Below are 56080 nucleotides of genomic sequence, written 5' to 3' on the forward strand. Positions count from 1 at the left end.
CCCCGGCCGCCGGGGCGACCCAGTCCTGCGGCGGCACGGGCGGCCGCTGCTCGCGCTCCATGACGCCCCGCCGCCGGATCTTGTTGAGCACGTACACGTTGCCCAGGTGCAGCACGCCCAGCACCAGCAGCACGACGCCGAGCTTCGTCGACAGGGCCTCGAACACCCCGCGGGCGTTGGCGATCTCGTCGTCCCCGCTCAGGTAGAGCGCGACGAAGCCGAGGTTGACCAGGTAGAAGCCCACCACGAGCAGGTGGTTGACGGCATCCGCCAGCTTCTCGTTCCCGTGCAGCACATCGGCGAGAAAGATCCGCCCGTTGTGGCTGAGCGTACGGGCCACCCAGATGGTCAGAGCGATGCTGACGACCAGATAGATGACGTACGCGACGACCGTGAGGTCCATGTCCCCACCCTCTCTTGAACGCGTTCAAAAACGCTGCTGGCAAAGAATGTAGCCCTGTTTTTGAACATGTTCAAGTAAGCCTGATCGCTCGTTGGGGTGAGGCCTCTGTCATCTGCGCTGGGTACGCTGAACCCACAGGTGAGACTCCGTCCCATGGGAAAAACCACCGAGGGCTGGACTGCGGACGACCTGGACCGGATTCCGGGCCTCCCGCCCCACACGGAGCTGATCGACGGGAGCCTCGTCTTCAGGAGTCCGCAGACTCGATTCCACTCGCGCACGATGCGCCTGCTGGACAACGTCCTTCTTGAGCAGGCCCCGGAGCATCTCGACGTCATACGGGAAATGACCGTCAAACTGGACGCGAAGAACCGGCCGGAGCCGGACGTCCTTGTCTTCCCACTGGAGGCGAACACCGGACCCGGGCAGACCTGGTACAAGCCGGAGGACATCGTCCTCGCCGTCGAAGTCGTCTCCGCCGACTCCCGCGAGCGCGACCGCGAGGTCAAGCCCCGCAAGTACGCGGCGGCGGGCGTCCCGCACTTCTGGCGGGTCGAGCAGGACGAGGACAAGGGGCTCCCCGTGGTCTACGTCTACGAACTCGACCCCGCCACCAAGTCGTACGGCCTCACCGGCATCTTCCACGACCGCCTCAAGGTCGCGACGCCCTTCGACATCGAGATCGACCTGTCGGCTGTCGATCGCCGCCCGGGCCGGTAGCTGAACGCCGCCTCGGCTATGACGAACAGCCGCCCACGCGGCGGGTACTCAGGGCGATGTCGTCCATGCGGATGTCGTACGACGACGGGGTCGGGTCGGACTGGTAGAGCTGCCAGCCCAGCTTGAGCTTGTCGAAGGTGGGGAAGACGAAGTCGTCCGCCGTGCCGCCGTGGTGCTTGGTGGAGACCGTCAGGTCGGGCTGCTCGACGCCGTCCCGGTAGACGGTGACGCGGTTGTCGGTGGCGTCCAGGTGGAACTCGACGCACTGCCACTTTCCGGCGGTGGCCGGGGCGGACGTCTGCCAGGAGGTCCAGTCGCCGGTGGGGCCCAGGTCGGAGCCGACGCCCCAGAAGTTGCCGTTGTCGGTGGGGGCGTACTGGCCGCCCAGGGGACGGACCAGCGTGGGGGAGTCGGAGCCGGACGCCTCCGCGAGGGTCCAGTGCGCCCAGTCGGGGGCGGTGGGGAAGTCGGCCACGCGCAGGCGCAGACGGGCCCAGAAGCTGTTGCCGGGCGGGGCGAGGTCGGGGAATTCGAGGAAGGCGTGGCCGTTGCCTTCGGTGCGGATGCGGAGTTCGCGGCCGTGACCGGTGGTGCTGGGGGCGACGGACAGCGTGCCGTTGGACGTGTCGGTGGTCCAGCCGCGGCCTTCGGTGACCGGGCCGAGGGGGAGGCGGTCGAAGTTCTCCCGTACGAGCGTGTTGCGCGACGGGGAGGCGGGGGCCGGGTTCGCCGTGGCCGTGGGGGGTATCGCGAGCAGCGCCGCCGCTGCCGTTGCGGCAGACAGTGTGGCGGCGGCTTTTCTCAGGAGTGCCATGGGGGTCAGTTTGTAACAACAGCCCCGTCAGTTTCAGGAGTTCTCCGCCAACTGCGCCTCTGTGTAGGGGAATTCGGAGTTCGGCTCAGTCCCGTTTCGGCTGTCCGGCGGCGAGGATCTCCGCCACGTCGAGCGTGACCTTGGCGCCGATCGAGTCGGGGAGGGTGACGAGCTCGCCGGGGGCGTGAACTCGGTGGTTGGCGTACTCATCCTGCGTCGGGCTCGTGAGGACGTGGACGCGCTGGTGCCTGCGGTCGATGACCACGTACACCGGGACGTTGGCGTTGGCGTATGCGGTGACCTTGCTCTGTAGGTCTGTCTTCCAGTTGCTGGAGGTGACTTCCAGGACGAGCCGGAAGGCCACGGGGTCGTAGCAGTTGTTCTCGACGTAGTGCTCGTCGATGTCGGCGTCGACCACGGACAGGTCGGGGGTCGCGTAATCCTCGGGGCCGTCCGGGAGCCAGATGCTGACGTTCTGGAGGACCTCGGTCTCGCCCCCGGTGAGGCCGGCCTCGGCGAAGGGATTCCTCAGCCGGTCCAAGGCCCGAGCGTGGGGGGCGTCCGGGGATGGAGTCACGAGGATCTGGCCTCCGATGATCTCGACGCGGTAGCCCGGACGACTCTCCATGATCTCGTCGGCCAGGTCCGTGAGCGGCCGGTTGTCGGAGGGCTGCTCAACAGCTGCTGCAGACATCACGTGCCTCCTGTGGGCTGGTGTCGAGAGCATCATCGTAGGCCGGGTGCGTCCCGGGAGTCCCGTACCGGCTGGTTCACCTGATCGTGGTGCCGGCATGCCCTTGGCCTCAGCGGAGCGGGTTCGTGGAGGTTCGCGCGTGTGAGCAGGCGCCATGAGGGAAACACGGATAGTTGGTGATATATCCGGACAATGCACTCGCTCTCGTTCGGGAGGAGGAGTGACCATGAATGGCCAGGTGGGACTGGCCTTCGCCAGCGGGTACCTCATGGGGCGCAACCACAGGATGCGGTTGGCGTTGACCCTCGCTGGTGTGGCGGCAGGAAAGCGGCTCGTGTCGGGGCAGGCCCCGGCGGGGCTGGGGCAGGTGAAGTCCTCCGAGCTCGGCAAGATCACCCATGAAGTCCGCAGCCAGCTGGTGTCCGCGGGACGAACGGCGGCCGTATCGGCGGCCAGCCAGCGTATCGACGCGCTGAGTGACCGGCTGGAGGCCCGAGCCACGTCGCTGCGCGCGGTACCGGGCGCAGACGGCGAGCAGAAGGCGGAGGAAGAGCCGGACGAGAAGGCGAGCCAGAAGGCGGCCCCGGAGAAGGGCAAGGCGGAGCGGGACAAGGCGCAGGGGGAGAAGGCGCAGGGGGACAAGGCGCGGGACGAGGAGGGCGAGGGTCGCACGAAGAAGCCCCGGGCGGAGGCCCGGAAGGCGGCGCGCTCGCGCACAGCCCCGCAGAAGAAGTCGAGTGACCGTCCGGCCGCGGCGAGGAAGAAGACGGCTGCCGGAGGGTCTGCGCGGCGGAGCCGAGGGTGATGGGGCATGGCAGAGGAAACGAACGGCCAGGGTAAGGGCGGGATCGGCACGCTCACCAAGGAGCTGCCCACCGAACGGCTGGTCAAGGACATGCAGGACATCCTCCTCGCGCTGGGGGAGAGGGCTCTGAAGTCGGTGGCCTCCGGCGGGCAGGGCGGCGGACTCGGGCTCAAGTTGCCGGTGAAGCCCGTGGTCAGGGCGGGTCTGCAACGGGTCACTGAGAAGGCCAAGGGCACGGTGAAGGAACAGGTGAAGGAAAAGCTGAAGGACGCCGTTCCCGGCCTCGGAGGTGGCAAGGGCGGCACCAAGAGCAAGGAGCTCAAGGTCACCAACATCGTCGAGCAGATCGATGTGGGCGTCCCCCTCTCCCTCGCCTACGACCAGTGGACCCGGTTCGAGGACTTCCCCGACTTCATGAAGAGGGTCGAGGACGTCGAGCAGGAGACCGACACGGAACTGGAGTGGACGGCGAAGATCTTCTTCTCCAGCCGTAAATGGCACTCCGAGATCATCGAACAGGTGCCCGACAAGCGGATCGTCTGGCGGTCGGAGGCGGAGAAGGGCCATGTGGACGGCGCGGTCACCTTCCATGAGGTGACGCCCGACCTCACCAGGATTCTGCTGGTCCTCCAGTACCACCCGCAGGGTTTCTTCGAGCACACCGGAAACCTCTGGCGGGCCCCGGGCCGCCGGGCGCGGCTCGAGCTGAAGCACTACCGCCGCCACGTCATGTCCGAGGTACTGCTGAGCCCGCACCCGGAAGAGGAGATCGAAGGCTGGCGCGGCACGATCCACGAGGGGGAGGTCGTCAGCGAGGAGGAAGAGGAAGAAGAACCGCGGGCCGAGGGCGAAGAGGAAGAGGAGCCGCGGGCTGAGGACGAGGAAGAGGAAGAGGCACGCGCTGAAGAGGAAGAAGAGGAAGAAGAGGAAGACGAAGAGGACGAAGAGGACGAAGAGCCGGAGGAGGAGTACGAGGACGACGAGGCAGATGCCGAGCACGAAGAGGAGCCCGATGAGAAGGAGAGGCCGAAGCGGCGTGCCCGTCGCTGACGACCTTCCGTCCGAGAAGGGATGACGTGCCGTGACCGTAGCAAGCCAGCAGGGCGGTGGTGCCCTGAGCCGGCCCAACGCCAGCAGTCTCGCCGACGTGGTCGGTGTGATCCTGGACAAGGGCCTGGTGGTCGACGCCTACGTTCGCGTGTCCCTCGTCGGGATCGAACTGCTGACGGTCGACGCCCGAGTCGTCATCGCCAGTGTGGACACGTATCTGCGCTTCGCCGAAGCCGCGAACCGCCTCGACATCGCCCGGTCCGGCACCGAGACCAAGGGGCTGCCCGACCTGATGAACCAGATGCAGGAAGGCGGCGGACGCAGGAAGACCCGCGGCGCTCTGGAAGGCGTCAAGGACACGGTCAGCGACCTGTTGCAGGGCGAGGAAGAGGACGAGTACGAGGAGGAGGCGGCCGAGGAGGAGGAAGAGGCGCCCCGGCGCAGGAAGAAGAGTAGGGAGCGCGACTGATGACGGCCGAGGACGTGACCGCCTGCTACGTGTACGGAGTCGTGCCGGACGACCGTACGGACGACGCGGTGATCGAAGACCTGCGCCCCGTGGGCAACCCGGAGGCCCGGGTGGGATTCGTACGCCACGGCGGTCTCGCCGCCCTGGTGAGCGAGGTGCCCACCGGCAAGGCGATCGGCACCCCCGAGGATCTTCGCTCCCACGCCCAGGTGCTGGACGCCATGGCCGCCGCGGAGTCCCCCGTGCTGCCGTTCCGCTTCGGAACGGTGCTGCGGGACACCGACTCGGTGGTCGAGGAGTTGCTGACCGAGGGCCGTGAGGACTTCTCCCTGGCTCTCGAACGGCTTGAGAACAAGGCGCAGTTCACGCTCAGGGCGCAGTACGTGCAGGACGCGGTGCTGCGCGAGGTGCTGGAGGAGCACGAGGAGGTCCGGCGACTGCGTGAGGAGCTGGCCGACGTTCCGGAACCGGCCGGATACGAGCAGCGGGTCCGGTTGGGAGAGCTGATCGTGAACGCCATCGAGGCCAAGCGGCAGACGGACTTCCAGGAGGTGGAACGGCGGCTGGAACCGTTGGCGCACGCCATGATCTCGGCGGAGCCGGCAGCCGCCGAGGGGCTGGTCACCGCCTCCTTCTTGATGGAGCACGGGCAGCGAGAGGCGTTCGAGGAAGCCGTTGAGGAGCTCGCCGAGCAGTGGCGGGAGCGGGTCGAGCTGCGTCTGCTCGGACCGATGGCCCCGTACGACTTCGTGAGCGACGCGCTGAGCGCCGACAAGGAGGCCGCAGCGACTGCCGGCGAGGGAGGCGGCTAGCCATGGGGCTGTTCACCGGGGTGGTCACCCTGCCCCTGGCCCCTGTCCGGGGCATCATGTGGATCGCCGAGCAGATCGAGAAGCAGGCGATGCGGGAGCTGGCGGACCCCGCGGTGATCCAGCAGCGCCTGGATGAGGTCGCGTCGGCGCGGGAGTCCGGAGAAATCAGCGAGGAGGAGGCGGACCAGCGGGAGAGCGCACTGGTCAGTCGACTGCTCAACGGCGGGCAAACCGCCGGGGGCGTGGAGGTGTGAGGCGTGCCCCGCGAGGAACGGGAGGAGCGCGACCACCGCCGGCAGCGTTCCCGCGCCGAGCGCTCGCCTGAAGTGCGTGAGAAGAAGTCCCGTGAAGGCCGTGAGGGCCGTGAGGAGAGCTCGCGCGAAGACCATGAGGAGCGCTCCCGTGAACCCCGCCGCGCGGAGCACTCCCGCGAACACCGCAAGGACCACCAGAAGCGTGAGGAGCCGCGCCGCCGTCCGGCGCGCAGCCCCAAGGCCGACGCCCGCGAGGTCGCCAGGAGTGCCGCGCACCATGTGCAACTGCTCACCGGTAAGGACCCGGAGGTCGTGACCTCGCTGGAGCGCCGCGAGGACGGCTGGCTCGTCGGTATCGAGGTGGTGGAGACGCACCGGATCCCGGAATCCACCGACATCCTCGCCGAGTACCGCGTCCAGCTCGACGACCAGGGCGACCTCGTCTCATGCCGCCGGTCCCAGCGCTACTCCCGAGGCCGGGCCGAGGAGGGCGAATGAGCCAGAGCTCCGACCGGACTGTCCCGAGCCGCCGCGAGAGCGGCGGGCGCGAGCCCGCCGTCGGCACCGCACCGTCGAGCCTGGCCGACATCCTGGACCGCATTCTCGACAAGGGCATCGTCATCGTCGGTGACATCCAGATCAATCTGCTGGACATCGAACTGCTGACGATCAAGATCCGGCTGCTGGTCGCTTCTGTGGACCGGGCTCGTGAGATGGGCATCGACTGGTGGGAGCACGACCCGAGCCTCTCGTCCAAGGCCAGGGACGCCGTGGACGAGAACGAGCGCCTGCGGCGGCAGATCGCCGAGCTGGAGCGTGACCGCGACGAAGCACGGCGCGGCGAGGAGCTGGAGGAGGAACCGGAGAGCGAGGAGTACGAGGACGAGGAGTTGGGCGAAGAGCCGGAAGAGGAGTTGGCGGAGGAGCCCGAAGAGGAGCCCGAGGAGGAGACGTGACCGAGCAGCTCGTCACCTGGCTGTACGCGGTGGCCTCCGCAGCGACCGCGGGGGGCACCGGTCCGCTGAAGGGCCGCACGGGCGTCGCGGGCGAGCCGGTACGCGTCATCGAGGGCACGGGCGGCACGGGCGAGGTCGAGGGCCTCGCCGCCGTCGTCGGCTCCGTACCGCTGAAGGACTTCGACGACGACGCGATGCACGAGCATCTGCAGGACCTGCGCTGGCTGGAACGGTCGGCCCGGTCCCACCACCAGGTCATCGGTGAGGCGTCCCGCCACGGCCCGGTCATTCCGCTGCGCTTCGGCACCCTCTTCCACGACGACGACGGCGTGCGCGACATGCTCGCGGACCGGGAGACGGATCTCGCCGCGGCGCTGGAGCGGGTGGCGGGGCGGACGGAGTGGGGCGTCAAGGCGTTCGCCGACCCGAAGGCCTTCCTGCCGGACCCGTCCGAGGAGCCCGCCGAGGGCGGCGGCGACAAGCCAGGCACCGCGTATCTCCTGCGTCGGCGCGCCCAGCGGAAGGAGAAGGAGACCGCGCATCTGCGGGTCACCCGGCAGGCCGAGGAGATCCACGCCGCCCTGTCGGAGGTCGCCGTGGAGAGCGCCGAGCACCCACCGCAGGACGCCGGGCTGGCCGCGTACGAGGGCTGGATGATCCTCAACAACTCCTACCTCGTGGCGGACGAGCACACGGCGGACTTCCTGGCACGGGTCTCCGACCTCAAGCGGCGCCTCACCGGGACCAGCCTCGAACTCAGCGGGCCGTGGCCCCCGTATTCCTTCACCGCGCTGCCGGAATCGGAGCACGAGCCGGGGAGCCCGGGGAGCCCGGGGAGCGAGGTGCGGTGACACGGGCGGTCGAGCCGCGGGAGGTGGCTCTGGTCGACCTGCTCGACCGGGTGCTGGCCGGGGGTGTCGTGATCACCGGAGAGATCACCCTGTCCATCGCGGACCTCGACCTGGTGCGCATCTCACTGCGGGCACTGATCGCTTCGGTACGTGTGGAGGGCAGCGAGGATGACGACCGGCCGATCACCTGACGACCGCGATCGCCGCGACGACGGAAGCCACCTCCCGCGGCGGCTGGAGCTGGACAAGGAATCGGCGCGGCGGAGTCTGGCCGGCTTGGTGCTGACCATCGTCGAGCTGCTCCGCCAGCTGATGGAGCGGCAGGCGCTGCGCCGGATCGACCAGGGCGACGTCAGCGACGAGCAGATCGAGGAGGTCGGACGGACGCTGATGGCGCTGGAGGAGAACATGGCCGAACTGCGCGAGCACTTCGGTCTCACCGAGGACGACCTGAACATCGACCTGGGGCCGCTGGGCCCCCTTCTCCCGCGCGATTGAGTCGCCCGCGCCGCGCTGGGCCTGGCGGGTTTTCCTTTCCCCAACCCCGCCCCTTCCCGAAACTGGGGGCTGCGCCCCCAGACCCCCGGATCCGGGTCGTGTCCAGGCTGCGGGTCCGTTGTGGCTGGTCGCGCCCACGCGGCGGAGCCGCATATGTCACAGCCCCGCGCCCCTAAACGGGGCGCGGGGCCTGGCGTCAGTAGCGGCGCGTGATCAGCGCCCTCTTCACTTCCTGGATCGCCTTGGTGACCTCGATACCGCGCGGGCAGGCGTCCGTGCAGTTGAACGTCGTGCGGCAGCGCCACACGCCGTCCTTGTCGTTGAGGATCTCCAGGCGCTGTTCGCCCGCCTCGTCACGGCTGTCGAAGATGAAGCGGTGGGCGTTCACGATCGCGGCCGGACCGAAGTACTGGCCGTCGTTCCAGAACACCGGGCAGGACGACGTGCAGGCGGCGCAGAGGATGCACTTCGTCGTGTCGTCGAAGCGCTCGCGGTCCTCGGCGGTCTGCAGACGCTCGCGCGTCGGCTCGTTGGTGTCCTTCGTGATGAGGAAGGGCATCACGTCGCGGTACGCCTGGAAGAACGGCTCCATGTCCACGACCAGGTCCTTCAGGACCGTGAGGCCCTTTATGGGCTCGACCGTGATGGGCTTCTCAGGGTTGATGTCCTTGATCAGCGTCTTGCAGGCGAGGCGGTTCCTGCCGTTGATCCGCATGGCGTCCGAGCCGCAGATGCCGTGCGCGCAGGAGCGGCGGAACGTCAGGGTTCCGTCCACGTCCCACTTGATCTTGTGCAGAGCGTCGAGGACACGCTCCTTCGGGTCGATCTCCACCGGGAAGTCTTCCCAGCTCGCCTCCGCCGAGATCTCCGGGTTGAACCGGCGGATCCGGAAGACGACCGTGATGTACGGCGAGGGGGCCTCGGCGGGCTTCGCGTCCTCGACCTTGTCCAACGTCGGGGTTGCCATCAGTACTTACGCTCCATCGGCTGGTAGCGGGTCTGGACGACCGGCTTGTAGTCGAGACGGATGGACTCGGTGCCGTCGTCGCCGACCTCGCGGTACGCCATGGTGTGGCGCATGAAGTTGACGTCGTCGCGGTTCGGATAGTCCTCGCGGTAGTGACCGCCGCGCGACTCCTTGCGGGCCAGCGCGGAGACGGCCATGACCTCGGCGAGGTCGAGCAGGTTGCCCAGCTCGACGGCCTCCAGCAGGTCGGTGTTGAACCGCTTGCCCTTGTCCTGGACCGAGACGTTCTTGTAGCGCTCGCGCAGCTCGGCGATCTTCTCGACCGCCGTCTTGATCGTCTGCTCCGTACGGAACACCATGACGTTCGCGTCCATGGTCTCCTGAAGCTCCCTGCGCAGCACGGAGACCGACTCGGTGCCCGTCGAGTCCCGCATCCGCTCGATCTGCTCGACGACCAGCGAGGCCGGGTTCTCGGGCAGCTCGACGTGCGCGGCCTTCTTCGCGGAGTACTCCGCCGCCGCGATACCGGCGCGACGGCCGAAGACGTTGATGTCGAGCAGCGAGTTGGTGCCCAGCCGGTTCGCGCCGTGCACCGACACGCACGCGACCTCGCCGGCCGCGTACAGGCCCGGCACCACCGTCGTGTTGTCCAGCAGCACCTCACCCTCGACGTTCGTCGGGATGCCGCCCATGGCGTAGTGCGCGGTGGGCTGGATCGGGATCGGGTCCGTGTACGGCTCGATACCGAGGTACGTACGGGCGAACTCGGTGATGTCCGGCAGCTTGGCGTCCAGCTGCTCCGGCGGGAGGTGGGTCAGGTCCAGGAAGACGTGGTCGCCCTCCGGCCCACAACCCCGGCCTTCGCGGATCTCGGTGTAAATGGACCGCGATACGACGTCACGCGACGCGAGGTCCTTCATCACCGGCGCGTACTTCTCCATGAAGCGCTCGCCGTCCTTGTTGCGGAGGATGCCGCCCTCACCGCGGGCGCCCTCCGTCAGCAGGATGCCCATGCGCCAGATGCCGGTCGGGTGGAACTGGAAGAACTCCATGTCCTCCAGCGGCAGCCCCCGGCGGTAGACGGCCGCCTGGCCGTCGCCCGTCAGCGTGTGCGCGTTGGACGTCACCTTGAAGAACTTGCCGCAGCCGCCGGACGCGTAGATCACGGCCTTCGCCTGGAAGACGTGGATCTCGCCGGTCGCCAGCTCGTACGCGACCACGCCGGCCGAGTGCTTGACGCCGTCGACCTCGGTGATCAGCTGGTCGAGGACGTAGAACTCGTTGAAGAACTCCACGCCCTCTTTGACGCAGTTCTGGTACAGCGTCTGGAGGATCATGTGGCCGGTGCGGTCGGCCGCGTAGCAGGACCGGCGGACCGGGGCCTCGCCGTGGTTGCGGCTGTGACCGCCGAAGCGGCGCTGGTCGATCGTCCCGTTGGGCGTCCGGTTGAACGGCAGGCCCATCTTCTCCAGGTCGAGGACCGAGTCGATGGCCTCCTTCGCCAGGATCTCGGCGGCGTCCTGGTCGACCAGGTAGTCACCGCCCTTGACCGTGTCGAAGGTGTGCCACTCCCAGTTGTCCTCCTCCACGTTGGCCAGCGCTGCGGCCATACCGCCCTGCGCGGCGCCCGTGTGGGAGCGGGTCGGGTAGAGCTTCGTCAGTACGGCGGTCCGGCTGCGCTTCGTCGCCTCGATGGCGGCGCGCATGCCGGCGCCACCCGCGCCGACGATGACTGTGTCGTACTTGTGGATCTTCATGATTCTCGTGGCCCCGGATCTAGCGGATGTTCGGGTCGAAGGTGAAGATCACCAGCGTGCCCAGCAGGACGGTGAACACCGTGGCGGTGTAGAGCAGGCCCTTGAGCCACAGCCGTGTGTTCGGCCGCTCCGCGTAGTCGTTGATGACCGTACGCAGGCCGTTGGCGCCGTGCAGCATCGCCAGCCACAGCATCAGCAGGTCCCAGGTCTGCCAGAACGGCGAGGCCCAGCGGCCCGCGACGAACGCGAAGCCGATCTTGGAGACGCCGCCGTCGAGGACGAGCTGAATGAGCAGGTGGCCGATGACCAGGACGACCAGGACGATGCCGGACAGACGCATGAAGAGCCATGCGGCCATCTCGAAATTGCCGCGGGTCGACTTCGGCGTCTTCTTGGTGCGCTTGCGCGGGGGATCGATGACCGGCGCCGGGTTGTCGACGCTGTACGACAGCGCGCCCGCGCCCTCGACGGGACCGATGCCGGAGTCGGCGGCCTTCTCAGTGGTGGACATCTGCCTCAGCCTCCGAAGACTTCACGAGCGGCGTGGCCGAGGACCGGGTACAGGGCCCCTGCCATCAGCACGACCCAGATGCCGACGACCGTCCAGAGCATCTGCTTCTGGTAGCGCGGGCCCTTCGACCAGAAGTCGACGGCGATCACACGCAGGCCGTTGAGCGCGTGGAAGAGGATGGCGGCGACGAGGCCGTACTCCAGCAGCGCGACGATCGGCGTCTTGTAGGTGGCTACGACCCTGTCGTAGTCCTCGGGTGAGACACGGACAAGAGCGGTGTCCAGCACGTGTACGAACAGGAAGAAGAAGATGAGGACGCCGGTGACTCGATGAGCCACCCAGGACCACATTCCTTCCCGGCCGCGGTACAGCGTTCCAGCCGGCACGGAAGAACCCTCCGGGAGCGGGGATTGGGGCCGCGCCGGCTTCTGTGTCGGTCGGGCCCGGCCGGGTACGGTCCACCGGCCCTGGCCATCGTAGCGACGACTTGTCGGAACGCTTACAGCGGCCCCTTCGGTGTGATCAAACAGGCAATCAAACAGACGCGTACGGACTATCAGGGGGTCCCGAATCCGAATTGTGCATGGATTCCGGACGTTCTCCCCACTTCTCGACCTCGGAGTACGCCCGTACGAGGCGGGAGATCCGGCCACGTGCGAGGCGCCTGAGTTCCTCGGCCGAGAGGAGACGTTCCTCCTCGCGGTCGTTGGCCAGCCGGGAGCGGATGCCGGCGAGCACCTGGTCGAGGGCCTCCTCTGGAGTGAAGTCGTCCAGGCAGATCACGAAGACATGTCCGAAGCGGCTCTCGTACGCGGCGTGCGCGGCGCTCAGCGCGGTGTGTGCCGCGGAGTACGCGCCGTCGGGGAGCGGGGTGAGCGACTCGCGGGACAGCGCCTCGGCGAGGTCGCCGGGCGCCAGGTCGTACGCCGCCTCGTCGGCCGCGGCGAGCAGCGCGTCCAGGTCCGGGTAGGGGCGGTGGTCGGCGACGCGGCGGGCCCAGCGGGAGCTGCCGCAGCAGGCGAGCAGGGCCTGCTGGGCCTCGTCGGCGGGCACGGCGTTGAACCGCTCCAGGCCTGCGGGAGACGGCGTGGGGCGGGTCTGCTCCGGCAGGGCGACGACCTGGCCGGCGGCCGGGCCGACGTCTTGGCCGACGACGTGGCCGACGGCCGGGCCGGAGATGCGAGAAGGACGGTACGCAGGCAGCGTGGGTTCCTAGACGGTTCGGTGCCGGCCCTTGCGGAGGCAACGCTGATTCGGCAGGTGAGCAAGTGGGACAAGTGCGAGATGTGACGTTCACGCTATCGAGGCTTGACGAAACCTGTCTGACGGATGCCCGAATTTCACCCACGCGGGAGAGTTTCGGCACTGCCCGGTGGACGGGGGCGGTGACGGCGGGGCTTAGGTTCGCCGGGACGGGTTTTGCTGGAATCAGGAACGGCGCGTATGGATGGGTGATCTGTGGTGAACGGGCGTAGGCGCTGGGCTACGACGAGCCGGAGGCCTCTGCTGATCGGGTCGGCGGTGACCGCGGCGGGTGCCGTCGCCGTGACCGTGGCCCTCTGGCCGAACGCCGGGGAGACAGGCACGGCAGCCCCCGAGCGGCCCGCGGACGGGACGTCCGCGACTTCGCCCACACCGACGCCCAGTCGTACGTACCCCCTGTCGAAGGCGCCTCGAACGATCCCGGCCGTGCGCGAGCACACCGCCGCTCGCGGACCCGGCTGGAAGCCTGACGACGGCGGCCGGGTGGTCGTGAACGACAAGGATCTCGCCGACGAGGGGCGGCTGCTCGCCGGGGAGCTGGGGATGACCTACGCCGGGGCGGGCGGCGCGCGCGCCGGGGACGTACAGCTGGCCCTCGCCGGCGGGGGCTCCGGCGCGGAGTCGTACACGATGGCGGTGCGGGACGGGCGGGTGCGGATCAGCGGCCCGGCCGAGGCGGGTGTCTTCTACGGAACGCGCACCCTGAAGCAGACGGTGCGCGCGGACGGCACGGCGCCCGAGGGTGTCGTACGCGACCGGCCCGCGAAGCCGCAGCGCGGGTTCATGCTGGACGTCGCGCGCAAGCACTTCACGGCCGGATGGATCGAGGACCGGATCCGTGAGCTGGGGGATCTCAAGTACAACCAGCTCGGTCTGCACTTCTCCGACGACCAGGGCTTCCGCATCGAGTCGGACTCGCATCCCGAGGTCGTGTCGCAGCAGCACCTGACGAAGGCGGAGGTGCGCCGCATCGTCGACCTCGCCGCGAGCCGCCACATCAGCGTCGTGCCCGAGATCGACTCACCCGGCCACCTCGGCGCGGTGATCGCCGCGCACCCGGACCTCCAGCTGCGCAACGCGAGCGGTGTCCCCACGCGCGGGGCGGTCGACATCTCCAAGCCCGCGGCCGCGGACATCGTGGACGACCTGCTGAACGAGTACGCGGCCCTCTTCCCGGGCCGGTACTGGCATCTCGGCGCCGACGAGTACCAGGCGCTGGTGGTGTCGAACCCCGAGGCGTCGTACCCGCAGCTGGCCGCCGCCGCGCGGGACGCGTACGGGCCCGGTGCCACGGTCGCCGACCTGGCGACGGGCTGGCTCAACAACCGCGCCGATGTGATGCGCCGGCACGACCGCACGATGAGGGCCTGGAACGACGGGTTCTTCCGCGGGGGTGCCGTCCAGGCCGCCGCCGACCTCCAGGTCGCGTACTGGACGGGCAAGGAGATCGGGGCCCGCCAGCCGGTGGAGTACCTCCAGTCGGGTCGCAAGCTGATCAACTACAACGACGAGTACCTCTACTACGTCCTCGGCCAGCCCAACCAGTTCGTCTACCCGACCGGGCAGCGCATCTACGAACAGTGGACCCCTCTCGTCGTCCGCGGCACGACACCGGTGCCCGCGAAGTACGACGGCCAGATCCTCGGCGGCTCCTTCGCCGTCTGGTGCGACCTCGCGGGCTCCCAGACCCAGGACCAGGTGGCGGCCGGGATCCGTATGCCGCTGCGGGCTCTGACCCAGAAGCTGTGGGACCCGCGCGAGCCGGCGCTGTCCTGGCAGCAGTTCCAGGAGCTGGCGGGCGAGCTCGGCTGACCGCGGGCCGGGCGTTCCGTGGCCCGCGGCCGTTCCGGACCGGTCGGCGCCGGTTGACCATTTCGGTGGCGAACTGCCGTACGACTGTGGTGTATTCGGCCGGAGTGGCACCGAGACACCCGGGGGGAACGGAATGGGCTATTGGGGGTATTACGTCGTCGGCAGGAGCGACGTGCCGCTCACGGAGCTGGACGCGCTGTCGCAGGCGAAGGGCATGACGCTGTGCGAGCGGGCGGCCGACGGCTGGCAGGTGTGGGAGTACCCGAGCGAGGACGGCGGCGGTGACGTCGGGAACATGAACCGCCTGGCCGAGGAGACGGGCGCGCCCGCGCTCTTCGGGTACGTCATGGACAGTGACTGTGTGGTCGTCGAGGCGGCCGCGCCGGAGAGCGGGGCGTGGACGACCTGTCTGGCGCGGGACGCGATGGCCGGATACCTCGGCGGGAGCGAGGACGGGCTGACCGTCGACGACTACTTCCTGGAGCCGGGCGACGCCACGGAGCGGGCGGTCGCCTGGGCCGCCGAGTCGGGCCGTACCGTCCCCGAGGAACCGCTGCACGACGTGTTCACCGCGGAGGCGGACCCTTCCGCCGAGATGCTCTTCTTCCGGTTCCTGGACCGGCTCGGCGTGGTGCCCATGTGAAATGCGGCCATTTCGCGCTGTGACATTCCGGCCACGGTGCACGCAGTAAGGGGAAGTGCGGGCTCCGTAACCAGAGGCGCCCCGCCGTAGGGAGGCGTGATGAGCCTGGTGGAACTGATCGCTCAGGCCGACGAACGCGGTCTGGCGGCCAGCGGTCTGGGGTGCCTGGACCGGTGCGTGCCCTTGCTGGGCGGTGACGACGACGAGATCCTGCGGCCGGTGTGGGCGAGCCTCGCGGAGGACGCGGAGGTATCCGAGTGGGGCACATGCGTGGAGCAGGCGCGGATGAAGCTCGGTGCCCCACAGGCTCCGGAGGGCGGGGGGTCCGCCGAGGGGGAGGCCGCCGCGCTCGCACACCGCATGCTGGGCGCCGTGCCCGTGGAGCGTTCCGCCTCGAACCTGCGTGAGTGGGCCGACGCCTGCTCGGTCGCCGCGCTGCAGGTCCACCGGCTGCTCGATGCCACGGACGACGGCGAGTCCTCGGTCACGGTCCGCCGGGAAGGCCGTACACAGGGCATGTCACCCCTCGTCTCCGCCGAACTGCGCCGCCAGATCGCCATATTGGAGGTGTTGTCGGGCCGCGGCTCGGGCACCCTGCGCCAGGCCCTGGTGCTCTCGACGGAGGGGCGGCGGGTGCTGCGCGCGGTGGTTTCGCGGCGGGCCCGTGGGCGGGTCTGAGAACCGGCCCTCTCCCGCTCTTGTGACTGTCCTGCGTGCACCTTGCGAGGCCTGTGCGTCGGTCCCGCACCGGTCCTGCGCACACGCCGTTCTCGCGTGACGAATCGCGTTCGGGTGACGCTCTTTCGAATGTGAGTGCACAGCAGGTAACCAGGCCCCCAGCTGCGGCGAAGCCCCTTCGATGGGCGGCGGACGCGGTCTCGACCATGCGGGAAGGAGCGCGACTGCGGCTCGACTACTCGGCGCCGAGTCTGTGGCGCGTCGACCGGATGATCGAGGGGATACGCCGGGAGGAAACGCCGTACGACGCCGTGGAATCCGTACTGCGTGGCCTCGGCGCGTACGCGGGCGAGGTGATCGCGCGCCAGACGGGCGCCGAGTGGTGGGCGAGCGGCGGCGACCACTGGATCCGTACGCCTGACGGACGGTTGTGGGATCCGATCGACGAGGCCCGCCGCTGCTACGCGGGCGATGGCTCGCTGCGGCTGCTGTGCAGGGACGCCTGCGCTTAGCGAGATCGGTGGTTCGGTCTCTCCCGCCGCGCCGGTCCAGGGGGGAGTCGGAGCGGCGCGGCGGGAGAGTCCCAGGGGGGCGGGCTCATTCAGCCATGGCCGAAAAGTGCCCACGCCCTCTCCAGCGTAGCGGGGTATCCAGGTGTCACACCTACGGCGTGAGCACCTGACCCAGACGGGCCCCCGTCGGCGTACCGAGCTGGGCGATTCCGAAGTACGCCGCCTTGGAGAGCACGACGCCCGAGTCGGCGCTCGGCAGGTACAGCAGCGTGCCGTTGCCCGCGTCCTCGCCCTCGGTGCCCAGGAGCAGATGGGCGAAGCCCCGGCCCGAGAGGTCCGTCAGCGAGACGGCCGAGCCCAGCTTGTCGTCCTTCTCCGTGGATCCGGGGATGCCGGTCGTGTCCTGGGAGTAGGAGAGGGAGCCGCTGCCGGTGAGACCGGACGAGGTGCCCTTGAAGAGCCACACCGCGCCCGCGTTGGACCGGTTGGTGCCGCTGCGTGTGATGTCCTCGTTGGGCGCGCCGGTCAGGACGTCCGCGTAGCCGTCGGCGTTGAAGTCGCCCACGGAGACCGAGGTGCCGAGGGCGTCGCCGGACTCGGCCGCGCCCTCCACGCCGGTGGTGCCCTGGTGGATCGTCGTCATGCCGGTGGTCGTGAAGCCCGTGGACGTGCCCGGAACCATCGTGACCTGGCCGCCCGCCTCGGCACCCGACTCCGACGTGTACGGCTGGCCGATGACGATGTCGTCGTAACCGTTGCCGTTCACGTCGCCCGCCGCGATGGAGCGGCCGCCCTTCACGGACAGCGTGGACACCTTCGACAGGCCCAGCGCCTTGGAGCCCTTGAACCAGGTGACCTTGCCGACACCGGACTGGTCGCGGTAGTTGAGAGCCACGTCCGCGTAGCCGTCCCGGTTGAAGTCACCGGTCGCGGCGTCCGCGTACGCGAGGGAGCCGGAGGCGGTGGTGAGATCGCCCGCGACCTCGTGGCCGTCGTCGAAGCGGGCCGCCCAATTGCCTCCGGTGCCGGTGGCCGCGGTGAAGACGTCCGCCTTGCCGTCGGCGTTGAAGTCGCCGACCGCGACCGTCGCGCCGAACTTCGCGCTGTTCATGTTGTAGTCGTCGCCGAGCGCCATGGTGTCCGCGCCGGTGTCGAACTTCGGGCCGTACAGGATGGTCACCGCGCCCCGGTCCACATGGGAGGCGTCGTCCTCGCCGGGGGCGCCGATCGCGAGGTCCGCGTAGCCGTCGCCGTTGATGTCGCCCCAGGCCGTGGCCGCGCCCCAGCTGTCGCCCTTCTCGGAGATGCCGGGGACGCCGGCGCTGGACTGCGTGAGCTTCAGCTTGCTCGCGGAGACCGGGCCGTTCAGGCCGCCCGGCACGATGACGACGTTGCCGACGCTGCTCGACGCCTGGGGCACACCGGCGGCGAAGTCGTTGATGCCGTCACGGTTGAAGTCGGCCGTCGGGATCGCGGCGTTCTTGCCGGCGCCGGCGGCGAACCGGCGGATCTCCCCCAGCTTCGCGTACAGGTTCTTGCCGGGGCACGCGGTGGCGAAGCCGTCGCGGTGACCGGAGATCGTGTTCAGCGTGGCTTGCTGGCCCGACTTCCAGACGCCCGTGTCGGCGGCGGCGGTCAGCGTGACCTGGCCGCTCGGGTCGCCCCCGTACTGGCCCAGCTTCCACGCGGCGACCCGCGCCACGGACTCCAGGGCGGCGCGCGTCGGCTTGCCCGCGGGCTTCGCCGGGGTGGTGGAGGTGGCGGCGGCACCCTCGAAGTCACCGAGGACGGCGATACCCGTCGAGTCGCCGTTGAAGCCGTAGGTGTGGGCGCCGCGCACCGGCAGGTCGATGCCGCCGGCACGGCCCTCGAAGATCCGGCCGCACTTGTCGACCAGGAAGTTGTAGCCGAGGTCGTTCCACTTCTCGACCTGGATGTGGTACGCCATGATGCCGCGCACCAGCGACGGGGACTCCGCGCAGCTGTAGTCGTTCGTGCCGACCGTGTGGTGCACGAAGACCGCGCTGACCTTCTCGATGTACTCCGGCGGATCGTCCACCGTCGACTCGTCGGCGCCCCACGCGGCACGGGAGATGATGGGCGGCTGCGTCACGGTGGACGGCGGCGGGCTGGGAACCGGGTCCGGTTCCGGCGAGGCGGACTCCGCCGCGCTCCCGGTGGGGGACGGGCTGAGCGTGTCGCCGGCCGGGGGCTCCGTGGTCTCGGAGCCCGACGGGGAGGGGGACGCTGCCACGTCTTCGCCCGGCGAGGGGGACGCCGCGTCCTCGCTCGGCGAGGGGGAGCCGGTCGGGTCCTCGGCGACGAAGGCGGCGTTCTCCATGCCCGTACCGCTGGCGGTGCCACTGCCGGTGCCGGTCGCGAGGCCCTTGTTCTTCGCCTCGGCCGAGGTCACGCCCGGGTCGACGAGGTTGAGTTCGAGCCCCTTGGGCAGACCGGCACTCGCGGAACCGTCGGCGGCGACGACACGCGCCTCCACGCCGTTGCTCGGCCCCACCCACAGCGGATCGGACGCGCCGCGCGCCTCCTTCGCGTCCGGCTCGGCCTTGTCGACCGGGTGCGCTTCGAGGTCCAGGCTCTGCCAGCCGCTCCACTTCCCGGTCTCGCTGCTGCGCGTCCGCACCTGCGCCGTGCCGTCGAGCGGTGTGGCCGACCCGGTCCACGAGACGCCGAGCAGCGAGAACGCGTCGGTGCCGGTCCGGGCCACCTCCCGCCTGCCCGTACCGTCGCTCTTCATCGCGAGGTCGTGCACCTTCACCGGCCGCTTGCCGCGCGCGACGTCCGCGGCCGGACCCGAACTCGGGTCCGCCATGGCATACGTCACCGCCCCCGCCCCGCCGAGTACCACCGCGCCTATGGTCAGCCACGCTCTCCGCTTCAGACTCAGCGGCTTGTACGCATGGGTCGTCCGGCGACTCAAATTCCCCACCCCTAGGAAAGCCTCATAAAAAACCCACCCGTTTCAGGGGTGGCCCCTTATTCAGCGCACATCTCGGGCTAAACATCACTAGCGAGAGATGTGGGGTACATCACTTCTGAACCTTCTGTTCACCCGGTGGACGACCGAAGTCCCCTCAGCTACCTGCGGCTTGTCCGCCCGGTCACTGGTGCGCGCCGCACTCGGTGTGATGTTTGTGGCCGTTGTTTCGCTTGGTGTGGTGGGCCGGTTCTGGATGTGCGGACCGGGTGTGATCACACACAAGGGGGCGAAGTGAGGGAAAGGGCAGCGGAGCGGACCGATCTGCTGATGAGACGTCAGGCGGCGGAGTTCGTACGAGGCGCCACGGCGCGCAGGCGGCTGCCGTTGGACTACTCCGTCGACAGCCTGCGCGTGGTCGACTTCATCATCGACGGGCTGCGCAAGAGCGGCCGGGGGCGCGCGGAAGTGGGGCAGGTGCTGTTCGGGCTGGGGGTCTACACCGGTGAGGTTCTGGTGCGGAGAGCCGGCGCTGCCTGGCTTGAATTCGACGACGCCCAGCGGGAGTTGTTCGGCCAGCCCGTGGGCGTACGGATGCCGGACGGGCGGGTGTGGAATCCGCTGGGGAAGGTGGTGAAACGATTCGAGTCGGGGGAGCGGGAGTCCCTCAGGACCTTCTATCTCCAACTGCACGGGCGGGCACGGCCGCGAGTGGCCCTGCAGGACGCTCTGCCAGGTGCGGCTGACCAGGTGTGACAAATCCACGATGGTCGGCGCTGATGACCATGGGGGCGCGCGGCCACGGTGATCTGTGGTGGGTGGCGCGAAATCAGTACGAACTCGGTGCGAACGAGGACAGTGTTGGGCCAGGCAGGGCAACCCCGCCGCGGACAGGCGGCTGACGGGGAACTGGGGGTGGCCGTCGCCCGGGCGCAGGAGGGGGACGAGGCTGCCTTCGCGGTCGCGTACCGGCTCGTGCAGCCCGGACTCCTCGGCTATCTGCGCGGGCTGGTCGGCGACGAGGCCGAGGACGTGGCATCGGACGCGTGGCTGGAGATCGCCCGGGACCTGGGGCGGTTCCGCGGGGACGGGGCGGGGTTTCGCGGCTGGACCGCGACCATCGCCCGCAACCGTGCGCTCGACTACCTGCGACGGCAGAAGGTCCGGCCCCGGGCATCGGTGCTGGAGCAGGACGTCCTGGAACTCCCGGGCGCGTACAACACGCATGACCAGGCCGTGGATTCCATCTCCACGGAGTACGCCCTCGGCCTGATCGCCCAGTTGCCGCGCGACCAGGCCGAGGCCGTGCTGCTGCGTGTCGTGGTCGGTCTGGACGGCCCCGCGACCGCACGTGTTCTGGGCAAACGCCCCGGTGCGGTACGTACCGCCGCGTACCGGGGCCTGAAGCGCCTGGCCCGACAGCTCGGTGCCGAAGGTGTGACGGAAGAGGGCCCCAGGACGCTGGGGGAGTCGGGATGAACAGCGAGCGATGCTTGGGCAAGGATGGATTCGGACATGGGTGAACGACACGGCGACGGCGGCTCCTTCGACCGCCGGGCCGCGCGGCCCGTGAACGGCTGGTCGAAGTCCGACGGCGCCTCGGCGGCCGGTCGGCGGGACGCCTCCGCCCTCGAATCCTTCCTCGCCGCCGCCATGTGCGCCGACGCCCTCGACCCGGACGCCGAGAACCAGGCCATGGTCGCCTTCCGCGCGGCGCGGGCCGCGGGGACGCACGAGGCGCAGACGCGGCGGCGGGACGACTGGCGGCCGCATGCCGAACGGTGGGGCGGGCGTTCGCTGCGGGCGACGCTGGTCGGGCTGCTGGCGAGTGTGGCCCTCGGCGGGGTCGCCATCGCCGCGATCGGCACGGCCGGCACCTCGGGTGACGGCGGTGACGGGCCACGGCCGTCGAGCACCGCTCCGGACCGGTCCGCGAACGACTCCGGCGCCACCGGCGCACCCGGTTCCACCGCACCCGGCTCCTCCGCGCCCGGTCGGCACGACGGCGTCACCGGTCGCCCTTCCGACCGCCCCTCGTCCGCCAAGGACGTGGAGGCCCACTGTCGCGCGTACGACGCGGCCGGGAAGAACGGCGAGGCCCTCGACGCGACCGCCTGGAAGCGCCTGGTGGAGGCCGCGGGCGGCGAGAAGAAGGTCGAGAAGTTCTGCGCCGGCCATACCGGTCAGTCGGCCACCGGTCAGTCGGCCACCAGTCAGCCGAGCACCGGGCAGCCGGCCACCGGTCAGCCGACCGAGAACCCGGGCGGCACGGACAGTCGTACGGAGAACGAGGCTCCGGCCCCCACCGTCGAACCCGACAACTCGCCCAAACCGCCGAAGGCCCCCGGTAAAGAAGCCCTCAAGGACGCGGCTCCCTGAACCGGTGCGGACATGCCCGGTGTCTCAGCCGGATGCGTGAAGTGGGATCCATGAAGACCGGATGTGCCGGATGTGCGGCATCCGGATGCGTGAGGTCCGCATGTGTGAAGACGGGGGCTGGGGCGTGTACGCCGTGTGCCGTGTCGACCGGCGTGGGAGAGCCCCACGAGGGCGGCCGAGGCAACGGCCGGGGCCGCCACCCCCCACAGGAGAGGCCCCGGCCGTCGCGCGGCACGGGCCGCGCGGCGGCCCGTACTCTCTACAGCGCCGAGGATGCGTTTTCTGTCACACCCCACCCCCCACGGAGTTGGCTGCACGTTGTACGGACATGGACGCAACCCTGTTTCAAGCCGTAACGTGCCTTTCGCGCCGGATAAGGGGCAGGTCCGCAACCATCGATTGAGCGACCACGATGGCGAGCAACCACGTCCGCGAGAGCGGCGCAGGTTCAGGCACAGAGGGAGTGCGGTGCTGGGGGACGACGCGGAGCTGACCGCCGCGGTGCTTGCCGCACAGGACGGAGACGAGACCGCGTTCCGGACTGTGTACCGAGCCGTGCAACCACGGCTCCTGGGATACGTACGGACGCTGGTCGGCGACCCGGACGCCGAGGACGTCACGTCCGAGGCCTGGCTGCAGATAGCACGCGACCTCGAGCGGTTCAGCGGAGACGCCGACCGCTTCCGCGGCTGGGCCGCCCGTATCGCCCGCAACCGCGCCCTCGACCACATACGGATGCGCGGCCGCCGTCCCGCGATCGGCGGCGACGAGACCGAACTCACCAGCAGGCCCGCCGAGTCCGACACCGCCGGTGAGGCCATGGAGTCCCTCGCCACCGGCGACACGCTCTCCCTCATCGCCCAACTCCCGCAGGACCAGGCGGAGGCCGTCGTGTTGCGCGTGGTCGTCGGTCTCGACGCGAAGACCGCGGCCGAGACGCTGGGCAAGCGCCCGGGAGCCGTCCGCACGGCGGCGCACCGCGGTCTGAAGCGGCTCGCCGAGCTGCTCGACGCGGATCCGGAATCCACCGGCGCCCTGGGCGCCGTCCCCTCACAAAGAGAACCGCGCACCCGTGCGGTGTCGTCCGCAGGTGTGACGCATATGCGTTCGCGGACGCAGAAGGATGTGTGATGGCCGACGAGCAGTACAAGTGGTTGGACCGCGCCACCGCGGAACGACTGCTGCGCGGAGAGCCACTTGAATTCGCCGACGCCGACACCCGTGACCAGGCCGGCCAACTCGCCGAGACGCTGGGCGCCTTGGGTGCACTGGCCGCCGAACCCCCGCTGACCAGCGCGGAACTCCCGGGCGAGGCCAATGCGTTGGCCGCCTTCCGCAAGGCGCGCGCCGACAGGGACGGCGAGCGGGAGGACCTCGGTCACCACGACCGTACGCACTCGGCCACGTCCTCCGACGGCGGCCTCGTCCGTCTCGGGCGCCCGGTGGCGGGCCGTCGCGGTCCGTCCCGTTGGGGCCGCCCGGTGCGTTTCGGGCTCGCCGCCGCACTGACCGCCGGGATGATCGGCGGGGTGGCGGTGGCCGCCACAACCGGAGTGCTGTCGATCGGCGACGACGATCCGGAACCCGCCGCCTCGGTGTCCGCGGGCATCACCCCGATGATCTCACCGTCCGCCGATCCGACGTGGGGCCCCGACTCGGCGCGGCCCGACGGCGGCACCGGCGGCCGGCCCGGCGACGGCCGCTCCAAGGACTCACGGGGTTCGCAGGATGGGGGCGAGGCGCGCGACAGGGCGCCCGGCAACCGGAGCGCGGCACCGGGGACCGGCTCGGACGACGCCCGCTACGGCTCGCGCTCCCCGGAGTGGTGGAACGGGGTGGCCTCGGCCTGCCGCGACATCCGCGACGGCAAGGACCTGGACTCCGGCCGCCGGCGCGCGCTGGAGGACGCGGCGCACGGCGCGGGGCGCGTACGGCAGTACTGCGCGGGCGTGCTGAAGCAGTCCGAGGGTCGCGCCGGCTCAGGGGCCAAGAAGAACGGCAATGGCAATGGCAATGGCAACGGCAACAACGCCAACCATGGCAACGGCAACGGCAACGGCAACGGCAACGGCAACAAAGACAAGGGCAGCAAGGGCAGCAAGGGCAGCAAGGGCAACGACGACGAGGGCGGCAACGGCCACATATCCTCGGGCGCCGGCACCGGCGACGCCCGCGCCCGCGTGCTCCCGACGTCCGGGCCCCCCGCCTCCGTCTTCACCCCCGCCCCTCCCGACGCGTCGTCGGCCCCGGACGTCACCGCGCAGCCGCTGACCCCGCCCAGGTCACCCTCCCGACCTGCGGTTTCTCCCTGCGGCGAAGGCCCTTCCAGCAGGGTGTGACATTTTCAGCCGTCCTCACGCAGTACTAGGTGAGCCGACTGGTCATCGGCTGTCGCACGAGCCGGGGTTCCCCCCGTACCCATGGCTCAGTGCACATCGGCGCGGGCGGGACACGTTCCCCCGGTCCCGCCCGCGCCCACTACCTCTCTCCCTCACCGGGGGACGGCGACCGCCTCACCAGTGGACGACGACCTTGTCGCCGCTTCTCACCTGCGCGAACAGCGCCGCGATCTTCCCCTCGTCCCGCACGTTCACACAGCCGTGCGAGGCGCCGTAGTAGCCGGTGGCCGCGAAGTCCGACGAGTAGTGGACCGCCTGGCCGCCGCTGAAGAACATCGCGTACGGCATCGGGGAGTCGTAGATCGTCGACACGTGGTGGCGCGACTTGAAAGAGACGTTGAACACGCCTTCCCGGGTGGGCGTGGACTGCGAGCCGAAGCGCACGTCCATCGTCGAGACGGTCCTGCCGTCGATCATCCAGCGCAGTGTGCGGCTGGTCTTGCTGATGCACAGCACACGGCCCGTCATACAGCGCGGGTCCGGCTTCGCGGCCGGCTGGCCGCCCGCCGCGTACAGCTCCCACTTGCCCGGCTCGCGCGTCATGCTCAGCAGCCGCTGCCACGTCACGGAGTCCGTCGTCCCGGTCTTCGGCAGCCCCCGCTTGCCCTGGAAGCCCTTGACCGCGCTGACCGTCGCCGCGTCGTACGTCCCCGTCGGACCCTCGAAGAGCCAGGCGATCTGACGCAGCCGGGCCTGTAGCTCTCGTACGTCCCTGCCCTGGTCGCCGCGCGACCAGAGGACCACGGGAGCCGGCGGCTCGGCGGGTTGCGAGGACGGCGAGGACTTCAAGGGCTCCGAGGACTTCGCGGGCGTCGAGGGTGTTGAAGGTGTCGAGGGCTTGGCGTCGTCCGGGGGCCGGGCCGGGGCCGGCGAGATGCTGATCGGGGCCGCCCGATCGGCGGACGAGCCGACCGTCTGCACGGTGCAGCCGCTCACCGCGGCGAGCACCGCGACGGCGGCCGTGACTGATCTCCACATGACTGGAGTACGCATGCGAACCCCCCGTTGCTCACCGAACCGCGATGCGTCTTCGTGCCCCTTTGAGATGTTTCCCTTGAGATGTTTCCCGGGGGTGCCTGGTTGCGAACCAGGGGGCATGGTTGTGAGCGGGGTCTCGTTCGGGCTGTGAGCAAGCTCCCAGGCTGGGCCTTCCACACGCCGCACGGCCGCCGCTACAGTCCGTGGCGAGGTCGTCTGTACTGGCGAGTATGCGAGCAACGCGGAGGCACAACCATGGCGCGCGAGTCGGAGTCCGGACTTCCCATCGAGCCGGTGTACGGTCCGGAGGCCCTGGCGGGCTGGGACGCGGCGGAAAAGCTGGGGGAGCCGGGTTCGTACCCCTACACGCGCGGTGTGTATCCGTCCATGTACACGGGCCGGCCGTGGACGATGCGCCAGTACGCGGGTTTCGGTACGGCGGTGGAGTCGAACGCCCGCTACAAGCAGCTGATCGCCAACGGCACGATGGGTCTGTCGGTCGCCTTCGACCTGCCCACCCAGATGGGCCACGACTCGGACGCGCCGATCGCGTCGGGTGAGGTCGGCAAGGTGGGCGTGGCCATCGACTCGATCGACGACATGCGGGTGCTGTTCGGCGGGATCCCGCTGGACAAGGTGTCGACATCGATGACGATCAACGCGCCCGCCGCGCTGCTCCTGCTGCTGTACCAACTGGTGGCGGAGGAGCAGGGAGTCGCCGCCGACCAGCTGACGGGCACCATCCAGAACGACGTGCTCAAGGAGTACATCGCACGCGGCACGTACATCTTCCCGCCCAAGCCCTCCCTCCGCCTGATCGCGGACATCTTCCAGTACTGCAAGGCCGAGATCCCGAAGTGGAACACCATCTCGATCTCCGGCTATCACATGGCCGAGGCGGGCGCCTCGCCCGCGCAGGAGATCGCGTTCACGCTGGCGGACGGCATCGAGTACGTGCGCACGGCGATCGCGGCCGGGATGGACGTCGACGACTTCGCGCCGCGGCTGTCCTTCTTCTTCGTGTCCCGGACGACGATCCTCGAAGAGGTCGCCAAGTTCCGTGCCGCGCGCAGGATCTGGGCCCGGGTGATGAAGGAGGAGTTCGGCGCGAAGAACCCGAAGTCGTGGATGCTGCGCTTCCACACGCAGACGGCGGGTGTACAGCTGACGGCCCAGCAGCCGGAGGTGAACCTGGTCCGGGTGGCGGTTCAGGGCCTGGCGGCGGTGCTGGGCGGTACGCAGTCCCTGCACACCAATTCCTTCGACGAGGCGATCGCGCTGCCCACGGACAAGAGCGCCCGCCTCGCCCTGCGTACGCAGCAGGTACTGGCGTACGAGACGGACGTGACCGCCACCGTGGACCCCTTCGCGGGCTCGTACGTCGTCGAAAAGATGACCGACGACGTGGAGGCCGCGGCGGTCGAGCTGATGACCAAGGTCGAGGACCTGGGCGGCGCGGTCAACGCCATCGAGCACGGCTTCCAGAAGAACGAGATCGAGCGCAGCGCCTACCGGATCGCGCAGGAGACGGACGCCGGCGAGCGGGTGGTCGTGGGCGTCAACCGCTACCAGCTCGACGAGGAGGAGCCGTACGAGCCCCTCCGGGTGGACCCGGCGATCGAGGCCCAGCAGGCCGAACGCCTCGCCAAGCTCCGCGCCGAGCGCGACCAGGGCGCCGTGGACTCGGCCCTGGCCGCGCTGAAGAAGGCGGCGGGGGGCGAGGACAACGTCCTCTTCCCGATGAAGGACGCGCTGAGGGCTCGCGCGACGGTGGGCGAGGTGTGCAACGCGTTGCGGGAGGTTTGGGGGACTTACGTGCCGAGCGATGTTTTCTGAGTGTGTCGCTCCGGATACGCTGGGTGAACATGGCGTGTCTGGAGAGGGGTTGTGGTCGTGGCGCGTACCCGGCGGACGACGGTACTGGAGGCCGAGACCTGGCTCACTCGTGAACTGGAGGGTTATCGCGGTGAGGTCCTCTACGGGAGACTCACCGCGACGCCGTGGCCTGACGGTCCGCATCAGCTGATCCTGACGCAGGTCTTCCGCGAGTTCTGCAAGGCCGAGGGCCGGAGCGGGCTCAAGTGCCTGCAGGGCATCGGTCTGTGGCTACCCACGGGCCCCGACGACTTCGCGGTTCCTGACCTCTCGATCGTCGACGCGGACTTCCTGGGCACGCACGTTCAGCACAACTGCCACGCGCCCCGTGCCTTCCGCCTGGTGCTGGAGGTGACAGCCTGCAACTGGTCCGACGACCTCGGCCTGAAAGCCGACTGCTATGCCCAGGCCCGCATCCCCGTCTACCTCATCGCCGACCGCGAACACGACGAGGTACTGCTCCACCAGGACCCGGTCGACGGCAGGTACCCGGCGCCCCAGCGCTACAAGCGGGGCCAGACCGTCCCGATCCCGGAGTCCGTCGGCGTAACCCTCGATCTCTCCGTGGACGCCCTCCTCGACGGCGACGGCTGACCGTCCGATCACCGGCGGGCGCCGAACCGAGCCCAGTAGTCGGACAGTCCCGCCGCGCTCTCGCCGGCCCAGCCCACGTATCCATCGGGCCGGACCAGGAACACCCCCGTGCCGTACGCCTCGTACTCCGGTACGTGAACGGTGTGCACCAAGTCCCCTTCCAGCGGCGGCAGTTCAGCCTCCGTTTCGCCCACCGCGAGCAGCGTCCAGTGCGGCCCCCGGAACGCGTCGAAGAGGCGTACGCCGCCCCGCGTGCCGTCCGGGGCGCGGTCGCCCGCGTGCAGGGCGTCCTGGGGGAGGCCGGTGCGGGTCTCCACCGCCAGTGAGCAGCCCCGGTAACCCACACCCAGCTGTTGCGTGGCCTCGCCGCGTCGGACCTCGCCCCGGTGGACCCGGGTCGACAGGCCCAGCATCTCGGCGGCGACGGGATGCCGCTCCTCCTCGTACGAGTCGAGGAGGGCGTCCGGCGCACCGCCCCGCAAAACGGCCCCGAGCTTCCAGCCCAGGTTGTAGGCGTCCTGGACGCTCGTGTTGAGCCCCTGTCCGCCGGCCGGTGAGTGGACGTGCGCGGCGTCGCCCGCGAGGAACACCCGGTCCTTGCGGAAGCGGTCCGCCAGCGCGGCGCGCGGCCGGAAGTCCGAGACCCAGCGGACCTCGGTCACGGCGTCGGGCGCGAGATGCGTCCGGGTGGCGACAAGTTTGCGGATGCCGTCCAGGGAGAGGTCCGGCGCGGCTGCCGGGTCCTCGAAGTCGCCCACCAACTGGAAGTCCTCGACGCCCGGGAGCGGCCAGATCGCCAGAAAGCCCTCGCCGTCGGAGGGCGGGAAGACGTGCAGGTTGTCGCGGTCGAGTCCGCTGATGCGGACGTCCGCCACCAGGGTGGGGTTCGGGTCCACCGTCTCGCCGGTCATGCCGATGCCGAGCAGTCGGCGCACGGTGGAGCGTCCGCCGTCGGCGGCCACCGCGTACCGGGCCCGGACGGGCGCGCCGTTCGCGAAGGCCGCCGTCACCCCGTCCGTGTCCTGGGTGAGCCCGGTCAGCTCGCGTCCGAACACGACGTCTCCGCCGAGCTCCCGCAGGCGCGCGAGGAGGATCTCCTGGGTGCGCCACTGCGGGACCATCCACATCCCGGCGTACGGAGCCGCCTCGGTGGGGGCGACCTCGTCGAACATCCGGTGCTCGCCCTGGCGCTCGCCGTTCTGCCAGATCATGCCGACGGGATAGCTGCCGCCCGCCGCCCGCACAGATTCGAGCACGCCGAGGTCGTCGAAGACCTCCATGGTGCGCGGCTGGATGCCCTTGCCGCGCGAGCCCGGGAAGAGCGCGTCGGCCCGCTCCACGACCAGGGACCGAACTCCGCGCCGGGCCAGGTCGATGGCGAGTGTGAGCCCGGTGGGTCCGCCGCCCACGATGAGCACCTCGGTCACCCCGGTCACTTCGGTGTCCACGGTTTCCTTAACGTTGTTAAGTTCCATGCGGTCCAGGATGCCCTTAACGGCGTTAAGCTGTCAACGGAACACCGAAAGACGGAGCAGGCGACGCCGGATAGGCTGCCGACGTGGCTGTAGGGAAGATCGACCGGACGCGCGTGGCCGACACCGCGCTGCGACTGCTGAACGAGGTGGGCCTCGAAGGCCTCACCCTGCGGGCCATCGCCAAGGAGCTGGACGTCAAGGCCCCTGCCCTGTACTGGCACTTCAAGGACAAACAGGCGCTGCTCGACGAGATGGCCACGGAGATGCTCCGGCGCATGGCGGCCGAGCTGACACACCCGCCGGAGGACTGGCGGGAGTCACTCGCCGTGTCCATGCGCGGCCTGCGCGAGCATCTGCTGCGCTACCGCGACGGCGCCAAGGTCTTCAGCGGTACGCACTTCACGGACACGTCGTACGCGGCTCCCATGGAGGCGCAGATGCGCGTGCTCACGGAGGCGGGCTTCACTCCGGCCGAGGCCGCCCGCGCCCGGCTCACCGCGTACAGCTACACCATCGGCTACGTCATCGAGGAGCAGGTCATGGGGCCCGACCCGGTCCGCGGAGCCGAGGGCTACGACCTGGCGGCCCGCGCCGAGCGGCTCGCCGAGTACCCGCTGGCGGTGGCGGCGGGCTGGGAGGTCTTCCAGGACCACGACCGCGGTTTCGAGGAAGGCCTCGCGACGATCATCGCGGGAATCGACGTGACGATGCGGGGGAAGCACGCATGACGGACGACCGGCACAGCACGGACAACGACGGCGACGGCGACGGCGGCCGCGCCAACGGCAACGGCAACGGTGGCGGTGGCAACGACGGCGGCGAGGGCCTGACCGACTTCGTCACCGACCCCGCCGCCCGCGCCGAACTCGCCCGCCGCATGGAGGAACTCGCCGACCTCATCAACGAGGCCGACGAGGCGCTCGGCGACATCCTCGACAGTGTTCAGCGGGTGGTGGCGGCGGAGAGCCGTCACCGGGACACGCCCTGACCGGTCAGCGTCGTCCGGACAGCTCCGAGCGCAGCCGTGGCGTGAGCGAACCCTCCACATAGCGGTTCAGCAGCCACGCCAGCAGCAGCATCGTCGCGATCGTCAGCAGGAAGGTCGCGTACGACGGGATGTTCAGGCCCTGGTGGTAGGCCTTGATCGCCACCCAGCCGAGGTGCTCGTGGATCAGGTAGAAGGGGTACGTCAGGGCGCCCGCGACGGTCAGCCAGCGCCAGTTGACGCGGTGCAGCAGGCCCAGGGCGATCGCGGCGACCGCGGCGAAGCCCAGGGTGACGACCAGGATGATGCCCGCCGAGGTGCGGTACGAGAAGAAGTCCGGGTCGGGCGCGTGCCACAACCCGGCCACCGCGTAGTGCTGACCGAGCAGCCAGCTGACCCCGACGATGCCCCAGGCGTACGCGTCACGCCGGTCGCGGTGGACGAGGTAGAGGCCGATGCCGCCGATGAAGAACGGCGCGTACTCGGGCATCAGGACGAGGTCGAGGAGCGGCTCGTTCGCCGCCTGGGCGATCGCGGAGGCCAGGGTCCAGCCCGCGCAGAACAGGATGATGCCCTGGCGGTTCGCGCCCGGCAGGACGACGCACACGGCGAACAGGGCGTAGAAGCGGACCTCCGCCCACAGTGTCCAGCAGACCCCCAGCACTCGGTCCACGCCCAGGGGTTGCTGCATCATCGTCAGGTTCAGCAGCGCGTCGCTCGGCGAGACGGCCTCGTACGCCACCACCGGAAGGGCGAAGACCGCCGTCACGACGATCACCGCCGCCCAGTAGGACGGCAGCAGCCGCGAGGCGCGCGAGGCGAAGAACGACCGTAGGGGACGTCCCCAGCCGCTCATGCAGATCACGAAGCCGCTGATCACGAAGAAGATGTGTACGCCCAGACAGCCGTACGCGAACCACGAGTGCAGCGTGGGGAATTGGAGCTTCGCGGAAGACCCCCACGCCTCGGCGACTTCGCCGTCCCGGCCGCCGTAGTGATACGCGGCGACCATCAACGCGGCGATGAGCCGCAGACCGTCGAGGGCACGTAGCCGAGTTGCGCGTGTCCGGACGATGATGCGGCTCTGGGAGCTGCTGGTGGTGCCTGTGCTGCTGGTGTCGCTTTTGGTGCTTGCAACGCTGGTGGTGCTGGTGGAGCTGGTGGTGCCCGCCTCCGGAGAGGGCGTCGGGGCGGGCTGTGAGTCCACCCAGCTCATCCGAGAGTGGCCCTCTTGAGGGATCGGGCGCGGCGGGCCACGCGGCGGACGGTGGCGTTGCGCGGGATGAAGGCGAGCTGCTGCGGTACCGCGCCGGGCAGGGCCAGCGAGGTGAGGCGTCGGCGTTTGAAGTAGCGCCAGGTGTGGCTGTTCAGACGCCGCGTCAGGTACCGCTCGGCAGCCGGTCGCAGCTCCGGGTAGATCTTGGACTGCATCGCGTAGCCCACGCCCCGCAGGAGCTCGGTCAGTTCGTCCGTGCTCAGGCCCTGTCGCTGTTCGGTGACCGCCGTGCGGTCCGTCAGCTCGGGCAGCAGCGCGTCGACGATCGTCACGGGTACCCGGTTGCTGTTCTCGTACGGCGTGAGGCGCTCGAGGAGCGTCTCCGTGCCGATCCGGGCGACCGGCAGGCCGTACAGCGCGGAGGCGGTGAGCAGGGCGGTGGAGAAGCAGCCGGCCACCAGCGCGGGCCGCATCCGCTGGTAGAGCACCTCGGCGAGGACCGGTGTGTCGAGCACCGTGAGGTCGGCGCCGATCTTCTCGGCCTCCTGCTCCAGGGCGCGCGACCAGCGGGCCGGGGCGCTGGGATGCGGTTTGAACACCACGCGCTGGTGGCCCAGCAGGACGGCGCCCTTCAGCATCCGTACATGCAGGTTCTCCTCCTCCTCGGCGGTGAGGATGCCGAGGGCGGAGAGGTACTGGCCGAGCAGCAGCGCCGGTTCGTCGATGTCGGGCAACTCGCTCCCGGTGTCCACGAGTTCGGCGAGCACCTTGGTGAACGCGTCCGTCGGAACCAGCTCGGGCTCGACGCCGAACTCGGTGAGCAGCAGCGGCTTGAGGCCCGGCACCAGGTCGAGATGGAGCAGACGGTCGATGCGGGTGCCGACCAGCGGGTCGATCTTGCTGCGGGTGGGGCCGTAGCTCATCAGACCGTCCGCGTAGACGGTGACGGGCGCGCCCGTGAAGATCTGCGCGACGCCGAGCGCCGGGTTGACCTGGATCGACTCGACGACCAGCTCGACGTCGTCGTCACCGAGGTCCCAGGCGAGCCGCAGATGCCGCTCCCAGAGCGGGACGTCGTTCAGGCGCGGGGACCAACCGCCGGGGTGGAAGGGCGAGATGGTCTCGTTCCACGAGATCACGTCGTCGAACCGGGCGCGCAGCCGTTCGAAGCCGGGCATCTCGTCGATGCCCGGCGAAGTCTCGGGCGTCGCGGCGTTGTTGGAGACCAGCAGGATGCGCCGGTCTGCGGGGCGGAAGCAGTCGGAGTCGACGGCGGCCGCGAGTGTCGCCGTGCCGTACAGCGTCGACGCCATGAAGATCTGGGTGGTCACGCGGCCACCCCCGCCGGGGCGGGACGGCGGCGCAGCCGCCGCAGCCGCGTCGCGCGCTCCACGTCCATGGAGTCGAGGGCGTCGTCGAGGACGTCCTGCGGCATGCGCCGCAATGCGACGGCACTCATCGACTTCAGTTTCCGTGCCACGGGAGGCTCGAACCTTTCGATGGAACCCAGGTGATGGGAAATAATCGCGCAGTAAGTCCGTACGGCCTTCGGGAGTAGTTTATCGGCCTCCCGGTCCTCGGCCGTTTCCCGTATGACCTGGTCAAAGGCGCGCAGGAAATCCAGCTGCCGTACGTCCCCGATCTGCGTCAGCGAGGACGAGACTCCGCGGCGGTAGAACACGCCGAGCAGTCCCGCGACGGCGAACGACTCCGCCTCGCGGTGCAGCCGCCAGATCCACGGCCGGTCCTCGGCCGTGCGCAGCCCGTCGGTGAAGTGCAGCAGGCCCCGGTCGGCCAGCCGGCGGTGGTAGATGCCCGCCCAGGCGTACGCGTAGTCGACGGAAGTGGAGCGGTCGGCGGGCAGTATCGCCTCGCGCGGGTTCAGTACGACACCCCGCCGGCCGTGCGGCACCCGGTGGACGGAACGGGCCCGGGCGGTGCACTGGACATGGTCCGTACGGACGAAGTCGCACCCCAGGTTCTCGATGAACGCGAGGAGCTGCTCGTAGTAGCCGGGCGCGAGCCAGTCGTCGCCGTCGAGGAACGTGAGGTACTCGCCACGCGCCGCGTCGAGGCCGGTGTTTCGGGCGGTCGCCAGACCTCCGTTCTCCTCGTGTCTGACGTGGACGGCACCTGGGAGCTCACGCTCCGCGCGCGCGAGAATGTCCGGGGTCTCGTCGCGCGAGCAGTCGTCGACGAGAATGAATTCGAAGTCCTCGCGCGCGTTCGCACGCAGGCTCCTCAGGGTGTCGGGCGCATATTGCTGCACGTTGTAGAACGGCACGATGACGGAGAGCTTGACCACCCGAGTGACGTTAGGCGGCGGCCCGGCATTCGTCTTGACTCACGGTGAGATGCCAGGTGAACGACGCGTGGCGGAATGGTGAACCCAGCTTTTTTGCGCGCCGATCCGGGGCCGATTCGCCATTCGTCGATGCGCTGTTAACCCTTTGTTGCATTCTGGTTGGGCGGATCATCGGAATGCCTTCCTAGCGTCTTGTACGTGCCAGCAAGTACCTCGAACTCCCTGCGAGTCGCCGTTCTCGCGGATTCCGATACCCGGTGGAAATGGGGCGCGCTCACCGCGAACCGTATCGCGCCGAGCGAATCGGACATCCGCCTCGACGGCCGTCTCCTGCGCGGCCGTGCCACTCCCACGGCCCGCCAGCTCGACGAGGTCGGCGTCCGCGCGGACTCCCTCCGCGAAGTCACCGCCGCCGAGTTCCTGCGGACCATGCGGGAAGAGACGTACGACGTCGTCGTGCTCGCCCTCGTCGGCGGCGCCGTCCAGGCGATGCTGCACGGACTCGCGTACGCCTGGCAGGGGCGCGAGCACCGGCCCGTGGTCGTCACCGGCTATGTCGGCGTCGTCTACGAGAAGCTCGCCGACGGGCTGCTGCTGCGGCACGGCGCCGATCTGGTCCTCGCCAACTCCCGCCAGGACGCGGAGCGTTTCACCGCCGTGTACGAGGGAGTGGGCGCCGACGCCTCGTCCGTGACGGAGGTCGCGCTGCCCTTCCTCGGCGGTGCCTCCTACGAGCGGCACGACCCGTACACGGTCGTCTTCGCCGCACAGCCCTCCGTGCCCGAGAGCCGCAAGGACCGTACGTACCTGCTGGAGCGGCTCGTTCAGCACGCGCGGCTGCACCCGGACCGCGAGGTCCTGCTGAAGCTGCGCTCCAAGCCGGGCGAACACACCACGCACATCGAGGAGCAGCCCTACCAGAAGCTGGTGCAGCGGCTGGACCCGCCCGCCAACTTCCGCCTCGTGTACGGGCACATGGGCGAGGTCCTCGACCGCACCGACCTGCTGGTCACGGTCAGCTCCACGGCCGCCCTGGAGTCCCTGCACCGGCGCATCCCCACGGTCGTCCTGACCGACCTGGGAGTGCGCGAGGCCCTCGGCAACCACCACTTCGTCGGCTCCGGATGCCTCGCGTCCTGGGACCAGCTCGACGCCGGACACCGGCCGACGCCCGACGAGGAGTGGGTGGCCCGGCAGGGTGTCGCCGCTGGGGGCACCTCCGGGACGAAGTCCGGGGGAGGGGCGTACGAGACGGCCTTCGACGCGGCCCGCGAGCGCATCGCCGAGCTGCTCGCCAAGGGTGAACTCCCGCCCCTGGCCCCCTACTACACGCCCACCACCGCGCCCGGCTATCTGCCCGGCGTCCTCGCCCGCCACCACCTCGGCCCGGACGGCAGCCCGCTGCCCGGCGCGCCGGACGCCGACCGGGAGCCCGGTCCGGTGCGGCAGATCGTGCGCCGGGCGGCGCGCGGCGCCTACCGGCACGGCGTGCAGCGCGTGGCGCCCGTCATCCGGCGGATGGGCGAGCTGTGAGCGCCCCGATCCCCTCCCAAGGAGTACAGCGAATGTCCCATTCGGAAGCGGGCCAGGCGACGTCGGTACGTCGCGTGCTCGCGGTGATCCCCGCCCGGGGCGGCTCCAAGGGCGTCCCCGCCAAGAACCTCGCGCCCGTCGGCGGCGTACCGCTGGTGGCCCGTGCCGTGCGCGAGTGCCGCGCGGCCCGCCTCGTCACGGACGTCCTCGTCTCCACGGACGACACCGCGATCGCGGCCGTCGCCCGTGAGGCGGGCGCCGAGGTCGTCCTGCGCCCCGCCGCCATCGCCGGCGACACGGCCACCTCCGAGGCCGCCGTCCTGCACGCCATGGACGCCCACGAGGCCCTGCACGGCGCCTCCGTCGACGCGGTCCTGCTCGTGCAGTGCACCAGCCCGTTCATCGTCCGCGAGGACATCGACGGGGTCGCCTCCGCGGTCGTGGAGCAGGGCGCGGACACGGCGCTCACCGTCGCCCCCTTCCACGGGTTCATCTGGCGTGACGCGGACGACGACCCGGCGGTCGTCGACACGCAGCACACGGCGGCCGTGGGCGGCGGCACGGCCGTGGCCCACTCCACGGCCACGGACGGCGGCTACGGCGTCAACCACGACAAGTCCTTCCGCCCCCGCCGCCAGGACCGCCCCCAGGACCTGCTGGAGACCGGTGCCGCGTACGCCATGAACGCGGCCGGCCTGCGGGAGCACAAGCACCGGTTCTTCGGGCGTACGGAGCTCGTACGGACCGACCCCGCACGGGTGTTGGAGATCGACGACCCGCACGACCTGGCCCGGGCACGGGCGTTGGCGCCGCTCTTCGACGCCGACCGGCCCGGTTCCCTCCCGACCGCCGACGACATCGACGCGGTCGTCCTCGACTTCGACGGCACCCAGACCGACGACAGGGTGCTGATCGACTCCGACGGACGGGAGTTCGTCTCCGTGCACCGCGGGGACGGACTCGGCATCGCGGCCCTCCGCAAGAGCGGCCTGACGATGCTGGTCCTGTCCACGGAACAGAACCCGGTCGTCGCCGCACGGGCCCGGAAGCTGCGCATCCCGGTCCTCCACGGCATCGACCGGAAAGACCTCGCACTGAAGCAGTGGTGCGAGGAGCAGGGCATCGCGCCTGAGCGCGTGCTCTACGTCGGCAACGACGTCAACGACCTCCCGTGCTTCGGCCTTGTCGGCTGGCCCGTGGCGGTCGCGAGCGCCCACGACGTCGTGCGCGGCGCCGCACGCGCGGTCACCACCGTCCCCGGTGGCGACGGCGCGATCCGAGAGATCGCCAGCTGGATCCTCGGCCCTTCTCTCGACTCCCTCGACAAGTAAGGAAAGTTCCTGTCATGACCGCTGTGACCTCCATCTCCCGTCTGCGCACGTTCGGTTCGAAGACCGCGGGCCCCGGCCAGCCGGTCTACGTCACCGGTGAGATCGGCATCAACCACAACGGCGATCTTGAGAACGCCTTCAAGCTGATCGACGCGGCGGCCGAGGCCGGCTGCGACGCCGTGAAGTTCCAGAAGCGCACCCCCGAGATCTGCACCCCGCGCGACCAGTGGGACATCGAGCGCGACACCCCCTGGGGCCGTATGACCTACATCGACTACCGCCACCGCGTGGAGTTCGGTGAGGACGAGTACCGCCAGATCGACGCGTACTGCAAGGAGCGGGACATCGCCTGGTTCGCGTCCCCGTGGGACACCGAGGCCGTCGCCTTCCTGGAGAAGTTCGACGTTCCCGCCCACAAGGTCGCGTCCGCCTCCCTCACGGACGACGAGCTGCTGCGCGCCCTGCGCGCGACGGGCCGCACGATCATCCTCTCCACCGGCATGTCGACCCCGAAGCAGATCCGCCACGCCGTGGAGGTCCTGGGCTCGGACAACATCCTTCTCTGCCACGCCACTTCGACGTACCCGGCGAAGGCCGAGGAGCTGAACCTCCGCGTGATCAACACGCTGCAGGCCGAGTTCCCGAACGTCCCGATCGGCTACTCCGGCCACGAGACGGGCCTGCAGACCACCCTCGCCGCGGTCGCGCTCGGCGCCACCTTCGTCGAGCGTCACATCACCCTCGACCGCGCCATGTGGGGCTCCGACCAGGCCGCCTCGGTCGAGCCGCAGGGCCTGACCCGCCTGGTCCGCGACATCCGCACCATCGAGGCCTCCCTCGGCGACGGCGTCAAGAAGGTGTACGACTCCGAGCTCGGCCCGATGAAGAAGCTGCGCCGCGTCCAGGGCGTCGTCGCCGAGGCCGAGATCGCCGCGGCCGCGGGCGAGCCCGTCGCGGTCTGACCCCGGCCCTCACCCCGTCCGTACTCACGGATCCCCAGTCCGTACTCACGGAAGCGACGGTTGAACGTCGATGAGTCCCCGCGCCGGATCCACCGGCTCCCGCACGGCCTCCACGAAGACGCCTGTCTCACGGACGCTCGCCTTCGTGGAGAGCCCGGTCCAGCTCCTCAATGTCCTGGAGTGGGCCCATGCGAACGCGCTCCAGGATCCCGGCGCGGGGCTCACCCTCGTCGTCCTCTCTCCCAACGACCCGATGACCCGCGGTCAGCTGCGCCGTATGGCCGAGCTGGCCCGCGGCGAAGGGTACGAGGTCCGCTGGGAGGAGGCGCGCGGCGGACCGGCGGCGCCCTTCCAGACGATCGGCGGCCTGGCTCCGCTGCTGCGGCGGGCGAAGCGGATCGTCATGGGCGACCCGTTCTCCCGCTACGTACAGCTCCTCCTGACCATCACCCGCGCCCGCGACCTCGTCGTCGTGGACGACGGCACCGCGACGATGGAGTTCGTCTCCCAACTCGCCCGCGGTGAGCGCCTGGTGCGCTGGCACCGGCGCGGCGGTCGCCCCGGCGCGCGTGACCTGGTGTTCGCGCCGGTCTCCGCCTCGGCGCGCCGCCGTCTCACGCCCCGCTCCGGGCGCCGCGTGGAGGTCTTCTCCTCCATGCCGATCACCGAGACGCCCGAGGGCGTCCACATCACCGTCAACGACTTCGCCTGGACCCGCGCCCGCTTCGGCCCGCCGCGCCTCACCAAGGGCGCGGACCTGGTGGGCACGTCCCTGGTGGAGACGGGAGTCGTGGACAGCGACCGCTACCTGGAAGCCGTGAAGGGGCTCACCAAGACCTACGGCGCGACCCGCTACTTCGCCCACCGCCGCGAGAGCACCGACAAACTCCGCCGGCTGGCCGTCGAGACCGGCCTGGAGATCGTCCGCCCCGAGCTCCCCCTCGAACTGATCGCCCGCCGCGGCCCCATCGGCCGTACGATCCTGAGCTTCCCCTCCACCGTCGTCCACACCCTCCCGCTGGCGCTCGTCGGCACCGAGGTCCGGGTCGCCGTCTGCGACATCGACCCGGCCTGGCTCACGGAGACAGCCTCCCCGCGCGCCCAGGGCTTCCTGTCGGGCGTAACGGGAACGGCCCGCGACGTACACCGCCTGTCGGCGGTCCCCACGCTTCCCGCCCTTCCGGTGGTCCCGGCGACCTGAGCTGAAATCAAAGGCCACCTGCCCCCACTGCCCCACTGTTTCCACTGCTTCCACTCACGATCTGGGTATTGTTCCGCGCGGGCAGACCGGGCGGGGCCCCGGTCGCGGAGGGGGAGTTGTGGCCACACACGGTGAGCGGGCCCGGATCGTCGCCACGGGGGGCGGGCATCGCGTCACGCCCGCCGAGCTGTTCTTCGACCTGGTCTTCGTGTACGCCATCACGCAGGTCACCGCGCTGATGGCGGCTGACCCGACGGCGCTGCGGCTGCTCGGCGGGGCGGTCGTTCTTGCCCTGCTGTGGTGGTGCTGGTGTGCCTACGCCTGGCTGGGCAACGTGGTGCGGGCCGACTTCGGGACGATGTTCAGCGTGCTGGTCGCGGTGATGGCGGTAGTCCTGGTCGCGTCGCTGACCGTGCCGCACGTCTACGCCGACGAGGCCGGGGGCCTGCCCGTACCCCTGGTGTTCGTGCTCTGCTACGGCGCAGTACGGATCCTCCACCTCGTCATCTACTGGATCTCCGACCCCGAGGACCAGGCCCTGCACGCCACCCTGCGCCGGACCGCGCTGTTCTCCGTGGCACCGCCGTTCGCACTGCTCGTGGTCGGCAGCGCCTTCACCGGCCTCACGCAGGTACTGATCTGGCTCGGCGCCGTGCTGATCGACTACCTCGGGATCTACGTCACCGGCTCCTCCGGCTGGCGCGTGGCCTCGCCCGGACATTTCGCCGAACGGCACGGCCTGATCGTCATCATCGCCCTCGGCGAGTCGATCGTCGCGATCGGCGTCGGGGTGTCCGGCTTCGACGTGAGCGCGCCCGTGCTGGCCGCGGCCGCCGTGGGCCTGCTCGTCGTGGCCGGGCTGTGGCAGCTGTACTTCCGCCGGATCAGCGAGGCCGCCGAGCACCGGCTGGCAGGGCTGGACGGCGACGACCGCACGCGCCTGGCCCGCGACGTCTACACGTTCCTCCACCTGCCGCTCGTCGCCGGGGTCGTCCTCAGCGCGCTGGGCATGAAGAAGGTCCTCCAGCAGGTCGCCGACACCGAGCACTACGACCTCTCCGAGCCCCTGCACGGCGTGGTGGCCTGGGCGCTGTCGGGAGGCGTGGGCGTGTTCCTCGTAGCGGCCGCGCTGATCCTGCTGCGTGTCACGGGGCGCCGTTCCGTGGTCCTCCTCGTCGGCGGGGTCCTGTGCCTGTGCGCGGGCGCGCTGACCGTTCTTGTCCCCGCGCTGCTCGCGCTCGCCCTGCTCGCGGGGGTGGTAGCGGTAATCCTGGTGCTGCACGGCCGTACGACGGGCGACGGCGGCGAAGGGCAGGGCAGCGCGGAGTGGGCGTCCGGGGCGGGGTGACCCGGCCGGGTCGGCGAAACGGGGCCCAATGGGTGCGGGCTGGGGTTGCCGGGGCTACTCGGGTTTGCGGGCCAGCAGGAATGCGCGCGGCAGCTTCTCGGTCTCGTTGGGCTCGCGGACGGCCTGGGCGTGCATGACCAGCCCGGCCTTGCCGAGGAGTTCGGCCACGGTGTCCGGTCGCCGCCAGTAGCAGTCCAACGCGATGGTGTGGCCGAACCGCTCCGCCAGGTGCAGATGCTCGTCGCCGGCCTGGAAGGCGAGCAGTACGTGGCCGCCTGGGGTCAGTACGCGGTGGAGCTCGGCGAAGACGTCCGGGAGCTGCTCGTCGGGAACGTGGATGGTCGAGTACAGGGCGGTGATCCCGCCGAGTACGCCGTCCGGGAGGTCGATGGACGTCATCGAGCCCACGTGGAAACGGAGTTCGGGGTACGTCTGCCGGGCCAACGCGACCATGTTCGGCGACAGGTCGATCCCGAACACCGGGAGGTTCAGGCCGTGCAGATACGCCGCCACGTCCCCCAGCCCACATCCCATGTCGGCCACGGGCCCGGCGCCCGCGTCCCGCACGAGTTCGGCGAACGCGTTGATCAGCGCCTGGTCCAGCGCCTTCCCTGCCAGCTCGTCGCGGTAGCGGTCCGCGTAGTCGGCGGCGATCGCGTCGTAGGACGCCCGGGTGGTGCGTACGAAGTGCGGTTCGGTCACGCACGGGGACGATACTGCGGTGCTCTCTCGCGAGGGGCGGTTCGCGAGTTGTTGGCCTGAGGGTTGGCTGCAGTGGGTGCGTGGTTGTTGGTTGCCGTGGGGGCCGCCCGCTTCTCGGCCAGGGTCGTGCTTCCACGGCCCGAGTAAAGGGCGCTGCGCTGCGCTCCGCGTCGGCTGCGCCGATGGCCCTGCGGGCCACCCTTGACTCGGCCCGCTCCAGCACGGGTCAGAAGCGAGCGGGCGGCCCAGGGGGAAGGGGTCCCCGGGCACACATGCGCTCGGGTGGGCGGGGCCATGACCCGGAGGAGACGGACGCGAACGCGCCTCACCAGCACGCCGGGCCGGCTCAGCGACTGACGGCCGGTGGGTGGTGCGCCGGTGGGCTGGGGGAAACAGCTCCTTGGCGGAACACACCGGCGCCGGGTGGCGTCCGCTGGTCGGGGCCGCCGCCCAGGTGGCCATCGCTCACGTGCCTCGGAGGCGACGGGCGCGGGCGCGTCTCGCCTGCACGCCGGGTGGGCTTGGCGACCTCCGGCTTGTGGGCGGGGCGCAACTGGTTTGCCCGGCATGCTGGGGGAGCTTGGCGGGTCTGCGTCCGGTGGGTGGGGCGGGGGATGTGTCCCTGGCGGGGTGTTCCGGATTCGAGTACACATCGGCGCGAAGTGTTCACGCCCGCGGAGCTACCTGCCTTGCCTGCCTGTGGTGGAGCCGAGGCGGACGCGGAGGCGGGCGCGGCGGTTGGCCAAGTGTGTGCTGCGTCCCACGGGATGCGCCTGTGTCCTGGGGTTCTGCCACGGCAACCACGGCAACCACGGCAACCACGGCCCCCACGGCCACTGCGCACCCCTGGCCCACGGCTCGGTCACTCAGTCAACGGGGCGGCCGCTGAGGGTTTCAGTCCCCCAGCCATCCCTCAACCACCCACCAGGCCCTAGCAGTCCCAGTGGGTGAACAGAACCGGCCGGTGTTCCGTATGCGTGGTATGCGTAGAGAGCCCCTTCCCGGCAACCCGGGAAGGGAATCGGCGTCGGGAGTCCTCCAGAGATTTTCCGGCACCGATTCCGGCAGGCCGATTCAAGATCCAGTCGACCGGAAAGCCGGGCGAGTTTACCCATCCCAGTCGATATCTATGCGTTACACGGCTAGATTTTCTCACCCTGACGGGCTGAAATTTTGTTGTTCATGGGTCGGAGAGCCGTCGCGTCGTCCTACCCTTCAGAGGGTGAACCAATTGATGTCCAGAGAGTCCGAGGCCGATACGACCGGGCAAGCCGTGCTCCCCGGCACGCTCCCGGAGGGCCTGCGCGCCGAACTCGTGGCGTTCCGCCGCGACCTGCACATGCACCCGGAGCTGGGCAACCAGGAGTTCCGCACCACCGCGGCGATCAAGGCGCGCCTGGAGCGTGCCGGGCTCCAGCCCCATGTGCTCGCCGTCGGTACCGGCCTCATCTGTGACATCGGCGAGCCGGACCCGGCCCGCCCCATGCTCGCCCTGCGCGCCGACATCGACGCGCTGCCGATCCCGGACACCAAGGTCGACTGCGCCTACCGGTCGACCGTGCCCGACCGCGCGCACGCCTGTGGCCACGACGTCCACACGGCCGTGGTGCTGGGCGCCGGGCTCGTCCTGGCCGACCTGCACCGGCAAGGACGGCTCAAGCGGGCCGTTCGGCTGATCTTCCAGCCCGCCGAGGAAGTGCTGCCCGGCGGTGCGTCGGACGCCATCGAGTCCGGAGCGCTGGAAGGCGTCGGGCGGATCGTCGGCGTGCACTGTGATCCGAAGGTCGACGCGGGGCGCATCGGGCTGCGGCACGGCCCCATCACCTCCGCCTGCGACCGGCTGGAGGTCGCGCTGAACGGGCCGGGCGGTCACACCGCGCGCCCCCACCTCACCACCGACCTGGTCACCGCCGTCGCCCGCGTCGTCACCGACGTACCGGCCCTGGTCGCCCGCCGTGTCGACGCCCGCTCCGGGCTCGCGGTGACCTGGGGCCGTATCGAGTCCGGGCACGCCTGCAACGTCATCCCGCAGCACGCCGAGCTCTCCGGGACCGTACGCTGCCTCGACCTCGCCTCCTGGCGGGCCGCGCCCGACCTCGTGCACGCCGCGATCGACGAGATCGCCAACCTCCACCGGGCCAAGTCGGAGATCAACTACGTCCGCGGGGTTCCGCCGGTCGTCAACGACCCGGAGACGACGGACCTGTTGCGCGACGCGATGGCCATTCGCCGCGGCGTGCACTCCGTCGAGGACACCGAACAGAGCCTGGGCGGCGAGGACTTCTCCTGGTACCTGGAGCAGGTCCCCGGCGCCATGGCCCGCCTCGGGGTGCGTACGCCCGGTGAGTGGGCCGTCCGGGATCTGCACCAGGGCGACTTCGACGCGGACGAGTCGGCGATCACCGTGGGAGTCGAACTCTTCACCGCGGCCGCCTTGTTGGACGCCGATCGTTAGGGCCTGTCCGGCGGACCAGGGTCGGACAGACCCTGGTTCCGCCGCAACACCGGTCGAACGCCCGCCGCCACCGGGGTGCCCCTTCGGTGCCCCTTCGTCCGCTCACGTCACTCGGACGTAACCGGCGGCGGGCAAACGTAACCAGCCGTCGGCACGAATCGATAACGGCCGCGATGAACCCCGTTCCCCTCGTCGTCTACGCGCGTTACTGTGCGCCGCAGTCAGCGTCGGCGCTCACGGCGCTTTGGGGAATGTAAGGGGTACTCTCATGCGTCGGATTTCTCGGATCTCTCGGAAGACGAGACTTTCCCAAGCGGCCGTCGCCGTCGCGGTCGTCGTCGTCGCTGCCGCCGGGTGCGGCGAGACCAGCAGCGAGTCGTCGCAGAGTGAAGGTGACTCGAAGAGCGGCTACTCGGGCAAGGGCATAGGCCTCGCCTACGACATCGGCGGCCGGGGCGACCAGTCCTTCAACGACGCGGCCTTCGCCGGCTACGAGAAGGCAAGGAAAGAGTTCAAGATCGGCGGCAACGACATCGAGCCGGGCGACTCCGAGTCCAGCGCCGACAAGGTGCAGCGCCTGGAGCAGATGGCCAAGGCCGGCTACAACCCCGTGATCGGCGTCGGCTACATCTACGCCCCGGCGGTCAAGGAAGTCGCCGCCAAGTTCCCGAAGGTCACCTTCGGCATCATCGACGACGGCACCGTCAAGGCCGACAACGTGGCCGACATGCTGTTCGCCGAGGAGCAGGCCTCGTACCTCGCGGGTGTGGCCGCCGCCAAGGCCACCAAGGTCAACCACGTCGGCTTCATCGGCGGTGTGGACATCCCCCTCATCCACAAGTTCGAGGCGGGCTTCGTCCAGGGGGTGCAGTCGATCAACCCGAAGATCAAGATCGAGAAGCGCTACCTCACCGAGAAGCCCGAGGAGGGCGGGTTCGCCAGCCCGAGCATGGGCAAGGAGGCCACAAGCGGCCAGATCGAGGACGGCGCCGACGTGATCTACCACGCCGCGGGCCTGTCCGGGCAGGGCGTCATCCAGGAGGCCGCGGCCAACAAGGTCTGGGCGATCGGTGTCGACTCCGACCAGTACCAGCAGAAGGCCCTCGCCAAGTCCAAGGACTACATCCTGGGCTCCGCGCTCAAGGACGTCGGCGGCGCCGTCTACAACCTCACCAAGTCGGTCGTCGAGGGCAAGCCGCTCTCCGGCGAACAGCGCGGCGACCTGAAGTCCGGCGGCGTGGGCTTCGCCGACTCCAACCCGAAGTACAAGGCGATGACCGAAGTCGTGGCGGCCGTGGACAAGGCCAAGGAGGACATCGTCAGCGGCAAGGTGACGGTCGACACAGAGTGACCACTCGCCATCCAGCCGTCTGATGACGCCTCAGTAGAGAGCTTCGCAGGTCGTACGCCCCTTGCCGGTCGCAAGGGGCGTACGACGTTCCGTAGTCTTCGGGTCCTCTGCGGCCACAGCTCGATAACGGACGGGACAGAAGGGTTTTTCTGGCTGGTCTACGCGCGTTACGCTGCGCCGGAACCAGCGTCTGTACAGGCGCTTGCACTAAGGAGTTTCCTTCCATGCGCCGGGTGTCCCGAATCGCGGTTGCGGGCGTTGCTACCGCTACCCTCGCCGTTTCCGTCGCCGCCTGTGGCGGCACGTCCAGCGAATCCGCCGGCAGCGGCGACGGCAAGAGCAAGGGCCTCGCCCTTGCGTACGACGTCGGTGGCAAGGGCGACCAGTCCTTCAACGACGCCGCGACCGCCGGTATGGAGAAGGCGGCCGCGGAGTTCAAGTACGGCTCCAAGGCCGTCGAGCCCACCGACGGCGAATCGGACGCCGACAAGGCGCAGCGTCTGGAGACGCTGGCCAAGGCGGGCTACAACCCGGTCATAGGCGTCGGCTACGCGTACGCCCCGGCGGTCAAGGAGGTCGCCGACAAGTTCCCGAAGGTCACCTTCGGCATCGTCGACGACGAGCAGGTGAGCAAGAAGAACGTCGCCGACCTCGTCTTCCACGAGGAGCAGGCCTCCTACCTGGCGGGCGTCACCGCGGCCCTGAGCACCAAGTCCAAGACCGTCGGCTTCATCGGCGGCGTGGACAACCCGCTCATCCACAAGTTCGAGGCGGGCTTCAAGCAGGGTGTCGCGGCCACGAACCCGAAGGTCAAGGTCCTCTCGCAGTACCTGACCGAGAAGGCCGAGGACGGCGGCTTCGCCAGCCCCGACAAGGGCAAGACCGCCGCCCAGGGGCAGATCGAGGACGGCGCCGACGTGGTGTACCACGCCGCGGGCCTGTCCGGTCAGGGCGTGATCGAGGCCTCGGCCGCCGCGAAGGTGTGGGCCATCGGCGTCGACTCCGACCAGTACCAGCAGAAGCCCCTCGCGGCGTACAAGAAGTACATCCTCACCTCGGCCATGAAGGACGTCGCCGGCGCGGTCTACGACCTCGCCAAGTCGGTCCAGGACGGCAAGCCCGAGACCGGTGTCGTGCGCGCATCCCTCAAGACCGGTGGTGTGAGCCTCGCCGACTCCAACCCCGTGTTCAAGAACAACACCAAGCTGCAGGAGGCCCTGAAGAAGGCCTCCGAGGGCATCAACGACGGCACGATCAAGGTCAAGACCACGCCGTAAGGATGGTCAATCCGACGCTGTAATGGCAGCGTTACGGTCGCGAAAACGGGGTGTGGGGGGATGGCCTTCCCGCGCCCCGTTCGCGCGGCGGATGAGCCGGCCCGTATCCGAGAAGTCGGGATACATGCACAACGCTCGACTCCGCAGAAGTAGTTGAAGCAGGGGCGCTACGCGTAGACCGGCCCCTTTCCCAAGGAGAGTGCGCCATCGACGCGTCCAGCAGCCCTCCGCTCGCCGCACAGTCGACCGTCGCGGTCGAACTGGCGGGGATCACCAAGCGATTCCCCGGTGTCGTCGCCAACCACGACATCCATCTGTCCGTCCACAAGGGCACCGTGCACGCCCTCGTCGGTGAGAACGGCGCCGGCAAGTCGACCCTGATGAAGATCCTCTACGGCATGCAGAAGCCGGACGAGGGCACCATCGCCGTCGACGGCGAGCAGGTGAGCTTCTCCAGTCCCGCCGACGCCATCGCGCGCGGTATCGGCATGGTCCACCAGCACTTCATGCTGGCCGACAATCTCACCGTCCTCGAGAACGTCGTCCTGGGCAGCGAGAAGCTCCACGGCATCGGCGGCGGCGCCCGGCGGAAGATCAAGGAGATCTCCGAGCGCTACGGCCTCGGGGTCCGCCCGGACGCCCTGGTCGAGAACCTCGGTGTCGCCGACCGCCAGCGCGTGGAGATCCTCAAGGTCCTCTACCGCGGCGCCCGCATCCTGATCCTGGACGAGCCCACCGCCGTCCTCGTGCCGCAGGAGGTCGACGCGCTCTTCGGCAACCTCCGCGAGCTCAAGGCCGAGGGCCTGTCCGTCATCTTCATCTCCCACAAGCTGGGCGAGGTCCTGTCGGTCGCCGACGACATCACCGTCATACGCCGCGGCACCACGGTCGGTACGGCCGTCCCGTCCGAAACCACTCCGCGCCAGCTCGCCGAGCTGATGGTGGGCAGCGAGCTGCCGACGCCCGAGACCAGCGAGTCCATGGTCACCGACCGCCCGATCATCCAGGTCGATCAACTGCGCCTGGAGGCCGAGGGCGGCCGAGCGGTCCTGGACGACATCTCCTTCACCATCCACGAGGGAGAGGTCCTGGGCATCGCCGGTGTCGAGGGCAACGGGCAGACCGAGCTGATCGACGCGCTCATCGGCCTCAAGTCCGCCGACTCCGGAGTGATCCGGCTGGCCGGCGACGACATCACCGGCTGGCCCACCCGCCGGCGCCGCGAGGACGGCATCGGCTACATCCCCGAGGACCGCCACCGCCACGGCCTGCTCCTCGAAGCACCGCTGTGGGAGAACCGGATCCTCGGCCATGTCACCGAGAAGCCCAACAGCAAGGGCTTCTGGCTGGACATCAAGGGCGCCCAGGACGACACCCGCCGGATCGTCGAGCAGTACGACGTCCGCACCCCCGGCATCGACGTCACCGCCGCCTCACTCTCCGGCGGCAACCAGCAGAAGCTGATCGTCGGCCGCGAGATGACCCACAAGCCGCGCTTCCTGATAGCCGCCCACCCCACCCGCGGTGTGGACGTCGGCGCGCAGGCCGCGATCTGGGACCACATCCGCGAGGCGCGCCGCGAGGGCCTCGCCGTGCTGCTGATCTCCGCCGATCTGGACGAGCTGATCGGCCTGTCCGACACCCTCCGCGTGATCTACAACGGCAGGCTGGTCGCGGACGCCGACCCCGCCACCATCACCCCGGAGGAACTCGGCTCGGCCATGACCGGAGCCGCCTCCGGTCATCTGGAGCACGTAGAGGACGACGAGCACGCAGAGGACGACGACCCCGCCGCCCCGGAGGACGAGGCCCGATGAAGAAGTTCGACAAGGAGCGGGTGCTCCTCGCGGTGGCAGGCCCTGTCATCGCGCTCGTCGCGGCCGTGGTGCTCACCTCGGTCGTGCTGATCGCCTCGGGCAAGAACCCGATCGAGCCGTACCTCCTGATGCTCGAGCAGGCCGGGTTCTCCGACGTCCAGGTCCTGATCATCAACCAGGCCGGCATGTACTACCTGGCCGCGCTCGCGGTGGCCGTCGGCTTCCGGATGAACCTCTTCAACATCGGCGTCGACGGCCAGTACCGCCTCGCCGCGATGATGACCGCGGTGGTCGGCGCGCACGTGGGTCTGCCCGCCGTGCTGCAGATCCCGTTCCTGATGCTGGTCGCCATGCTCACCGGTGCCTTCTGGGCCGGCATCGCCGGTCTCCTCAAGGTCACCCGCGGGGTGAGCGAGGTCGTCGCGACGATCATGCTCAACGCGATCGCCACCAGCCTCATCGGCTACCTCACGCTCACCGAGGTCTGGGGCGTGCCGCTCGGCAACAACCAGACCACCGGAGTGATGAAGGAGTCCGGCTGGTTCCCCGCCATCAGCATGGGCAAGGCGGGCGACATCTACGGCTTCACCATCGTCGCCGTGCTCGCGGGCGTCCTGTACTGGCTGATCCTCAACCGCACCCGCTTCGGCTTCGACCTGCGCGCCACCGGCGCCTCCGAGTCCGCCGCCGCGGCCTCCGGCGTGGACGCGGGGCGCATGGTCCTCACCGCCATGCTGATCTCCGGCGGGGTCGCCGGTCTCGCCGGCATGCCGATCCTGCTCGGCGACGCCCACACCTACAGCCTGTCCTTCCCGGCGGGCCTCGGTTTCACCGGCATCACCATCGCGCTGCTCGGCCGCAACAACCCGGTCGGCATCGCCTTCGCGGCGCTCCTCATCGCTTTCCTCGACAAGGCCTCGCCCGCCCTCGACTACGCGCTCCCGGTGGCATACGACAAGGAGATCGCGGTGATCATGCAGGGTCTCATCGTGATCGCGGTAGTTGTCTCCTACGAGGCCGTACGCGTCTGGGGTCTGCGGCGCCAGCAGCGGCGGGTCGGCGAGGAGCTGGCCGCGGCCATTGCTGCCGACCACGACAACTCCACGAAGAAGGAGGTGGCTGCCCGATGAGTACCGCAACCGTCGCCAAGCCGCAGGCGCCGAAGCCCGCCCAGGGCCGCCGCCGTATCACGCTCCCGGTCCTCCTGCTGCTCGTCGCGGGCCTGCTGGTGCTGGTCTCCGTCGTCCGCCTCATCACCGACGCGAACGGCATCACCTCCACCGGTCAGATGTCCACCGCCCTGCGCCTCGCCGTGCCGATCGGCCTCGCCGGCCTCGGCGGCCTGTGGGCCGAGCGTTCCGGTGTCGTCAACATCGGGCTCGAGGGCATGATGATCCTCGGCACCTGGTTCGGCGCCTGGGCCGGCTTCCAGTGGGGTCCGTGGGTCGGTGTCGCGTTCGGCATCATCGGCGGCGCCCTCGGCGGCCTGCTGCACGCGATCGTGACCGTCACCTTCAACGTCAACCACATCGTCTCCGGTGTGGCCATCAACATCCTCGCGCTCGGCGTCACCCGCTATCTGTCGACCTTCGCCTTCGAGGGGCAGGACGGCGGTACGTCCAAGCAGTCGCCGCCCGTCGAATCGCTCGGCTCCTTCGACGTCCCCGGCCTGTCCTCCTGGCTGGAGACCCTCAACGGGAAGCACTGGTTCCTGGTCTCCGACGTCGCCGGGCTCCTCGGCGGTCTGATCACCGGCCTCTCCCCGCTGACCGTGATCGCCGTCGCGCTGGTCCCGCTGACCTGGTGGGTGCTGTGGCGCACCGCCTTCGGCCTGCGCCTGCGTTCCTGCGGCGAGAACCCGGTCGCCGCCGAGTCCCTGGGCGTCAACGTCTACAAGTACAAGTACCTGGCCGTGATCATCTCCGGTGGCTTCGCCGGCCTCGGCGGCGCCTTCCTGTCGCTCGTCGCCGCGAACATCTACCTGGAGGGCCAGACCGGCGGCCGCGGCTACATCGGTCTCGCCGCGATGATCTTCGGCAACTGGATGCCGGGCGGACTCGCCGTCGGCGCGGGCCTGTTCGGCTACACCGACAGCCTCAAGCTGCGCGGCGGCGGCACCAACGTCCACGCGCTGTTGCTGCTCCTGGCGATACTGCTGGTGATCGGCGCGATCTACCTGCTGTGGAAGAAGAAGTACATCCAGTCGGCGATCACCGCCGTCGTCTCGGTGCTCTTCTTCGTCTGGTACACCTCGACCAACGAGGTCCCCAACCAGGTCGTCACCGCGACCCCGTACGTCGTCACGCTGCTGGTCCTCGCGCTCTCCGCGCAGCGCCTGCGCATGCCGAAGGCGGACGGCCAGCCCTATCGGAGGGGGCAGGGCGGATGACCTCGTCCGAGGCCGGTTCCCCGACCGTCGACTGGGAGGCCCTGCGCGCCGCGGCTCGCGAGGCCATGTCCCGCGCGTACGCCCCGTACTCGGGCTTCCCGGTCGGCGCCGCGGCCCTGGTCGACGACGGCCGGCTGGTCTCGGGCTGCAACGTCGAGAACGCCTCGTACGGCCTCGGCCTGTGCGCGGAGTGCGGACTGGTCTCGGCGCTCCAGCTCAGCGGGGGCGGGCGGCTGACGCACTTCACGTGCGTCGACGGCGAGGGGGAGATCCTGATGCCGTGCGGACGCTGCCGTCAGCTGCTCTTCGAGTTCGGCGGTCCCGAGCTGATCCTGGAGACCCCGGCCGGGTTCGTGCCGCTCTCCGAGATGCTGCCGCAGCCCTTCGGGCCGGGGCATCTCCCCAAGTAACGCACCGGCGGCCCCTCCCGCTCACCGGGAGGGGCCGCTGCTCTTTCGGAAGGAAAGCCTTGTCCATGGACGCCATCTCCGTCATCCGCACCAAGCGGGACCGCGGTGAGCTCGGCGACGAGCAGATCGACTGGGTCATCGACGCGTACACCCGGGGCGAGGTCGCCGACGAGCAGATGTCCGCGCTCGCGATGGCGATCCTCCTCAACGGCATGAACCGCCGCGAGATCGCCCGCTGGACCGCCGCGATGATCGCCTCCGGTGAGCGCATGGACTTCTCGTCCCTGTCCCGGCCGACCGCCGACAAGCACTCCACGGGCGGTGTCGGCGACAAGATCACGCTGCCGCTCGCGCCGCTGGTCGCCGCGTGCGGCGCCGCCGTGCCGCAGCTGTCCGGGCGCGGCCTCGGCCACACCGGCGGCACCCTCGACAAGCTGGAGTCGATCCCCGGCTGGCGCGCGCTGCTGTCGAACGAGGAGATGCTGTCCGTACTGGACGGCGTCGGCGCGGTGATCTGCGCGGCCGGTGACGGTCTGGCGCCGGCGGACAAGAAGCTGTACGCGCTCCGCGACGTCACCGGCACCGTGGAGGCGATCCCGCTGATCGCCTCGTCGATCATGTCGAAGAAGATCGCCGAGGGCACGGGTTCGCTGGTCCTGGACGTGAAGGTGGGCTCGGGTGCCTTCATGAAGACGATCGAGGACGCGCGTGAACTGGCGTCCACGATGGTCGGATTGGGCACGGACCACGGCGTGAAAACCGTCGCCCTGCTGACGGACATGTCCACCCCGCTCGGTCTCACGGCGGGCAACGCCCTCGAGGTCCGCGAGTCGGTGGAAGTGCTGGCGGGCGGGGGGCCACAGGACGTGGTCGAGCTGACGCTGGCCCTGGCCCGCGAGATGCTCGACGCGGCGGGCGTGCGGGACGTCGATCCCGCGAAGGCGCTGGCGGACGGTTCGGCCATGGACGTGTGGCGCCGCATGATCGCGGCCCAGGGCGGCGACCCGGACGCCCCGCTGCCGGCCTCCCGCGAGCAGCACGTGATCAAGGCCCCCTCCTCGGGCGTACTGACCCGCCTCGACGCGTACGACATCGGCATCGCCGCCTGGCGCCTGGGCGCCGGCCGCGCCCGGAAGGAGGACCCGGTGCAGGCCGCCGCGGGCATCGAGATGCACGCCAAGCCGGGCGCCACGGTGACGGAGGGCCAGCCCCTGCTGACCCTCCACACGGACACCCCCGAGCGCTTCGCCTACGCGCTGGAGGCGGTCGAGGGCTCGTACGACATCGAGCCGGCGGGCACGGCCTTCACGGCGGCACCGGTGGTGCGGGAACGTATCGCCTGAACTGCTGCTTTCCCTTTCGGGTGAACGGGATCGGTGGACCGGCGCCGGTCCCGTTCGGCATGCTCGGCGGGTACCCAGCGATGAGTTCCGCGTCCACGCGCGGTCTACCGTTCGTGGACGCCATGACACCCCCCGTAATCGTGCTGTCCGGCCCTGTCGCCCGTGATGAGGTGCCGCGGCTGAGCGAAGACGTGCGCACGAGACTCGAGGCCACCGGTGCGGGTGTCGTCGTATGCGATGTCGCCGGTCTCGGTCCGCCGGGTCTGACCACCGTCGACGTACTGGCCAGACTCCAGCTCGCCGCCCGCCGCGCCGGAGGCCGGATACGCCTGCGCGACCCCGACCCGGCGCTACGGGCGCTGCTCGGCCTCGTCGGGCTCGGCTTCGAGGTGGAGGGGCAGCCCGAAGAGCGGGAACCAGCGCTTCGTGTCGAGGAAGCAGTGGAACCCGGCGATCCGGCCGCCTGATATCTCCAGGACCTGCACGGCCCACGCCGTGTGACCGCCCTGCTCCGGATCCGGCTTGTACTGCGCGAAGCCCGGCAGACCGTTGACCTCGACCGGCACCAGGTGTGAGTTCGCACAGGGCGCGCCGAGCGTCGTCATGAAGCCCGTGATGTCCTCGGGGCCGCTCAGCCACAGGTCGAACGGCGGCATCGTCATCACGGCGTCCTCGTGCAGCAGGGCCGTCAGCGCCGTCATGTCGTAGCCCTCGAACGCGGCCACGTAGCGCTCCAGGAGCTTCTGCTGCTCCGCGTCGAGCGGATCGGAGACGGCGGCCTCCGCGGCGGCGCCGTCCCTCTCGGCGAGGGTCGCGCGGGCCCGCTGGAGCGCGCTGTTGACCGAGGCGACCGTCGTGCCGAGCAGCTCGGCGACCTCGCTCGCCTTCCAGGCCAGGACCTCGCGCAGGATCAGCACGGCTCTCTGCTTGGGCGGCAGTTGCTGCAGGGTGGCCATGAAGGCGAGGCGCACCGACTCCTTCGCCACCGCGGCCTCGGCCGGGTCGCTGACCGTCGGCAGGACGCGCGCGTCCGGCATCGGCTCCAGCCAGGTGTTGTCCGGGCGCGGGGTCAGGGCCGCCTGCGCCAGGGGCGTCGAGTCGGTCAGGTCCATCGGGCGGGCCCGTTTGTTGCCTGCCGTCAGCATGTCCAGGCATACGTTCGTCGCGATCCGGTACAGCCACGAGCGCATCGAGGAGCGGCCCTCGAACTTGTCGTAGCTGCGCCAGGCGCGCACGAGGGTGTCCTGCACCGCGTCCTCGGCCTCGAAGGACGAGCCGAGCATCCGGTAGCAGTACCCCGTCAGCTCAACGCGGTGCTTCTCCAACCGGACGTCGAGGTCCTCCGTCGTCGTACCGTCGCTCATGGCCCACCCACCCCTGTGGCTGCTTCCGTCGCACGCGCCTTTGCGCGCCAGCACTTCGGAAGCTACCGCAGCCCACTGACAATGGCGCCCGGAGTAAGCGAAGGTCCAGGTCAGGGTTTGTTCGCCCCCGCCGCCCCTACCCGTTCCCATCCCCTGGGGCTCCGCCCCAGACCCCGCTCCTCAAACGCCGGAGGGGCTGATCTTCAGCCCGTCCGGCGTTTGAGGACGAGGCCGTTCAGGCCGATACGGGGGTCTGGGGGCGGAGCCCCCAGGTACGGGATGGGACGGGTAGGGGCGGCGGGGGCGAAACCCCGTTCGTCAGCGCGCCGCTGCCAGGTCCCGGCGTGCCTCGACCCGCGCCGCGTGCGAACCGACCACCGTGATCGCCACGACTCCGAGTACCGCCAGCAGACCCAGCCCCACCGTCCCGGCCCAGCCGCCCGCGTGGAACGCCACCGCGCCGAGGGTGCTTCCGGCGCTGGAGCCGACGTAGTACGCGGACTGGTAGATCGCGGAAGCCTGGGCGCGGCCCTGCTTGGCGGTGTGGCTGACCGAGGACGAGGCGACCGAGTGGCCCGCGAAGAAGCCCGCGGTGATCAGGACCAGGCCGAGCAGGACCAGCGGCAGCGAGTCCGCCAGCGACAGCAGCAGACCCGTCGTCGTCGTGCCGCCCGCCAGGTAGAGGGAGCCCCGGCGCCCCAGCCGGCCCACCAGCTTGCCCGCGGTCGAGGCGGAGACCGTACCGACCAGGTAGACCAGGAAGATCGAGCCGATGATGCCCTGGCCGAGGGAGAACGGGGCGTCGGTCAGCCGGTAGCCGATCACCGTGTAGACCGCACCGAAGACCGTCATGAACAGCGCGCCGATCGCGTACAGCCGGCGCAGCAGCGGGTTCGACAGGTGCCCCTTGACCGTGCGGGCCAGCACCCGCGGCCGCAGCGAGCCCGGCTTGAAGTGCTTGGGTGCCGGGAGCAGCAGCCGGAAGGCCACCGCGCACGCCACAGCGACGACCCCGATCGTGCCGAGGGCGACTCGCCAGCCCCACTCCTGCGCGACCCAGCCGGTGATGACCCGGCCGCTCATGCCGCCGACGCTGTTGCCCGCGACGAACAGGCCGATCGCCGTGAACAGCGCCTTCGGCCGTACTTCCTCCGCGAGATACGCCGTCGCCGAGGCCGGCAGCCCGGCCAGGGCCGCACCCTGCACGGCCCGCAGCGCGATCAGCGCGCCGACCGACGGAGCGAAGGGAACCAGCAGCCCGACGGTCACCGCGATCGCCAGGGACGCCGTCATCAACGTACGCCGTCCGAACCGCTCCGACAGCGCGCTCAGCGGGAGGACGAACAGCGCCAGCGCACCGGTCGCCGCCGACACCGTCCAGCTCGCCGCGCTCGCCGTCGCCCCGAAGTCGCTGGAGATCAGCGGGAGGAGAGCCTGGGTGGAGTAGAGGAGCGCGAAGGTCGCCACACCCGCGAGGAAGAGGGCGAAGCTCATCCGGCGGTAGCCGGGCCCGCCCGGGGCCATCCGGGAGTCGGTGGCGGAAAGCGCGGTGGGGGAAAGAGTCGAGGCGGCGCCCACGGTGGTGGACGCCTCGGTACTGGCGTAAGGCATGCTTCGAACCTAAAGACCGGCCGCTCATCCGTCCAATGCATGGAATCGCCATAATCGTTCCCATGATGCATCAGCAGAGGTCAGAGCCTCACCTGTCACCATCCAGTGACACAGAAGACATCGTTGCGCTACTCGCCCCACGCCTCGCGTACTTCGCCGGGGTGGCACGCACCGAGCACGTCACGCGGGCCGCGCAGGAGATGCAGGTCCCGCAGTCGACCCTGTCCCGGGCCATGGTCCGCCTCGAACAGGACCTGGGCGTCGACCTGTTCGCCCGCCGGGGCCGTACCGTCTCGCTCACGCCCGCCGGGCGTACGTTCCTCGCCTCCGTGGAGCGGGCCCTCGCCGAGATCGAGCGGGCCGCCGACGCGGTACGGGCCGACGCGGACGCCACCTCCGGCAAGGTCGCCTTCGGCTTTCTGCACACCATGGGCTCGGAGACCGTGCCCGGCCTCATCCGCGCCTTCCGGGCCGATCATCCGCGGGTCCGCTTCAGCCTCGTACAGAACTACGGCGAGGCGATGATCGAGCGGATGCGCGCGGGCGAGCTGGACCTCTGCCTCACCTCGCCCGTGCCGGACGCCCCCGACCTCGTGGCCCGCCGCCTCGACGAGCAGAAGCTGCGCCTGGTCGTGCCCGCCGACCACAGCCTCGCCGCACGCAAGCGCGTCCGCCTCGCGGAGGCCGCCGACGAGACGTTCGTGACCCTCGAACCCGGTTACGGCCTGCGCCGCATCACCGACGACCTCTGCCAGCAGGCCGGCTTCCGCCCGCGTGTCGCCTTCGAGGGCGAGGAGGCCGAGACGCTGCGAGGTCTCGTGGCCGCCGGTCTCGGAGTCGCCCTCCTGCCGCCACCAGCCGTACCCCGCCCGGGAGTTGTCGAACTGACGGTCACCGCCCCGCGCGCGGCCCGCGAGATCGGCGTCGCCTGGCTGGACGGCCACCCGGACACACCGCCCGTGGCGGCCTTCAAGAAGTTCCTGCTGTCGAGAAGGGGCCACTTGCTGCCGGACTAGGTGGCGCCCCTTCAGGGGCGCGGGGCTGTGACAACATGCGGCTCCGCCGCGGGGCGCGACCAGCCCACCACAACCCGCGGACCGCACATCACCCAAGCCCCTAACGGTGCAGGGACTTCCCAAAGCCGGAGGCGAGCGGCATCCGCAACCCCAACGGCGGCGGAGCCGCCAACGCGTCCTCGACAGGCCGGGAGAACGCCCGCCCGAACAGCGTCCCCAGCACGAAGTCCTCCGCGAGCGCGTGGACTTCTCCCCGGTGCTGAGACAGCCCGTGCCCGTCGGAGTGGACCTCGAAGCGGCAGATGCCGGGATTGGCCTTCTTCGCTCGCGCCGCGAACCGGAAGGACAGCTCCGGGTCGG

Annotated in this window: 57 protein-coding genes (1 of these 57 cut by a window edge); 39 read left to right on the plus strand and 18 right to left on the minus strand. The window is 69.9% G+C overall.

Annotated features, from left to right (window positions below; genetic code table 11):
* Window positions 1-403: hypothetical protein (locus tag FE633_RS19685; RefSeq protein ID WP_246113721.1), on the minus strand; the 403-nt coding region annotated here is incomplete at its 3' end.
* Between the two features lie 153 nt (window positions 404-556).
* Here FE633_RS19685 and FE633_RS19690 point away from each other — a divergent pair.
* Window positions 557-1123 carry a Uma2 family endonuclease gene (locus tag FE633_RS19690; protein ID WP_138046487.1) on the plus strand — a complete coding sequence of 189 codons (567 nt, stop codon included), beginning with the start codon at window positions 557-559 and terminating at the stop codon, window positions 1121-1123.
* Between the two features lie 16 nt (window positions 1124-1139).
* Here FE633_RS19690 and FE633_RS19695 read toward each other — a convergent pair whose 3' ends face one another.
* The gene (locus tag FE633_RS19695; RefSeq protein WP_138046488.1) at window positions 1140-1937 is read right to left on the minus strand and encodes a LamG domain-containing protein; all 798 of its coding nucleotides are present in this window, start codon (window positions 1935-1937) and stop codon (window positions 1140-1142) included.
* An 85-nt stretch (window positions 1938-2022) separates the two neighbouring features.
* Window positions 2023-2631, minus strand: a complete 609-nt coding sequence (locus FE633_RS19700) for a Uma2 family endonuclease (RefSeq protein WP_138046489.1) — start codon at window positions 2629-2631, stop codon at window positions 2023-2025.
* A 226-nt stretch (window positions 2632-2857) separates the two neighbouring features.
* Between FE633_RS19700 and FE633_RS19705 the strand changes: the two genes are divergently transcribed.
* Genes FE633_RS19705 through FE633_RS19750 form a run of 10 tightly spaced genes read left to right on the plus strand, consistent with a single transcriptional unit; the run spans window position 2858 to window position 8326 of the window.
* Window positions 2858-3436: a hypothetical protein gene (locus FE633_RS19705; protein ID WP_138046490.1), complete on the plus strand. Its 579-nt coding sequence runs from the start codon at window positions 2858-2860 to the stop codon at window positions 3434-3436.
* A 6-nt stretch (window positions 3437-3442) separates the two neighbouring features.
* A complete protein-coding gene (locus FE633_RS19710) occupies window positions 3443-4486 on the plus strand; it encodes an SRPBCC family protein (RefSeq protein WP_138046491.1) in 1044 nt (347 codons plus the stop codon).
* 31 nt (window positions 4487-4517) lie between these two features.
* Window positions 4518-4955 (plus strand): gas vesicle protein GvpJ, encoded by a 438-nt coding sequence (gene gvpJ, locus FE633_RS19715; RefSeq protein ID WP_138046492.1) that lies wholly within the window; start codon window positions 4518-4520, stop codon window positions 4953-4955.
* Complete coding sequence (locus FE633_RS19720) at window positions 4955-5767, plus strand: GvpL/GvpF family gas vesicle protein (protein ID WP_138046493.1); 813 nt, start codon at window positions 4955-4957, stop codon at window positions 5765-5767. Before gvpJ ends, FE633_RS19720 begins: the two co-directional genes overlap by 1 nt.
* A 2-nt stretch (window positions 5768-5769) precedes the next feature.
* Window positions 5770-6021, plus strand: coding sequence for a gas vesicle protein GvpG (locus FE633_RS19725; protein ID WP_138046494.1), 252 nt, complete (start codon window positions 5770-5772; stop codon window positions 6019-6021).
* Between the two features lie 3 nt (window positions 6022-6024).
* Window positions 6025-6519 carry a gas vesicle protein GvpO gene (gene gvpO / locus FE633_RS19730; protein WP_138046495.1) on the plus strand — a complete coding sequence of 165 codons (495 nt, stop codon included), beginning with the start codon at window positions 6025-6027 and terminating at the stop codon, window positions 6517-6519.
* A complete protein-coding gene (locus tag FE633_RS19735; protein ID WP_138046496.1) occupies window positions 6516-6977 on the plus strand; it encodes a gas vesicle protein in 462 nt (153 codons plus the stop codon). The genes gvpO and FE633_RS19735 overlap by 4 nt, the downstream gene beginning before the upstream one ends.
* Complete coding sequence (locus FE633_RS19740) at window positions 6974-7828, plus strand: GvpL/GvpF family gas vesicle protein (protein WP_138046497.1); 855 nt, start codon at window positions 6974-6976, stop codon at window positions 7826-7828. Before FE633_RS19735 ends, FE633_RS19740 begins: the two co-directional genes overlap by 4 nt.
* Window positions 7825-8019: a gas vesicle protein gene (locus tag FE633_RS19745; protein ID WP_119105272.1), complete on the plus strand. Its 195-nt coding sequence runs from the start codon at window positions 7825-7827 to the stop codon at window positions 8017-8019. The genes FE633_RS19740 and FE633_RS19745 overlap by 4 nt, the downstream gene beginning before the upstream one ends.
* Entirely contained in the window at window positions 7997-8326 is a 330-nt protein-coding gene (locus FE633_RS19750; RefSeq protein WP_119105271.1) for a gas vesicle protein K, read from the plus strand. The genes FE633_RS19745 and FE633_RS19750 overlap by 23 nt, the downstream gene beginning before the upstream one ends.
* 196 nt (window positions 8327-8522) lie before the next feature.
* On the opposite strand, the gene FE633_RS19755 is transcribed toward FE633_RS19750, so the two are convergent.
* From FE633_RS19755 to FE633_RS19775, 5 genes are all read right to left on the minus strand, one after another.
* Complete coding sequence (locus FE633_RS19755; protein ID WP_138046498.1) at window positions 8523-9293, minus strand: succinate dehydrogenase iron-sulfur subunit; 771 nt, start codon at window positions 9291-9293, stop codon at window positions 8523-8525.
* Window positions 9293-11050 (minus strand): succinate dehydrogenase flavoprotein subunit, encoded by a 1758-nt coding sequence (gene sdhA, locus FE633_RS19760; protein ID WP_138046499.1) that lies wholly within the window; start codon window positions 11048-11050, stop codon window positions 9293-9295. The genes FE633_RS19755 and sdhA overlap by 1 nt, the downstream gene beginning before the upstream one ends.
* Window positions 11051-11069: 19 nt before the next feature.
* Complete coding sequence (locus FE633_RS19765) at window positions 11070-11561, minus strand: succinate dehydrogenase hydrophobic membrane anchor subunit (RefSeq protein WP_138046500.1); 492 nt, start codon at window positions 11559-11561, stop codon at window positions 11070-11072.
* A 5-nt stretch (window positions 11562-11566) separates the two neighbouring features.
* A complete protein-coding gene (gene sdhC / locus FE633_RS19770) occupies window positions 11567-11947 on the minus strand; it encodes a succinate dehydrogenase, cytochrome b556 subunit (protein WP_138046501.1) in 381 nt (126 codons plus the stop codon).
* 148 nt (window positions 11948-12095) lie between these two features.
* Window positions 12096-12671 carry a 2-oxo-4-hydroxy-4-carboxy-5-ureidoimidazoline decarboxylase gene (locus tag FE633_RS19775; RefSeq protein ID WP_138046502.1) on the minus strand — a complete coding sequence of 192 codons (576 nt, stop codon included), beginning with the start codon at window positions 12669-12671 and terminating at the stop codon, window positions 12096-12098.
* Window positions 12672-13082: 411 nt separating this feature from the next.
* On the opposite strand from FE633_RS19775, the gene FE633_RS19780 reads away from it, so the two are divergent.
* The 4 genes from FE633_RS19780 to FE633_RS19795 all read left to right on the plus strand — a co-directional run bounded on the left by FE633_RS19780 (window position 13083) and on the right by FE633_RS19795 (window position 16469).
* A complete protein-coding gene (locus tag FE633_RS19780; protein ID WP_425473194.1) occupies window positions 13083-14636 on the plus strand; it encodes a beta-N-acetylhexosaminidase in 1554 nt (517 codons plus the stop codon).
* 133 nt (window positions 14637-14769) lie between these two features.
* Window positions 14770-15279: a hypothetical protein gene (locus tag FE633_RS19785; protein WP_138046503.1), complete on the plus strand. Its 510-nt coding sequence runs from the start codon at window positions 14770-14772 to the stop codon at window positions 15277-15279.
* Between the two features lie 99 nt (window positions 15280-15378).
* The gene (locus FE633_RS19790) at window positions 15379-15957 is read left to right on the plus strand and encodes a hypothetical protein (RefSeq protein ID WP_138046504.1); all 579 of its coding nucleotides are present in this window, start codon (window positions 15379-15381) and stop codon (window positions 15955-15957) included.
* 131 nt (window positions 15958-16088) lie between these two features.
* Window positions 16089-16469, plus strand: coding sequence for a hypothetical protein (locus tag FE633_RS19795; protein ID WP_138046505.1), 381 nt, complete (start codon window positions 16089-16091; stop codon window positions 16467-16469).
* Between the two features lie 151 nt (window positions 16470-16620).
* Here FE633_RS19795 and FE633_RS19800 read toward each other — a convergent pair whose 3' ends face one another.
* Window positions 16621-19416, minus strand: coding sequence for an FG-GAP-like repeat-containing protein (locus FE633_RS19800; protein ID WP_246113722.1), 2796 nt, complete (start codon window positions 19414-19416; stop codon window positions 16621-16623).
* Between the two features lie 318 nt (window positions 19417-19734).
* On the opposite strand from FE633_RS19800, the gene FE633_RS19805 reads away from it, so the two are divergent.
* From FE633_RS19805 to FE633_RS19825, 5 genes are all read left to right on the plus strand, one after another.
* Window positions 19735-20160, plus strand: a complete 426-nt coding sequence (locus FE633_RS19805; RefSeq protein ID WP_138046549.1) for a hypothetical protein — start codon at window positions 19735-19737, stop codon at window positions 20158-20160.
* 105 nt (window positions 20161-20265) lie between these two features.
* On the plus strand, window positions 20266-20883 hold the full coding sequence (locus FE633_RS19810; protein ID WP_138046507.1) for an RNA polymerase sigma factor: 618 nt from the start codon (window positions 20266-20268) through the stop codon (window positions 20881-20883).
* Between the two features lie 36 nt (window positions 20884-20919).
* Window positions 20920-21783, plus strand: coding sequence for a hypothetical protein (locus FE633_RS19815; RefSeq protein WP_138046508.1), 864 nt, complete (start codon window positions 20920-20922; stop codon window positions 21781-21783).
* A gap of 468 nt (window positions 21784-22251) precedes the next feature.
* Window positions 22252-22914: an RNA polymerase sigma factor gene (locus tag FE633_RS19820; protein WP_138046509.1), complete on the plus strand. Its 663-nt coding sequence runs from the start codon at window positions 22252-22254 to the stop codon at window positions 22912-22914.
* Entirely contained in the window at window positions 22914-24122 is a 1209-nt protein-coding gene (locus tag FE633_RS19825; RefSeq protein WP_138046510.1) for a hypothetical protein, read from the plus strand. The genes FE633_RS19820 and FE633_RS19825 overlap by 1 nt, the downstream gene beginning before the upstream one ends.
* A 174-nt stretch (window positions 24123-24296) precedes the next feature.
* Here FE633_RS19825 and FE633_RS19830 read toward each other — a convergent pair whose 3' ends face one another.
* The gene (locus tag FE633_RS19830) at window positions 24297-25160 is read right to left on the minus strand and encodes a L,D-transpeptidase family protein (protein WP_246113723.1); all 864 of its coding nucleotides are present in this window, start codon (window positions 25158-25160) and stop codon (window positions 24297-24299) included.
* Window positions 25161-25415: 255 nt separating this feature from the next.
* Between FE633_RS19830 and FE633_RS19835 the strand changes: the two genes are divergently transcribed.
* Entirely contained in the window at window positions 25416-26996 is a 1581-nt protein-coding gene (locus FE633_RS19835) for an acyl-CoA mutase large subunit family protein (RefSeq protein ID WP_138046512.1), read from the plus strand.
* Window positions 26997-27053: 57 nt separating this feature from the next.
* Window positions 27054-27629, plus strand: coding sequence for a Uma2 family endonuclease (locus FE633_RS19840; protein WP_138046513.1), 576 nt, complete (start codon window positions 27054-27056; stop codon window positions 27627-27629).
* A gap of 8 nt (window positions 27630-27637) precedes the next feature.
* Here FE633_RS19840 and FE633_RS19845 read toward each other — a convergent pair whose 3' ends face one another.
* Complete coding sequence (locus FE633_RS19845; RefSeq protein WP_138046514.1) at window positions 27638-29104, minus strand: FAD-dependent oxidoreductase; 1467 nt, start codon at window positions 29102-29104, stop codon at window positions 27638-27640.
* Between the two features lie 83 nt (window positions 29105-29187).
* On the opposite strand from FE633_RS19845, the gene FE633_RS19850 reads away from it, so the two are divergent.
* On the plus strand, window positions 29188-29832 hold the full coding sequence (locus FE633_RS19850) for a TetR/AcrR family transcriptional regulator C-terminal domain-containing protein (RefSeq protein ID WP_212747241.1): 645 nt from the start codon (window positions 29188-29190) through the stop codon (window positions 29830-29832).
* On the plus strand, window positions 29829-30092 hold the full coding sequence (locus tag FE633_RS19855) for a hypothetical protein (protein WP_138046515.1): 264 nt from the start codon (window positions 29829-29831) through the stop codon (window positions 30090-30092). Before FE633_RS19850 ends, FE633_RS19855 begins: the two co-directional genes overlap by 4 nt.
* A 4-nt stretch (window positions 30093-30096) precedes the next feature.
* Here the strand turns inward: FE633_RS19855 and FE633_RS19860 are convergent, their stop codons facing one another.
* From FE633_RS19860 to FE633_RS19870, 3 genes are all read right to left on the minus strand, one after another.
* Complete coding sequence (locus FE633_RS19860; RefSeq protein ID WP_246113726.1) at window positions 30097-31167, minus strand: acyltransferase family protein; 1071 nt, start codon at window positions 31165-31167, stop codon at window positions 30097-30099.
* 134 nt (window positions 31168-31301) lie between these two features.
* Entirely contained in the window at window positions 31302-32636 is a 1335-nt protein-coding gene (locus FE633_RS19865; protein WP_138046517.1) for a polysialyltransferase family glycosyltransferase, read from the minus strand.
* Window positions 32633-33610 (minus strand): glycosyltransferase family 2 protein, encoded by a 978-nt coding sequence (locus tag FE633_RS19870; protein ID WP_138046518.1) that lies wholly within the window; start codon window positions 33608-33610, stop codon window positions 32633-32635. The genes FE633_RS19865 and FE633_RS19870 overlap by 4 nt, the downstream gene beginning before the upstream one ends.
* A gap of 198 nt (window positions 33611-33808) precedes the next feature.
* On the opposite strand from FE633_RS19870, the gene FE633_RS19875 reads away from it, so the two are divergent.
* The 5 genes from FE633_RS19875 to FE633_RS19895 all read left to right on the plus strand — a co-directional run bounded on the left by FE633_RS19875 (window position 33809) and on the right by FE633_RS19895 (window position 39985).
* The gene (locus FE633_RS19875; RefSeq protein ID WP_138046519.1) at window positions 33809-35143 is read left to right on the plus strand and encodes a DUF6716 putative glycosyltransferase; all 1335 of its coding nucleotides are present in this window, start codon (window positions 33809-33811) and stop codon (window positions 35141-35143) included.
* A 32-nt stretch (window positions 35144-35175) separates the two neighbouring features.
* The gene (locus FE633_RS19880; RefSeq protein ID WP_138046520.1) at window positions 35176-36474 is read left to right on the plus strand and encodes an N-acylneuraminate cytidylyltransferase; all 1299 of its coding nucleotides are present in this window, start codon (window positions 35176-35178) and stop codon (window positions 36472-36474) included.
* Between the two features lie 14 nt (window positions 36475-36488).
* Window positions 36489-37436, plus strand: coding sequence for an N-acetylneuraminate synthase family protein (locus FE633_RS19885; RefSeq protein WP_425473195.1), 948 nt, complete (start codon window positions 36489-36491; stop codon window positions 37434-37436).
* A 70-nt stretch (window positions 37437-37506) separates the two neighbouring features.
* Window positions 37507-38637, plus strand: a complete 1131-nt coding sequence (locus FE633_RS19890; RefSeq protein WP_171060033.1) for a hypothetical protein — start codon at window positions 37507-37509, stop codon at window positions 38635-38637.
* A 118-nt stretch (window positions 38638-38755) separates the two neighbouring features.
* Window positions 38756-39985, plus strand: coding sequence for a low temperature requirement protein A (locus FE633_RS19895; protein ID WP_138046521.1), 1230 nt, complete (start codon window positions 38756-38758; stop codon window positions 39983-39985).
* Between the two features lie 54 nt (window positions 39986-40039).
* Here FE633_RS19895 and FE633_RS19900 read toward each other — a convergent pair whose 3' ends face one another.
* Window positions 40040-40687: a class I SAM-dependent DNA methyltransferase gene (locus FE633_RS19900; protein ID WP_138046522.1), complete on the minus strand. Its 648-nt coding sequence runs from the start codon at window positions 40685-40687 to the stop codon at window positions 40040-40042.
* A 1234-nt stretch (window positions 40688-41921) separates the two neighbouring features.
* On the opposite strand from FE633_RS19900, the gene FE633_RS19905 reads away from it, so the two are divergent.
* The 9 genes from FE633_RS19905 (at window position 41922) to FE633_RS19945 (ending at window position 52196) form a co-directional block, all read left to right on the plus strand.
* The gene (locus FE633_RS19905; protein WP_138046523.1) at window positions 41922-43142 is read left to right on the plus strand and encodes an amidohydrolase; all 1221 of its coding nucleotides are present in this window, start codon (window positions 41922-41924) and stop codon (window positions 43140-43142) included.
* Between the two features lie 268 nt (window positions 43143-43410).
* Window positions 43411-44493, plus strand: coding sequence for a BMP family lipoprotein (locus FE633_RS19910; protein WP_138046524.1), 1083 nt, complete (start codon window positions 43411-43413; stop codon window positions 44491-44493).
* A 224-nt stretch (window positions 44494-44717) separates the two neighbouring features.
* The gene (locus FE633_RS19915; protein ID WP_138046525.1) at window positions 44718-45770 is read left to right on the plus strand and encodes a BMP family lipoprotein; all 1053 of its coding nucleotides are present in this window, start codon (window positions 44718-44720) and stop codon (window positions 45768-45770) included.
* A 206-nt stretch (window positions 45771-45976) separates the two neighbouring features.
* Window positions 45977-47587, plus strand: a complete 1611-nt coding sequence (locus FE633_RS19920; protein ID WP_138046526.1) for an ABC transporter ATP-binding protein — start codon at window positions 45977-45979, stop codon at window positions 47585-47587.
* Window positions 47584-48717: an ABC transporter permease gene (locus FE633_RS19925; protein WP_138046527.1), complete on the plus strand. Its 1134-nt coding sequence runs from the start codon at window positions 47584-47586 to the stop codon at window positions 48715-48717. The genes FE633_RS19920 and FE633_RS19925 overlap by 4 nt, the downstream gene beginning before the upstream one ends.
* The gene (locus FE633_RS19930; protein ID WP_138046528.1) at window positions 48714-49976 is read left to right on the plus strand and encodes an ABC transporter permease; all 1263 of its coding nucleotides are present in this window, start codon (window positions 48714-48716) and stop codon (window positions 49974-49976) included. Before FE633_RS19925 ends, FE633_RS19930 begins: the two co-directional genes overlap by 4 nt.
* A complete protein-coding gene (locus FE633_RS19935; RefSeq protein WP_138046529.1) occupies window positions 49973-50386 on the plus strand; it encodes a cytidine deaminase in 414 nt (137 codons plus the stop codon). Before FE633_RS19930 ends, FE633_RS19935 begins: the two co-directional genes overlap by 4 nt.
* A gap of 65 nt (window positions 50387-50451) precedes the next feature.
* The gene (locus FE633_RS19940; RefSeq protein WP_171060034.1) at window positions 50452-51729 is read left to right on the plus strand and encodes a thymidine phosphorylase; all 1278 of its coding nucleotides are present in this window, start codon (window positions 50452-50454) and stop codon (window positions 51727-51729) included.
* 80 nt (window positions 51730-51809) lie between these two features.
* Window positions 51810-52196 carry an STAS domain-containing protein gene (locus FE633_RS19945; protein ID WP_138046531.1) on the plus strand — a complete coding sequence of 129 codons (387 nt, stop codon included), beginning with the start codon at window positions 51810-51812 and terminating at the stop codon, window positions 52194-52196.
* Here FE633_RS19945 and FE633_RS19950 read toward each other — a convergent pair.
* Window positions 52080-53093, minus strand: coding sequence for a sigma-70 family RNA polymerase sigma factor (locus tag FE633_RS19950; protein ID WP_138046532.1), 1014 nt, complete (start codon window positions 53091-53093; stop codon window positions 52080-52082). The genes FE633_RS19945 and FE633_RS19950 overlap by 117 nt on opposite strands.
* A 318-nt stretch (window positions 53094-53411) precedes the next feature.
* The gene (locus tag FE633_RS19955) at window positions 53412-54704 is read right to left on the minus strand and encodes an MFS transporter (protein WP_138046533.1); all 1293 of its coding nucleotides are present in this window, start codon (window positions 54702-54704) and stop codon (window positions 53412-53414) included.
* Window positions 54705-54766: 62 nt separating this feature from the next.
* Here FE633_RS19955 and FE633_RS19960 point away from each other — a divergent pair, with 62 nt between their 5' ends.
* The gene (locus tag FE633_RS19960; protein ID WP_171060035.1) at window positions 54767-55720 is read left to right on the plus strand and encodes a LysR family transcriptional regulator; all 954 of its coding nucleotides are present in this window, start codon (window positions 54767-54769) and stop codon (window positions 55718-55720) included.
* A 100-nt stretch (window positions 55721-55820) separates the two neighbouring features.
* Here the strand turns inward: FE633_RS19960 and FE633_RS19965 are convergent, their stop codons facing one another.
* Window positions 55821-56080, minus strand: partial view of an alpha/beta hydrolase gene (locus FE633_RS19965; RefSeq protein WP_138046534.1) — the 3' end only. Its footprint extends 502 nt past the window's final position; only the last 260 of its 762 coding nucleotides appear in the window; its start codon lies off the right edge, out of view — the gene reads right to left on this strand; its stop codon occupies window positions 55821-55823.

Origin of the sequence: Streptomyces montanus, assembly GCF_005786655.1 — a bacterium.
Classification (GTDB): Bacteria; Actinomycetota; Actinomycetes; order Streptomycetales; family Streptomycetaceae; genus Streptomyces; species Streptomyces sporangiiformans.

Excerpts from the sequence above, each read along its gene's own strand:
- FE633_RS19690 (WP_138046487.1), top strand. The coding sequence starts at position 557 with ATGGGAAAAACCACCGAGGGCTGGACTGCGGACGACCTGGACCGGATT.
- FE633_RS19695 (WP_138046488.1), bottom strand. The coding sequence starts at position 1,937 with ATGGCACTCCTGAGAAAAGCCGCCGCCACACTGTCTGCCGCAACGGCA.
- FE633_RS19700 (WP_138046489.1), bottom strand. The coding sequence starts at position 2,631 with ATGTCTGCAGCAGCTGTTGAGCAGCCCTCCGACAACCGGCCGCTCACG.
- FE633_RS19705 (WP_138046490.1), top strand. The coding sequence starts at position 2,858 with ATGAATGGCCAGGTGGGACTGGCCTTCGCCAGCGGGTACCTCATGGGG.
- FE633_RS19710 (WP_138046491.1), top strand. The coding sequence starts at position 3,443 with ATGGCAGAGGAAACGAACGGCCAGGGTAAGGGCGGGATCGGCACGCTC.
- FE633_RS19720 (WP_138046493.1), top strand. The coding sequence starts at position 4,955 with ATGACGGCCGAGGACGTGACCGCCTGCTACGTGTACGGAGTCGTGCCG.
- FE633_RS19725 (WP_138046494.1), top strand. The coding sequence starts at position 5,770 with ATGGGGCTGTTCACCGGGGTGGTCACCCTGCCCCTGGCCCCTGTCCGG.
- FE633_RS19735 (WP_138046496.1), top strand. The coding sequence starts at position 6,516 with ATGAGCCAGAGCTCCGACCGGACTGTCCCGAGCCGCCGCGAGAGCGGC.
- FE633_RS19750 (WP_119105271.1), top strand. The coding sequence starts at position 7,997 with ATGACGACCGGCCGATCACCTGACGACCGCGATCGCCGCGACGACGGA.
- FE633_RS19755 (WP_138046498.1), bottom strand. The coding sequence starts at position 9,293 with ATGGCAACCCCGACGTTGGACAAGGTCGAGGACGCGAAGCCCGCCGAG.
- sdhA (WP_138046499.1), bottom strand. The coding sequence starts at position 11,050 with ATGAAGATCCACAAGTACGACACAGTCATCGTCGGCGCGGGTGGCGCC.
- FE633_RS19765 (WP_138046500.1), bottom strand. The coding sequence starts at position 11,561 with ATGTCCACCACTGAGAAGGCCGCCGACTCCGGCATCGGTCCCGTCGAG.
- FE633_RS19785 (WP_138046503.1), top strand. The coding sequence starts at position 14,770 with ATGGGCTATTGGGGGTATTACGTCGTCGGCAGGAGCGACGTGCCGCTC.
- FE633_RS19790 (WP_138046504.1), top strand. The coding sequence starts at position 15,379 with ATGAGCCTGGTGGAACTGATCGCTCAGGCCGACGAACGCGGTCTGGCG.
- FE633_RS19805 (WP_138046549.1), top strand. The coding sequence starts at position 19,735 with ATGAGACGTCAGGCGGCGGAGTTCGTACGAGGCGCCACGGCGCGCAGG.
- FE633_RS19815 (WP_138046508.1), top strand. The coding sequence starts at position 20,920 with ATGGGTGAACGACACGGCGACGGCGGCTCCTTCGACCGCCGGGCCGCG.
- FE633_RS19825 (WP_138046510.1), top strand. The coding sequence starts at position 22,914 with ATGGCCGACGAGCAGTACAAGTGGTTGGACCGCGCCACCGCGGAACGA.
- FE633_RS19830 (WP_246113723.1), bottom strand. The coding sequence starts at position 25,160 with ATGTGGAGATCAGTCACGGCCGCCGTCGCGGTGCTCGCCGCGGTGAGC.
- FE633_RS19835 (WP_138046512.1), top strand. The coding sequence starts at position 25,416 with ATGGCGCGCGAGTCGGAGTCCGGACTTCCCATCGAGCCGGTGTACGGT.
- FE633_RS19845 (WP_138046514.1), bottom strand. The coding sequence starts at position 29,104 with ATGGAACTTAACAACGTTAAGGAAACCGTGGACACCGAAGTGACCGGG.
- FE633_RS19855 (WP_138046515.1), top strand. The coding sequence starts at position 29,829 with ATGACGGACGACCGGCACAGCACGGACAACGACGGCGACGGCGACGGC.
- FE633_RS19880 (WP_138046520.1), top strand. The coding sequence starts at position 35,176 with ATGTCCCATTCGGAAGCGGGCCAGGCGACGTCGGTACGTCGCGTGCTC.
- FE633_RS19885 (WP_425473195.1), top strand. The coding sequence starts at position 36,489 with ATGACCGCTGTGACCTCCATCTCCCGTCTGCGCACGTTCGGTTCGAAG.
- FE633_RS19890 (WP_171060033.1), top strand. The coding sequence starts at position 37,507 with ATGAGTCCCCGCGCCGGATCCACCGGCTCCCGCACGGCCTCCACGAAG.
- FE633_RS19905 (WP_138046523.1), top strand. The coding sequence starts at position 41,922 with ATGTCCAGAGAGTCCGAGGCCGATACGACCGGGCAAGCCGTGCTCCCC.
- FE633_RS19910 (WP_138046524.1), top strand. The coding sequence starts at position 43,411 with ATGCGTCGGATTTCTCGGATCTCTCGGAAGACGAGACTTTCCCAAGCG.
- FE633_RS19915 (WP_138046525.1), top strand. The coding sequence starts at position 44,718 with ATGCGCCGGGTGTCCCGAATCGCGGTTGCGGGCGTTGCTACCGCTACC.
- FE633_RS19925 (WP_138046527.1), top strand. The coding sequence starts at position 47,584 with ATGAAGAAGTTCGACAAGGAGCGGGTGCTCCTCGCGGTGGCAGGCCCT.
- FE633_RS19930 (WP_138046528.1), top strand. The coding sequence starts at position 48,714 with ATGAGTACCGCAACCGTCGCCAAGCCGCAGGCGCCGAAGCCCGCCCAG.
- FE633_RS19935 (WP_138046529.1), top strand. The coding sequence starts at position 49,973 with ATGACCTCGTCCGAGGCCGGTTCCCCGACCGTCGACTGGGAGGCCCTG.
- FE633_RS19940 (WP_171060034.1), top strand. The coding sequence starts at position 50,452 with ATGGACGCCATCTCCGTCATCCGCACCAAGCGGGACCGCGGTGAGCTC.
- FE633_RS19945 (WP_138046531.1), top strand. The coding sequence starts at position 51,810 with ATGAGTTCCGCGTCCACGCGCGGTCTACCGTTCGTGGACGCCATGACA.
- FE633_RS19950 (WP_138046532.1), bottom strand. The coding sequence starts at position 53,093 with ATGAGCGACGGTACGACGACGGAGGACCTCGACGTCCGGTTGGAGAAG.
- FE633_RS19955 (WP_138046533.1), bottom strand. The coding sequence starts at position 54,704 with ATGCCTTACGCCAGTACCGAGGCGTCCACCACCGTGGGCGCCGCCTCG.
- FE633_RS19960 (WP_171060035.1), top strand. The coding sequence starts at position 54,767 with ATGATGCATCAGCAGAGGTCAGAGCCTCACCTGTCACCATCCAGTGAC.